Raw genomic sequence first — 57,671 nt, forward strand, 5'->3', positions numbered from 1 at the left:
ATGAGAGACTATCAGAGCTTAAGCCATACGAAATGGGACTGTAAATATCACGTAGTTTATATACCCAAGCGCCGGAAGCATCGGTTATATGGTGCGTTGCGGCATGAGCTGGGCAAGATATTGCATGAGCTTGCGAACCAGAAGGGCTGTCAGATACTGGAGGGGCATCTGATGCGCGACCATGTACATATGTGCATCAGCATACCGCCAAAGTACTCGGTATCGACAATCGTCGGCTATCTAAAGGGGAAAAGCGCGATAGCGATAGCCCGACACTTTGGCCGAGGTAAAAACTTCACGGGCGAAGTTTTCTGGGCGCGAGGCTATTTTGTTTCAACAGTAGGTTTGGATGAGGCCACGGTCAGGGCTTACATACGCAACCAGGAACGAGAAGACGAACGATACGATCAGATGAAACTGAACGTATAGCAGCCGCCTTGGGCGGCTCATGGTTTGTCGGCGCCTTTGAGGCGCTCACCCTAAAGCCTCCGGCTCTGCCGGAGGATACTTACATAAAACCGACGAGGAATGGCAAGGGGCTATGGCGAGGTCAACCGCGCGACGGGCACAAGCCCCTCATTTTGAGGCGAATATTTTTACCGATGATGCGCACAGGTTATCCCCCAAATTTGTGGATAACGTCCTGGTTGTGAGTGGCACGGCGCCGTTGGCGGAATATTTGAACCGTGTCGGTCGTGGTGTTACGCCGGTTCAAGCGCGATGGTGTGGCAGGCTGACATGCTGCCCTGCCGGCGCGTACACAGTCCGTACTCGGCCATCACATGCATAAACCGGTCGGCGTCACCGACCACCCGAAACGTGACGGGGTGCAGATGGCGACCGTCCTCGGCAAAAGCGGCATTCAGCGCCGTTTTTTCGACGTAGAACCCGTTATGCTGTGACGGTGTCGGCACGACGCCGGACTTCCACTCTTTCGCGTCCAGCACATAATTGTCCCAGCCCTGGTCTTTCAGGGTTTCGGAGGCGTAGGTGAGTCGGAACAGGTCGGATTGAGCGGCCAGGTTGCCGCTGCAGGAACGCCAGAGGTAGTCAAGATGCTGGCGCAGTTTGCCGGCCGGGCCGTGCTTACGGCCGCGGTCGAGTAACCACTGGATGTCAATCGCGACGCTCCTGGGGAAGCGTTTTTGCTTCTGGGCTGTGGCCAGCCAGCGGATCAGGAACAGGTTTTCGGCATAGGGCGTGCCGGCGTTACCGTCCTGGCGTGCCAGCCCCAGCGCTGCCAGGGCGCAGAACGCCAGATGGCTGAGCGCTGAGGTGGTGTTTTCCGGGGAAACGGATGCGGTTTTATCAGTCAATGACTGCCCTGCCCCTCGACGCAAAGGATTAGTGGCGGATCTGCGCCAGGTCGTCAGCGGTCAGCCCGGTCATTTTCATCACCGCGTCGCGATCGAGGCCGTTGGCCAGCATGGTACGGGCAACTTCGAGTTTGCCTTCATTGCGACCTTTCTCAATACCGCGTTGTTCACCCAACTGGATACCCTTCTCAATACCTTTTTGTTCAAGCTGTTGTGCGATGGTCATCAGTTCCTCCTCATGTTGCGGAACCCGCAGGGCCAGTTCGCGAACAAATGCCTCTGCATTCGCCGATTCACCGGCCTGGATAATATAGTGTATCAGCGAAATCACCTGTGGCGAAGAGAGATAGCCGGCCAGCAGAATGGCGGACAGCCTGTCGGTCAGTTCGGCCAGGTCGCGCTGGCGAATATGTTTCTGCAGCAGGGTCAGAGCGGCCATGCTGCGGTGACCCATAATCTCTTCGTCGGGAATGACCGTCACATCAACCAGCGGAAAATCGCCGGTGTACAGTTTCCCGGCCAGCGTCGGATCATCAAACTCCTGCAGCCAGTTGGTCGAGTAAGGATACGGGCTGCGTTTGCCGGTATAGAACAGTACCGGAATGACCAGCGGCAGCTTTTTGTGGCCGGCGTCAAGGTGACGCTGCATGGCGGCGACGGCATAGCGAATGAGGCGAAACGCCATGTGCTTATCCGGGCTGGACTGGTGCTCGATAAGTACCATCACGTAACCGTCAGCGCCGGCGGTGGTTTTCAGGCTGTAGAGCACGTCGCTGAAATACTGGCGCAGGTCATCTTCGACAAAGGAGCCAGACTCCAGCTTCAGCGTGCTGAGGTCACAGATGGCCTGCAGTTCGGCCGGCAAATGTATCTCCATGAAGTCGCGGGCAATTTCAGGTTGCGTCAGAAATTGCCGGAAGGTGGCATCATGGGGCGTTGGATTTTTTTTCATGGCGCTATCGTAACATGTTCGGCCGCCGGCTCACTATGGCTGAGCGAAGGCTTCACCCGCTCTCCGGGCAGAATAGCGTCGGGATGTTGCTGCCGCCAGGTTTTTAATATTCGGTAGACGCTGGCCCTGCCAATGCCCAGTTGGTCGGCAACCGCTTCGCGGGTGAGTCCGGCCAGCGTCAATTCAATCACCTGCTGCGTTTTCGCCTGGGCGGTGGGTTTTCTTCCTTTATATGCCCCTTTGGCTTTCGCACGGGCAATACCTTCCCGCTGGCGTTCCTGACGCAGGCGAGTCTCGAATTCGGCGAAGACGCCCAGCATATCCAAAAATGCCTTACCGGAGGCGGAGGATGTATCAATGGCCTGCTCTGTTGCCCTGAGCCTTATATTTTGCCCTTCAAGCTCATGCACCAGGTTCTGCAGGTCGCGAAGACTGCGTGACAGACGGTCGATTCGGGTGACCACCAACGTATCGCCCTCTCGCAAGTAATCGAGGCATTCATCGAGCGCCTGGCGCCCTTCTTTCCTAGTGCCGGTCATTTTTTCTGAGAAAATCTTACGACAGCCGGCCGTGGTCAACACCGCGATCTGGTGTGTTAGATCCTAGTCGGTCGTCGATACACGAGCATAACCTACGAGAGCCATATGTTTTAATCTCATTAGATACTAGATAATGAGATTCTTTGGTGTCAGAACTCAAAAATCAAGTTATATGATACCAATTTTGTTTCGAACTCTCACGCTCTCACAAAGGTATACCCGAACTAGACGACCAACATGGGTGTAAGGGCAAATTTCATTTTCACTTAGCGTGAGTCCAGAAATTTTAATTGCGAGCCAGCGGCGATAAATGCGAGTCCGTTTGCAGTTATTGTGAGTCCGCGCCCGATTTCAGTTGCAGTTAATGTGAGCCAAAATTTGCGCTGATTGCGAGTCCGGCTGTTTTCGATTGCGAGCCGCTACAGATAGGTTAAATAATGCGCTAAACGTACAATAATTTCCGATCTCCAAACTGACCCCACACAGATCGAGTGATTGTAGGAGCTGATGAACTCCCACCTCCAGATCAAAAAGATCTTGACATAGACTTGAAAATGATAATCATTATCAATACGTGAGTTGTGTTATTGACTGCCAACTCACAACATAAAGCAATTTATGGGGTGCTAGCATGTCACATTATAAATATTTAAATATTGACAATATGAAAGATACTGTTATTTCTGGGGTTATAAATTTTGTGGTTTTTTATATTTCATTATCTACTTACAATGTATATGTACATAATGAAAGTATTTTTTCACTATCTCGCATGTTACTTTCTGTATTTGCTATTCTATGTGGTTACTTTATTGGAAATAATCACAACTCCATTCTATATAAAATAAGGAAATTGAAAAATGAAAGAGTTACTAAATGATCAGCTTGGGTTTGTTTCAGGTGGCGACGCCGATAATATCGGCAGAGAAATAGCACAAGGAGTTGGTATTGCTGCAGGGTCATTCCTTGCCGGGACTCAAGGAGGAATAGCCGGCGGAATCGCTGGCGGGCAATTTTATGATTGGGCATCAACACACACACCTAATCCAGCTATGTCTCCGTCAGGCCTAGGTGGCACATTAGGAAGTAGCGGTAGTTTTTCTGTTGCCGATGTGCAAAGTATGGGTTGGTGTAATTTCAATATGACCTATTTCTCCAGCTCGCAGGGATGTTAATCCACATTAGTTCCAGAACCTGAAACTAGCTGTAATTCTTTTTCTGTTATTACTCTCATTCAGTCTCTCCTTTTGAGGTTTTACTGTCTCTGATTAAGACAACAGTAGATGTTGCTAATGTAAAGAACAATATAATTAACAATTCCTTTATGCTTCCATGCTCTTTGAATGACATGACATATTTTAATGTACAACAGACCATGAAAAAATTTACGGCATGCTTGATGAATTTTTTTTCCATATTTATTCCTGCCCTAAATTTATAATTGAAAGACGGTTGTTTAAAACATGCTTTATGTCTGAGTACTGCAACACTCCAAGATTCAGATTCATCCTGTAGCTATGAACTCTAACTTCTTTTGGATTTATCATATCTAAAGCGTCAACAACATCAGAAAGAAAATCAAGTTTTAATTTAGAATTGATATATTTCAAAATTATAGTAGCAACTACTAAAAAATAATTTTTAAAATAATCATTTTAATAACCCTTTAATTATTTTAATTGATATTGATTATCACTCTCATCTAGATTAACCTAATCAATGTTTTATGTCCAATTGAAAAATGCATATCCCCCCTTCACAAAACATTAAGGAAAGCAGACAGTGTTTCGCCAGGAAGCGATAGCTAATAAAAAAATGAAATGGAGTGGCCGGGCGATCCTCCTTCCCGGGATCCCCTTTTGGGTCACTACGGGGTTCTGCCTGTTTTTCCTTGTTACATTTCTCACCTTCGTTATTGCCGGAACCTATACCCGGCGGGTCAACGTGAGCGGTGAGATCAGTACCTATCCACGCGCCGCCAATGTCTATTCAGGCGTTCAGGGGGTGGTGGTTAAACAATTTGTCTCAGAAGGGCAGGCAATCAAGGCTGGCGACCCCATTTATCAAATAGATATCAGTAAAAGCACCCACAGCGGCGTGGTCAGCGACAACCAGCGCCGGGATATCAATAATCAGTTTGAACGCATTACACATATCATCAGCCGGCTCGAGAGCAGCAAGCAAGACACGGTCAGCATGCTGGAGAAACAAAAGGCGCAATATACTGCTGCATTCACGCACTCTACCGGCATACTTCGACGCGCCCAGGAAGGGATCCGTATCATGAAAGAGAATATGGAGAACTACCGGCACTACCAGACGAAAGGACTTATCACCAAGGATCAACTCACCAATCAGGTGGCACTGTATTACCAGCAGCAAAACAACCTGTTGGGCCTCTCCGGCCAGAACGAGCAAAATGCCCTGCAGATAACCGCGCTGGAAAGTCAAATCCACACCCAGGCTGCCAGCTTCGACAACCAGATTTACCAGATGGAACTGCAGCGTTACGAATTACAAAAAGAGCTGCTGAGTATCGATGCCAGCGGAGCGATTATCGTTCGCGCGCTCTCGGATGGTCGCGTGGATTCGCTGAGCGTGACGATCGGACAAATGGTCAACGTTGGCGACAGTCTGCTGCAGCTCATGCCACACACCATCGAACACTACTCTCTGATACTTTGGGTGCCCAATGAAGCCATTCCCTATATTACGGCAGGGGACCGGGTCAACATTCGCTACGAAGCCTTTCCCGCAGAGAAATTTGGTCAGTTCGCCGGCGCGGTATCCGTGATTTCAAAGGCCCCGGCTTCGCCACAGGAAATGCAAACTTATCAGGGGGCCCCGAAAGTCGCGCTGGCCACTGCGGTCCCCTACTACAAAGTGATTGTCATGCCAGAAAAACAGGCCATTGCGTACAACGGCAAACGCCTGAATCTGGAAAATGGCATGAAAGCACAAAGCACCCTGTTTCTGGAAAAAAGGAATATTTATCAATGGATGTTGTCACCGTTCTACGACATGAAGCACAGCGCGATAGGACCTGTCAGTGAGTAGGCTCTCCTTAAAACAGCTGGTCAGTCAGCTGGATTTGCGGTTACGTCAGCGAGTCCCCATGGTGCATCAAACCGAGTCTTCGGAGTGCGGATTAGCCTGTCTGGCGATGATCTGCGGCCACTATGGCAAAAATATTGATCTGATTGCGCTGCGTCAGCAGTTCAATGTGTCGGCGCGTGGTACCAGGTTGTCTGACTTGACCGGGATTGCCGAACAACTGGGGCTGGCCTCTCGCCCTCTGTCACTGGATATCGACGAGCTCAGTGCACTAAAAATGCCCTGTATATTGCACTGGGAATTCAACCATTTTGTCGTCTTGGTTAGCGTCAGACGCAACTACGTGGTGCTGCATGACCCGTCCCGCGGCCGCCGCCGGGTCAGTTTCGCCGAACTGTCGCAAAGTTTTACCGGTGTGGCACTCGAAACCTGGCCCGGCAGTACATTTACGGCAAACACCGAGCTTAACCGGCTCAGCCTCCGCAAGCTGGCAGGCAGTGTGCATGGCCTGCGGGGCGCACTCGGCAAGATATTTTGCCTGTCATTGATGATCGAGACCATCAACCTGGTGATGCCTGTCGGTACACAACTGGTGATGGACCATGCCATTCCGGCCGGTGATCGCGGTCTGCTCACCCTGATTTGTGCGGGGCTGCTGTTCTTCATCCTGCTGCGGGCCACGCTCGGCATGCTACGAGCCTGGTCTTCGCTGGTAATGGGAACGCTCATCAACGTCCAGTGGCAATCTGGGCTGTTCAGTCATTTGTTACAGCTCCCGCTGGGTTATTTTGAACGCCGAAAACTCGGTGATATCCAGTCGCGGTTTGGCTCTCTGGATACGCTTCGCAGCACCTTTACCGACAGTATCATCGGTGCCATCATGGACGGCATCATGGTAATGGGTGTCCTGGTGATGATGGTGTTGTACGGGGGCTGGCTGACCTGGGTGGTGATCGCATTTACTGCCTTGTACGTGCTGCTGCGTCTGCTGACCTACGGTTACTATCGACAATTGTCAGAAGACGCGTTAGTAAGGAACGCCCGGGCAAGTTCGTATTTTATGGAGACCCTGTACGGCATCGCAACTGTGAAGATGCAGGGCATGACGGAACGGCGGGCTGGTCACTGGCTTAACCTAGAAATCGACAGTATCAATACCGGTATCCGGGTGACAAAAATGGACATGCTGTTTGGGGGTATCAATACCTTTGTCGCCGCCTGCGACCAGATAGCGATTCTATGGCTGGGGGCCAGCCTGGTGATCGACAATCAGATGACCATCGGCATGTTCGTTGCATTCGGCGCTTTCCGCGGGCAGTTCTCTGACAGGATTGGTTCATTAACCAACTTTTTGCTGCAATTGCGTATGATGAGCCTGCACAATGAACGTATTGCCGATATTGCTCTGCACCCACGGGAAAATCGCAAGCCAGACCGCCCCTATGAGGCTCGTTTGCAGCCAGCTTCGTTGTCAACACATGCACTGAGTTTTCGCTATGACAGTCAGTCGTCAGCCATCTTCAGCGGGATGGATATCACTGTCTCAGCAGGAGAAAGTGTGGCTATCGTTGGGGCTTCCGGATCAGGAAAAACCACACTGGTGAAGGTCCTGTGTGGCCTTTTTTCTGCCGACAGCGGCCGGGTTGAAGTGAACGGTATCGATATCCAACAATTGGGGCTAAACAACTATCACAAGATGATCGCCTGCGTGATGCAGGACGACAAGTTGTTCTCCGGGTCGATCCGGGAAAATATAAGTGGTTTTGCGGACGATGTAGACGAAGAGTGGATGCAGGAATGTGCCCGTTCCAGCTATCTGCATGAGGTCATCATGGGTATGCCCATGGGGTATGAAACCCTGATAGGCGAACTGGGTGAAGGACTGTCCGGTGGTCAAAAACAACGACTATTTATCGCACGTGCTATTTACAAAAAACCGGCAATTTTATTCCTGGATGAGGCAACCAGTGCGCTGGACAAGGAGAGCGAAACAGTGGTGAATCAGGCGATAAAGGCGCTAAGCATTACGCGGGTGATCATTGCGCACCGTGAAACAACAATAGCATCGGCAGACCGGGTAATCTATTTAGGGCCGCAATCCGAGCCGTTCTGATATTTTTATGGCTAAAATTCCCAAATTACATCGTTTACGGCGGCTTCAGAACAATGGCGTGCGGCCCAGCCTTCGAGTAAATGGTTAGGAGGCTAAACCTCCTAACCATCAAGGTTACAAAAGGCGCGTTTACGCCTTTTAATAAAACTAACGTTTACAGAAACCTGATTTTGCCCCCGGTGTACAAATCCCAGAGTTTATAGGATTTAATGTTGGGTGATTTTTGCCACTACCATTCCAGCTAGGGCCTATCAATACAGGGATTGGTGTTTTTACTGGCATATGTGGTTTAGCTTGGATTGCTATTTCAGTTGTAATAGCAATAGGAATGCTAATTTGCGGAGGGAGCTTAGATGAGGCGATCCCAACCAAAAGCGATGTCGCATCCCACCCACCATACACTGAGGAAATTTCACTAACGCTTAGTTCTTTCACTTTTCATACTCCTTTTTTCGTAAAGTAACCATATGAAGTAAAAAACGAAGACCAAAAATCCATACACAAACACACTAATATAATCAACAACAAAAAAATCGCCATCCACTTGAATTAACGCATCAAAAAAGAAAAGAATAATTATTACAATTAAATAAACACAAGCAGAAAGCAAACCAAGTTTTAATTTAGAGTTAAGGTATTTCAAAGTTATAATGGCAAACACTAAAAAAATAATTTTTAAAATAATCATTTTAATAATCCTTCAATTATTTTTAATTGATATTGATTATCACTCTCATCTAGATTAACCTAATCAATGTTTTATGTCCAATTGAAAAAGGCACTGTTGCATAAATTGGGAGGTGATAAACTTATTGTCACATTTTGCTGACCAAGCAGCACATGCCCCCCTTCAAAGGCCGGCATTTTCAGCGTGACATCATCCTGTGGGCAGTACGCTGGTACTGTAAATACGGTGTCAGCTACCGTGAGCTGCAGGAGATGCTGGCCGAGCGGGGTGTGAATGTCGACCACTCCACGATTTACCGCTGGGTTCAGCGCTATGCCCCTGAAATAGAAAAACGATTGCGCTGGTACTGGCGCAACCCCTCCCGTTTCACTTCCTGGCATCTTGATGAGACTTACGTCAGGGTTAACGGCCGCTGGGCTTACCTTTACCGGGCCGTCGACAGCAGAGGCCGTACCCTCGATTTTTATCTTTCCTCCCGGCGTAACACCAAAGCGGCGTATCGATTCTTGAATAAACTGCTGGGCAAGCTACGGGACTGGGAACAGCCCCGCCGTCTCATTACGGATAAAGCGCCCACCTATGGCCGTGCGCTTGCTCTGCTCAAACGTGAAGGGAAATGCCCACCGGATGTGGAACATCGGCAGGTCAAGTACCTCAACAACGTCATTGAATGTGATCATGGCAAACTGAAAAGGATAATCGGTGCCACGCTGGGATTTAAATCCATGAAAACAGCTTACGCCACCATTAAAGGTATTGAGGTGATGCGTGCACTACGCAAAGGCCAAGCCTCAGCGTTTTATTATGGTGATCCCCTGGGCGAGATGCGTCTGGTCAGCAGAGTTTTTGAAATGTAAGGCTTTTAAATAAGGTAAAAGGCTACCTCATCGCCAATTTTGCAACAGTGCCCGTGACTCCACCCACGTACTTGACGGTCTGCTATACCACGAAAGTGATCTGGAAATTACAGAGCATTACACTGATACCGCTGGTTTTACGGAGCATGTTTTCGCGCTGATGCATCTGCTCGGATTCGCTTTTGCCCCAAGGATCCGGGATCTTCATGACAAGCGGCTTTTTATTCATGGAAAGGCTGAGCGTTATCCGGGACTTCAATCTGTGATATCCACAACGCCACTGAATCTTAAAGACATTGAGACGCACTGGAATGAGGTACTTCGCCTCGCAAGCTCGATAAAACAGGGGACTGTTACCGCATCGCTCATGATGAAAAAATTGGCCAGTTATCCTAAACAAAATGGCCTTGCAAAGGCATTGAGAGAAATCGGACGCATCGAACGGACACTGTTTATGCTGGACTGGTTTCGCGATCCATCACTGCGCCGACGCGTACAGGCAGGGCTGAATAATGGTGAGGCCCGCAATGCGCTTGCACGAGCGGTCTTTATGCACCGGTTGGGTGAGATCAGAGATCGAGGACTGGAGAATCAGAGCTACCGGGCCAGTGGTCTGACGTTGCTGACTGCGGTGATCTCCCTGTGGAATACGGTATATATAGAAAGAGCCATAGATTCCCTGAGACGAAAAGGGATCCCGATTAATGAGCAACTGATTACTCATTTGTCCCCGCTGGGGTGGGAGCACATCAATCTGAGTGGGGATTACGTCTGGCGGACAAACCTTAAGCTGGGACAGGGTAAATACCGTTCATTACGCTCAGTGGGTAGTTGTCTGTACAAAAAACAGGCTTAGCGTAGGATATTTTCCGTTTTCCAAGCGGACCCCTACTACGACACAGCAACGCGAGACAATTATCAACTGAGTAATGCAGGAAATAAATTGTCGACCAGCCCGTTCTCTGTTGTTGCGGCATTGAACAATTTCTTGTGGGGAAACGGTCGCGAGATGTATATCGAGATCGCCGAGTTTGGCGATCGGCTGAACCCGAAAAACATGACCGGATTTGCGGAGAAGGCAGCGATGTTTGGCGCACCTGGCCAACACAGTTTCCAGATGCGTTTTAACTACAACACTGCGCAGAGCAATGACCTGTTCGGCCAGCCGGGACTCATTCTGGGAAATGTGACGTTGAACACGGAAGGGACGTTTACCCGTAACGCCTCTGGCTCCTGGGAGTACACCGGCGTTGTTCGTGGCTTCCCTGACACGTATGACTTCAACAAGAGTACACATCGTGACAGTGTGGCTGAAGGTTTGACCACAGTGGGCCGTTTCCTGCAGGAGTCGTTTAAAGGCACGCCTTATACGATCAACATTAACGGTGAACTTCACGTTCACTTCACAGGGCAATAGTATATCAACGGAGGGGTAACCCTCCGTTTAAGATACAGAGGGATCACCTGACAGCCAGGACGGAAAACGTATCCGCGGGCGCCGTTCAATTACTTATCAGGCAGGCAACCTGTTGTAACCGTGAAATAAAGAAGGTGCATGTATGCGAAAACTCATGAAATGGACGTTAATTGCGGTCGTCATCCTGGCTCTGCTGCTCGTTGCCGTTTATGGCTTTTTTATCGGATACCGGTATTGGACTATGACATACAGTGATCCGGCGGAAAAACAGGCATGCCTTGCCTACTCGAAAGAGAAAGTGGCCACGGTGATCCTGAACGACAGGTTGGCGCCAAAGAGTGAAATAACCGCATTCACTCAGGCGGAGGCGTTGTCTCATCTGCAAGGCATTGAATTACCCTTGTCCGGCATCGAACGCAATGGCGAGGTGTGGATGGCTCCCTTCCAACAAGATGCCCGTCATTATCTCGGGATACTGGATTGCAACGCGCTGACAGTCGAATACAGCGTCGTTCCAACGGCGCGACGTGGGTAAAGAGCCCCAACAGGAATGCGAACCACTTGCTATCATGAACAGTCGTCTCGGTGAGACTGCGCCGGAACAGCCGACATTTCCGATATGGTAGTTTGTAAACGGGAACCCGCCAAAATTTTGATTTTCTATTTAAGACGAACGACAGGTACGTCCGCCAGCCGTGTGGTCCAGGCCGGTGACAGCCGCTGCCGTTTCATTTTCCAGCCGTCTGCCCGGTCGGGAATGCCCTGCCCGGCAAACCACACTGGTGCCCGACCGTCCTGATTGAGGCTGTCGAGCAGCTGCATCAACCGATCGCTGTTTTTGCGCGGCGGCGCATCGTCAAACAGACCGAACTGCGCCACGCGTTCGCTGGTGAAATCGCCCAGCATCACGCCGCAGCGGTGATAACGGTGGCCGGCGATGAACACCCGCTCGAGTGCCTGGCGAGCGGCCTGAATGATGTCACGGCTGTCCTGGGTGGGTGTCGCCAGTCTTGTGGTGGCCTGGTTGCCGTAATAGGTCTCGCCGGCGGCGAACGGACTGGTGGCCACGAACACCGAGATGTGCCGGCAGAATTGCCGTTCGCCACGCAGCTTTTGTGCCGCGCGCTCGGCGTGGGCGCAGACAGCCTGGCTGACGCTGTCCAACTCGGTGGGCTTGTCGCCGAACGAACGGGAGCAGACGATTTGCTCCTTCGGCGCCGCAAATTCCTCCAGGCCCAGGCAGGCGATGCCGTTCAGCTCGCGCACCGTGCGCTCGAGCACCACCGAGAACTGACGGCGCGCCGCGGCCGCCGGCATATCGGCCAGCTGCAGCGCGGTGGTGATCCCCATCGTTACCAGCCGGCGGGCAATACGCCGGCCAACACCCCACACTTCCTCTACCGGCACGTGCGCCATCAGGCGACGCTGGCGCGCTGGCGCACTCAGATCGACCACCCCGCCGGTCTTGTGCCAGGTCTTGGCGGCGTAGTTGGCCAGTTTGGCCAGCGTTTTGGTTGGCGCGATACCGACCCCGACTGTCAGGTGGGAACGGCGGCGCACCTCTTCCCGCAGCCTGCGACCGAGAGACTCCAGCTGCGCGGACGGGATACCGGCCAGATCGCAAAAAGCCTCATCGATGGAATAGATCTCCAGTCGCGGCGTCAGCTGGCCAAGGATGGCCATCACCCTATGCGACATGTCGGCGTTTATGTGGAATACAAAATCAAGAAAAAACGGCTCCTCAGAGCCGTTTCCATACGAGAGTCAGCAGCAGCCGTCATAAACGGTAACATGTGCCTATTTTATGATGCATAGTACGTTGCTGAAATAGGGGCGAATCCATATCCTAACTTATTGCCTTGAAAATATTCTGCACGATAGGTGTGACAGCAGCTGTCAATTTTTCATTGTCAATAGTGAAGATTAAAAGTTCAATATCACTTTCCGCATCAAGTAGCATCTGTCGTAACCATTTTTCCTCTATCGCTACAATACTGTTACCTGCGTTATCTATTTCTGATTGAATTTCAGCCACAGGTAGTTTTCCTTCTAAAAAGGCAACACAGGAAAATCTAAGTTTTTTAATTACATCGGGATAAATCCACTCACTCATTTTTCACTCCTGCGAAGGATTGTGATTATTATGTTACCATTGTTTTCAGTAACCACACCAATGTCACCAGCCCGATAAATTGTCCTTTGAATACCATTAGATATGCTTGTTTCAGCAATACCTGTTTTAATTACATGTTCAACTATATTGGGCGAAACGGTTTTTCCAGGTCCAATTGTTCCTGCTGGGGAACCTAAGCTTGTTGGTTGCATTCGGTCAACGGCATGTTGAGAGTAAAGACGATCACCTATACGTGCGTATTGACGTCCATCAACTGTTTGTTTCGGATAATTTTGCCAAGAGTTCCAAGGAAGTTTCGTCTCACTTTTTGGCATGCGATCCAGAGCAATTAATGTGTTTTTCTCGGCAGCTTTGGAAGTGGCTTTAAGCGTGTTACTAGTTATTTTTACACCCAGTTTACCTGCGCCGGCGGCCCCTGCAAACAGCCCTAGCCCAGCCATCGTCAGTTTACCAAACTCCAGACCGGCACCGTAAGCGCCATCCACGCCCGCGTGTTCATACTTCGTCTTGAACGCTTCAACCCGCCCCAGGTACTCCTGTTTCACGCCTTCACCGATAATCGTGAACCGGTCATCACTTTTTATCAGGGCTATTAACGCATCCGCGGCCTCACGCGGATTACTGGCCACGGCGACCAGACCATTCACCGTATCGTTGATTTCAACCGGGATTCCCGACACGACGCCGGCCGCAAAGGCACCGTCCTGGGTTTTACTGGTTATGCCCCAATTTGCCAGCACCAGCGCTTTATCCAGTGGCGATTTGGCGGCCGCCAAATCTTTTTCCATCAGCTCCTGTTGCTTGTGGCTGAGGTAGTTGTACCGGAACGCATTCTCACCGCCGGTAGCACCGCTGTAAGCACCATCAGACTTGCCGGTGAAGACTGCGCCGGCAGCAGCACCCAGCACCCTTGCCATCTGCGCCTGCTGTTCCGATTTCTTCTGCCATTCCTCCGGCTTGATGATGTTATCGCCCAGTATCACCCCGGCCAGCTCCGCCGCCAGTGCGCCAGCGGCGGCACCTTTGGCATTGCCCTTACCAATTTCCGCACTGATGCCCGCCAACACCGCATGGCTGACGGATTTCCCCGCCACGCCGAGGACTTCGCCGTTATTCCCTATCAGGTTGGCGCCTTCAGCCTGAACCTGACCGCCGATATTCGCCAGCAGCGCGTTGGTCAGATTGTCCCTGAAGCTGCCGCCGTTGATGGTGGTGTTGAGGCTCGAGCTGATGACCGACTGGCCGGCCACCCGTTGCGCCACCTTGCTCCAGTCGCCGTTGCTCAGCTGCGGCAGCTTGACGTTGTTCGGATTGAGCGGTTTGCCCGCCGCATCCTTGCTCCAGCCCATGGCACTGTCGAAGCCGTTGAGCGCACCACCAATAGCCATTGCGGTCGCGGTCGCCTTCACGCTCTCGCTGCTGCCCAGTGCTTTCAGGGTTTTTGACAGGTTACCTTGGTTCTCGACCAGCGCTACCGCCGCCTGGGAGGCCAGTGATGACATCCCAGCCGTCACGGCGCCACTGGTCATGGCGCCGCCACCCACTGCACCAGCCACGTTACTCGCGGCGAGGGTGGTTAATGAACTGCCCGCGGTGACCGCCGCTGCCGCGATGGCAATCACTGCAGCGACGGCCGGGTTCAGGTGCTGGCTCTGGTAGTCCCAGCTGTCGTAGGCGTCCTTGACGGTGTTCCACTGCACGTCATTACGCTTGTTCAGGTCCTTGACCCAGGTAGTGCCCGGTGTATTACCCAAGGCATCAATGGCGCTTTGCAGTGCCTGGCCGTTTTTCACCTTCACGTCGGCGCTGACGCCTTTGGCGGCATCAACCGTCAGGGCCCCACCGGTATGAATGCTCGGCAGCACCCATTTGTTGTCTTCGTAGCCCTTGTTGGCCTGCTTGATGAAGAAGCCCTTCGAGTTGGTGACGGTCTGCTCGAAACTGGTGTTCTTCACCGCCCTGAAGTTGACCTGACCGTGGGTACTGGTCAGCCTGGCATTCTTACCGGCCTCAATCTTGCTGGCTTCGTAGGTGCTGTCGTCACGGCTCATCAAGGTGATATTGCCGGCGGCGGTAAACTCGGTCACCTTGTTGGTCACGTCATGGCGGGTTTGCTTGACCTCGGTTTTCTTGCCCCACCATTTGCGCTTCTTCTCGGTTTTCTCGTAGTGACTGGACTCTTCCATCGCCTGGGCATAGAGATACCCCCCCTTGGCGGCAATATCCATATTGCCGGCACGCAGGGCTTCGGCCTGGTTGTGGGCGTCGACCTGGGCTTTTTGTTTGGCTTCGTCTGCCCCCTTGCTTTGAGCCTCCTGGCGGGCAACAGTAAGGCGAGTTTGTGCGCCATCTCTATCACTGGTAGCTTGCGACAAACGCTGTTGCGCATCGTTGTATGCCGCCTGCTCTACATTGATTTCATTGGGAAGGCCATTCGCTCGCGCCTCTTTTTCCAGAAGTTCATGGGTGATGCCGATGCCTTCTGCCGTGAGGTCAGCACTTTGTTGCCACAAACCCCAATCGTGAATTTCCATCAACTTGCCATGCTTGGCGGAAAACTCCTGAATCTTCCTGAGGTTCTCCGCCTGCCTTTGTTTTAGCGTGTTAATGTCACGTTGCAGCGTAGTTAACTCATCGCTTTTACCGTTCTTCGCTTGTTCAGCGCGACTCTTATCCTGCTGCGCCTGATTGATGCGTTGCTGCGCATTTTGAAGTTGCTGGTCGGCAACGGCGATGCGGCTGCCCCAATCCGTCACCGTCACCGACGGTTTCCAGTTAGCCCCCAATCCCTTAACCACCAGTTTGGTCGCCTGGAAGAGGAGGCTGCCACCGGCTATCACCGTCATCATGCCGCCGGCGTTAAGTTCTGTGCCCTGCTGGGAGTGCGTTTCGGTGAACTCGTTGCCGCCCTCGCGGTAGGTGTGGTTCTGCACCGCCTCAAAGCGCATGTCGCCCCCGGAGGTGAGCGTCATATTGCCACCGGAGGTGAATCTGGCGCCGTAGGTCAGCAGTTGGTTGTTGGCCGCCGCCGTCAGATTTTTTCCGGCACTGAGGGTAGTGACCAAATGGCGGTCATCTTTGTTGTTGTCATTGGCGGCATCGATGGCGGAATAGGCCACGTTCGACAGCCACAGGTTCTGTCCGGCCAGCAGCGTAATGTTTCCGTTGGCGGACAGCGAGCCCCCCTGGGTACCTACGTCCCGGGCGGCGTTAATCAGCAGGTTGCCGCCAGCATGTATCTTGCTGCCGAGCTCTGGGGTGCGCGAGACTACAAACGGATGGCCGTAATTACCGTCCAGCGCCCGGTAGTTGAGGTCAACATTGTGTCCAGCCAACAGCGTCACGTCCTTCCCAGCGTTGATGTTGACGCCGCGCAGCGCCAGATAACCGCCGCTGTTGAGTGAAACCGAGCCGGTGGCCTTCATCGCACCAACCTGAAGCAGGTTGTTGAAGTATTGCAGTCGTTTGTCCGCCGACAGGTTCTCGCCAGGGCGATTGCGCGTCAGGATGGCGTCGTTTCTGATAATGGAAATGCTGCCCGGGGCGGTCATACTGACGTTGCGGCTTTGTGGCGCCAGCAACGTATTGATCAGGGTGATGGTGCTGCCTGCCGTCAGCGTCAGGTCGCGCGAGGCTTGCAGGCTGCCCAGCCAGCGGACACCATCCGGGTGATAGTAGTTAGGTTTCTCGCTGGTGTGCACCTTGATTTCACAGGTACGTGCGGTGAGCGTGACGTCCTGCCCCTTCAGTTCACTTTGCCAGGCATCGATGGCATTGCCGGCACTCAAATCCAGCGCGTTGCCGGCAGCCAGAATTCCCTGCCCCAGTACGATACGGTCTTCGGCGATGACGGTGATGTTACCTGCTGCACTGATAGCATCGGTGTTACGGATATTGGAGGCATGCAGGAGTACATTCTGCGCTTTTATGGTTTCCGGGCGGCCGGTTGTTTTGACGTCATTGAGCTGGTTTTCGTTGGGTGTTGGCGTCTTGATGTCTATCTGGTTTTTGAAATCGGCGACCAGATTGCCGCCTGCGGCAATGCTGGCATCAACGATGCCGTCATTACTCCAGCTGTATGCGCGTTCCCCAGTATTGACATAACTTAATGGCGGGTAAGGCCATCCCAGTTTTTCATATTGCTGATATGCTTCCGAATCGGGTTTAAATTTGTTGAAACGCTCTTTTACGCCGAATGCACGACTGATGGAACTGAGGTTGTCTCCTGTAAGGATCATATCCCCTTTAGCCTTTAGCTGACTGGCATCGTTCCACAATATGCCGGCATTGATATAGCTATTTTTTCCAGACGTAATAATGGCAGGGGCGGAACTGGCGGTAACACGTGTACGAATACGCTCATCGGGGATCCAATGGTCAAAGTGGCGATTTGCATACGTACATTCATCTACTGTTGCGCAAGGCGTCAACCACTTCTCCCATTTCGACATATCTTCTTTATAGAGATCTTGCCGATCTTTGATATCTCCGTTTTTATGTGCGTTGAATACGCTGCCAAATAATCGCATTCCTTCGTTATCAACGGGTTCTGGTTGGTCTGAAAACGTCAATGTCTGGCGTACGTTATCGAGCTTATGGGTGCGAATAACCAGGTCGCCGGAATTGGTCTTGATGGTGGCAGAGCGGTTCTCAACGTAATTGGCCTTGTTACCTTGTGCATCCTTCTGTATCCAGAGGCTGTTGTTGGCGCGAAGTTTGGCATTGTCGCCCGCATTGCGCACATGGTCGCTGAAAATGCGCATATCGCCACTGGTGGTGACCTGTCCGTCATTCACCAGCTTGGTGGCCGCCAGCGTGGCATTGCCGTCAGCCTGCACGATGGTGCCTGGCGTGACGTGCAGTTCACGGTTAGGAAACTCAATCGACCCTTATTGGGTTCCCTAACCATGAACCGTGTCAAGGAAGAACCTCATATGGTGCAGCCTGTCGCAAAGTAATGCGGGAAAATGCAAGTTTTGCCGTGTTTTTAAGCTAAAACCTATTTTTCAGGCGCACTTATCCAGAGAAGGGGTCTGAAGCCATCGTTTTTTCGCCATCCGCTGCAGCCGGTCAGAGAGCAGTTTGGTGGCGTGCTCGCCCGCCACGGCACCGGTAAAACGCAACCGGCCCTTGCACAGGATGCACTGGTACGGATCGGTACCCAGGAAGCCTTTCATCAGCACTGCAAATCCGGGTCGCTTCGGTTTTTCCCGTACCGTCATCGCCAGCGCGTCGTAGACCTTCGGCAGCAGCGAACCGCGCTTGCGGTTGGCCAGAAAGCCGTAGTAGCGCACCATTTTAAAGTGTCGGGCCGGGATATGGCTGACGTAACGCTGCAGCATCTCCTCCTGGCTGATTTTCTGGCGTTTGTGTTTCTGCGTGCGGTGATCGTAATACTGATGGACCACGGCACCGCCGCGGTAGTGTCGCAGCTGAGAAGCGGCCACCGGCGGGCGCTTCAGGTACCGGCCGAGGTAGTTGACGCTGCGCCAGGCACCGCGCGTCTTTTTGGCAAAATGCACTTTCCAGGCGCGGCGATATTGCGCATGCAGATAACGGCGCCACCGATCTTCATTACGGATATGACCGAGGCCCGGCAGGCCTCCAGGGTTGATTTGGGCGTAGTTGTCGCGCAGCAGGTAAACCACGGTGTTGCGCCAGATTTGCTCGACCTCTTTCTTTTTAAAGAACAGCTGCCGCCAGGTACCGTGTTTGATGTCGAGGCCGCCGCGGGTGACGGAGACGTGGATATGCGGGTGCTGATTGAGCTGCCGGCCGTAGGTATGGAGCGCACAGAAGATACCGACTTCGATCCCCTGTTGGCGAGCCCAGCGGAGCATGGCGCGGGTGGCGCAGCGAAACAGATCATTGAGCAGGAGCCAGTTGTTATTGAAGAACGGCCACAGCAGGTGCGGCATGGTGAAGGTGATGTGTTGCCAGTCGCAGTCGGGCAGGATGTGCTGCTGCTCGGCAATCCATTGCTCGGTGGCCTTGAGGCCGCAGCTGCTGCAGGCTTTTGATTTGCAGCTCTGGCAGAAGAAGCGGGCATGGGTGCAGTCCGGTGAGGCGCAGCAGTAGCGGCGTACTCCCATGGCACAGGTACCGCAGGCGAGCATGCGCTCGACGGCGAGTTTGGTCCAGTCGCTGAGGGTGTCACCGTGTTTGTCGAGATAGCGGCTCCAGCCATCGTCATGCTGGAACAGCAGCTTTGCGGGACGCGGAATATACATGGTGCAGAGTCTACAGGGCGGCAGTGGGCAGGAAAAGTGCGTCGGCGCCAGCCGGCTCACGCCACAGGCGTGCTCATTTTATGCGGGTGTCAACGCGACGGTGGGACATGTCCCACCTCGCGGCCGGTCGGGCTGTCAGACGGCACCGGCGTTGAGGTGAGACAGGAGCTAAAAGACGGTTGAGGCAGCAGCGCTGCCGTGCTCGCCCCATAGGGGCGCTACGTTCTGACCGGCGTCGAGATGACGCTGCATAGCGGCAACGGCATATCGGATGAGGCGAAAGGCCATATGCTTATCCGGGCTGGACTGGTGCTCGATAAGCACGTGCACGTAACCGTCAGCGCCGGTGGTGGTTTTCAGGCTGTAGAGCACGTCGCTGAAATACTGGCGCAGATCATCTTCGACAAAGGAGCCGGACTCCAGCTTCAGCGTGCTGAGGTCACAGATGGCCCGCAGTTCGGCCGGCAGATGGATATCCATGAAGTCGCGGGCTATTTCGGGTTGCGTCAGAAATTGCCGGAAAGTTGCATCATGGGGCGTTGGATTTTTTTTCATGAGGCTATCGTAACATGTTCGGTCGCCGGCTCACTATGGTTGAGCGAAGGCTTCACCCGTTCTCCGGGCAGGATAGCGTCGGGATGTTGTCAATACCGATTGAATTCTGACCCACCCTGCCAAAGTAAAACTGACCCACCCCCTTTGAATTACCCGAGAGCTGTTGCTTTCGTTTTCTTCTGAAGTTGGCCGCTTTTCAGCTTATCTTTCAGTCGATAGCTTTGACCGGTGATTTGCGCAATATGCGCATGGTGAAGCAGCCGATCTAACATTGCCGCCGTCAGCGTCTCGTCATCACCAAACGTTCCGGACCACTGCGTAAACGGCAGGTTGCTGGTTAGGATCACGCTGCCTGACTCATACCGTTTAGCAACTACCTGGAAGAACAGGTTCGCCTCCATTTTACCGAACGGCAGATAGCCCACTTCGTCGATGATCAACAGCTTAGGTTTACCTACGACGCGGTTCAGGTAGCCCTTCAGGTCACCCTGACGGTGTGACGCCATCAGTTGCAGCATCATGTCGGCGGCTGTAATGAACCGGATGCTTAAACCCGCCATCGCGGCTTTATAGCCAATGGCCGTCGCCAGGTGCGTCTTGCCAACGCCTGAAGGCCCGAGCAGCACAACATTCTCCTGACGTTCGATAAATGCCAGACCTGCCAACTCCTGGATCTGGCTTCGTGGAACGCCGCTGGCATAGGCGTAATCGAACTGCTCCAGTGTTTTTATCACCGGCAGGCCTGATAACCGCAAAATGGTCTGGCGACGCCGTTCGTTCTGGCCGTCGTGCTGGAGTTGTAAGACGGCTTCCAGGAAGTCGGCATGCGTGCCGCTGTTGTCGATAGTCGTCTGCGCCACACCCGGCCACTCTGCCGGCAGGCGGTCGAGCTTGAGTTGTTCGCAGAGCACGGCAATACGATCATGCTGAAGGTTCATGCTGGCACCTCCAGCAAGGCCTGGTACGTTGCCAGAGGATGTTGCAGGCTCTCGGTCGGCACCGGACGCTGGCTGAGCGCTGGGACAGGCGCAGGCAATGCCAACATCACCTTCGGTAACGGCAGTAGCGCAGCCCGCTCGCGCGGCATGCGCTGCTCAGGCGGTACGCCTGTGGTGCCATGCACTCGCGTGTTCGCAACGGTGATCAGCCATTCGCCGATGCGTGCGTTGGCAGCAGGGACATCCAGTACCAGCCCGGCCTGCCGGAAGGTCGCGGTAAGGGGTACGATAAAGCTGTTCTTGAGGTAATGGTTAAACCGCTCAACCTTACCCTTGGTCTTGGCGCGATAAGGTCGGCAGACCTTGGGGGTAAAAGCATACTTCTCAGCGACATGCATTAACTGTGGGTTCCAACGATGCTTGCCGGGGCCGTAGACGTCGCGCTCAATGATGATGGCCTTGGCGTTATCGAACAGCAGCTGATGCGGCGTCCCGCCGAAGAACTGGAGCGCAGACTCAATGCCGTCACACCAGGCAGCGGAGTCCTGGTTGCTGTAAAACTTGACGAAAGTCGCGCGGCTCCAGCCCAGCGTGGCAACGAAGGCCAGTAGCGGGTTATGGCCGAGCCTGATGATGGTGAAATCAACCTGCATCTGAAAGCCCGGCTCGGTCTCGAAGCGCGTTACCTGGGGTTGTACGCCGGAACCCCAGAAAATTCCGTCACCAAAGCTAAAGCCCATATGATTTGCATGACTTTGAATAAATCACGGGTTATGTGACAACAATCAGCGTCAGAATCGTTGTTTTAATGATTGTCACTCAACCGGTCGTTTACGTTACAACCCACGCCGTTAGGCGTTGCGGAGAAATCTGGGGTTCTGGCGTAGAACCCCAACATGATGGATAAGGCATGCCAGAGGGGCATCAGCTGCGCAGCTTGCGTTACTGTTGATAGCCCTATCTAGCATCTTCTGAAGCTCAAACATTGAGTAGAGGTTAACCTATGTTGAGCTGTACGAAAAATGCGCTTAACGAATGGAAGGGACTTCCCCTGGATATGCACCTGGTTAAATACTGTGCAATCATGGGGTAAACATAGCCCAGAGGGATTCGTTATGACCATCACTACTGTCGGTATCGATCTTGCTAAAAATGTGTTCGCTGTTCACTGTGTTGACCAAAATGGCAGAACTGTTCTGGTTAAACCCAAAGTATCACGTGCTGCACTTCCTGAGCTGATTGCAGGTTTACCTCCTTGTGTTATCGGGATGGAAGCATGCTCCGGTGCTCATTACTGGGCAAGACTGTTCCGGCAGTATGGTCATGAACCCCGTCTGATGGCGGCAAAGTTTGTTTCTCCTTATCGCATGGCTGGTAAATCAGGAAAAAATGATGCAGCTGATGCTCAGGCTATCTGTGAAGCCGTCCGTCGCCCGCATATGCGGTTTGTGCCCGTGAAGGATGAGAGCCAGCAGGCGATGCAATGCCTTCACCGTACCCGGCAAGGCTTTATCGAAGAGAAAACAGCAACATATAACCGATTAAGAGGCTTAATATCTGAATTTGGCATCATCGCTCCACAGAGTACAGATGCCCTGCGCCACATCGTGTCTGAACAGAAGAACTCCTTGCCGCTTCAGGTTCAGCAATGCATTGATGATTTGCTGGAACACATTAATCGCATTGAAGATAACATCGCTGAATACGATCGGATCCTGTCTCGTATGGCCAAAGCTGATCACCGCAGTCAGAGGTTGATGGAGCTGAAAGGGATTGGCCCTACAACGGCATGTGCGCTGGTCGCCAGTATCGGTAATGCGCATGATTTCAAGAATGGGCGCCAACTCGCAGCCTGGCTCGGACTTACGCCATCGCAGTACAGCAGTGGCGGAAAATCAAAGCTTGGCAGGATAACGAAAGCGGGCGATTCGTATCTGCGAACGCTACTGGTTCAGGGTGCCCGTTCGGTTCTGATTGGTGCTGAAAAAAGGACTGACTCATTCAGTCGTTGGGTTTGCTCGCTAATTGAGCGAAGAGGATACTGGCGTGCCGTTGTCGCCATCGCTGCCAAAAACGCAAGGCTGTGCTGGGCATCATTGCATTACGGTGATGATTTCAGGTTGTACTCGGCCAGTTAAAGCACGAAGCAGCAGTATAACCATCTGACCTGCAACTCGTTGATGATAAAGGGTTAGACCCCGTGAGGTATATCTGATTATTGTACAGGATATACTTATCCGTTTACCGAACGAGAGCCTCACGAGCGTCTTTCATCAGGGTCCGAATCGATAGCGATTCATCATGGCCGTTTATAGTACCGCAGTCTCTCCCCTTTATTTTTAACTGTTGTGCAGACAGAAACCGTAACCACCGGCGTTGACATGCCGGGGAAGTCCTTATAGTACAATAATTCTCGATATCCAAACTGACCCCTTATCAGGACGCTAACGCGGAGATACGCCCGGTCTTCGACCGGACCACTCCGACAGCGCAAAAAAATGTTCTGTGGCACTGTTAGTGGCTTTCGCTCTCCAGGGTGAGGGATGGGTGCGGTGAAACCTATCAACCCGGAACCGGCTGCGCCGGGCTACCGGCGCCCCTAGGCTATGGCGTAATCTTTGGTTAATGCTGGCGCCTGTATGCCCTGGCGGGCATTTGCTTTACGCCGTGGGCGCACAACGGCTTGTGCCAGCCTTCAAACCCCATTAATGAGGGTGGAAATTTAATGTTATGATGGGTTTCGTAACACAAACAACCGATTGCGAGCCATTACAATATGCGTATACCTGAAAACACCATTTTATCGCCCCTGCACAACGGTGGGTGTATTAAAACTTTTTACCGACGTTCGGCACGGAGTCCCCGTGAATCAACCTCAGTGCTGGCCGACGGTTATGTCCTGGAATTGCCCGGTGATGAGGGGGAAGTTATTCTGAGTCATGCCGATTTTTTGTCTGTGAAAACGAAATTGGCGGAAACAGAAACCTGGGAGCAGGTGGTCGGCAACATACTTTTTGGGGGCAGTACGTGGACAATTCGCCCTGACGTTTCTTAGACTGCGTATTTGGAGTGGTAAAGTGGGTGTTCTGTGCCGGAATCGCCGAAATTTCCGGCATTACAAATTAGTCGATTTTTGAAGCATAGGAGGTGAACATGGCAGGTTCCCAAAATAGTAATAGCGAGGCAAACAAATTGCTTTATATTCTCATGTTCATTGGAGTTATCCCGTTGATAATTATCTTTGGAGTTTATTTGCACAATCCAGAGTCTCAACTGCTAAATAATATAGCAACCAGAACAGGCAGTCTTCCAGCAGTCCTATCATCCAATAACCAATTAATGACAAAAGTCATGGATGTTTATTGCAAGAGTGCGCCACTACTTGCTTTATTATTATTTTCATTGTCGATAAAAAAACGGCGATTAATTAAAATAACCAATAGAGGGATACTGATAAGATCATGTTTGCTTAGCCCCTTTGTTTACTTGTTTTTTATTTATATGTTTTTATTTAGAAGTTTAGAATTAACAACTGCTGGGAGGCCCGTTCGGCTCATGTCAAGTCATGATATTACCTTGCTATTATTTTATATTTTCTTATATCTTTCCATTTTTTTATTGACTTATGGAATCCTTTACATCCCAGTAATAGCTTACAAACTATTTAAAGAAAGACGGTAAGCCCGTCTTTCTTTATTATTTATTAATGGGCAGGTTTAATAATCTCATTATTAATATATTCCACAGCATTATCGTCAATCAGAGCTGCAACGGTACCTGCAACAATAATACCCATAATCCCCACAGTTACAGCGGGAATCCCAGCCGCTAACAAAGCGGCACCTAGTGTCGCTGAAAAAATCGTCAGTGCCACACTGGCAGCTACCCCACTAAGCACCCAGGATTCCACTTCCAGCATCAACGGAGCCCAGTTTCCGGTCTCATACCCCTCAATGCTTTTCTCCCGTACCTTCTCGACCTTCAGGGCCACACTTGCCACTGCAAAGGCTTTACTTAGATTCTCGAGTTTTTTTGCCGTATCATTCGCTTTGAAACTCTTCCAGGCATTAACAATCGCGTCTTTATCGCCTTTGTTAATTTTCACTCCCGGATTGGACAATATTTTATTCAGGGATTTCATTGCGTCATCGTAGCTGCGGAGCTTCTTACCCTGGAAGTTCTTAATTTCATCCGCAATTTCTTTTGCTACCACCTTATATTTTTCACCAAGATGCTTGCCGACTTTCTCCCCCATATCAGCAATGATTTCACTGGCTTTGATTAATGCCTCTTTCTCATCTTTTGTTTTTTTAGCTTCCGCATCTGCTTTTGCCTTGGCTTCTGCGTCTGCTTTCGCTTTAACTGCGGCCTCCTCATCAGCCTTTCGCTTAGCCTCTGCCGCTTCCCGCGCCTGGCGTTCAGCTCGCAAATTATTCAATCGATTCTCAGCCTCTGTTTTTTCTCGCTGAGCTTGTTCAACTCGTTGCTGCGCCTGATTGGCCTCATTTCTCGCTTGGTTGGCTGCATTACGCTCGCGATCAATATCACCTTGTTTAGCATCAGCCTTTTGTTTTTCTAACTCTGATTGTCGATGCAATTGCATGGCAGTCTGGTATCGAGCACTAGAAGTGTCGCTCATTGCCCCCGTTTTAAGAAATTTATTAAATTCGTCATTTAGACGTTGTTGTTCCTGACGAATGGCATTCTGTTCATTCTGAATATTATTAGCGGCACCATCATGTTGGCCTGTCCTTTGATCCGCATTATTTTTATCTTGCTGCGCTTGGTTAATACGCTGCTGCGCTTCATTTATTTTACGCTGAGCAGCTTCTTCCTGATGTTGAGCATCCCACTCAGCCTGTTTTCGTTTGGCTTCCTCCTCCGCCTTTCGTTTAGCCACGGCTTCCGCATCCGCTTTTGCTTTTGCCTCGGCAGCGGCTTTTTCTTTCGCTTTTTTCCTCTCGTTCAAATAAGCCCACACTTGCTGCGACGCACGCTCTTTATCGCTGTTACGTGCGGACGTGTTACCACTTTCTCGCCCTGACTCAAAGAAGGTACCTTTAATTTTACCATTTCCATCGACAATAACAGAATAGGTGTTATTCCCTACTCGAGAATAATATTGGTGCTTATCTGCGTTATCACCAAATAGCTGGCCACCATCAGCTACATTAGGATAGCCAGGTAGACCATTTAATTGCTTGCCGCCTTTATTTTCTCCGGCCGATTTATCCCCGCCTTTATTGCCATTTCCACTATCACCGCCCCAGTGGATACCGCTATCTTTACCAGGATTCAAACTATGCACCCCGTCGATATGCACATCCCCCATGCCTGGGATGTTAGTATCCATAGAACCACCAGACCCTACATTAGGCCCTTGCCCTGTAGAACCACCTTTTACGCCACCGGTTGGGCCACGGCTATCTTTTCCATCTCCGCCACTCATAATCAGTACTCCTTGTATAGGTTCTATATGTAAATTACGTCAGACACTGTATGCATATACAGTTTGGCTAACTTAAAAGCATTTCTCTCTCGTGTCAATGAATGAGAGTTATTCCCATTTGTGTGGTGCTCCACACAACATGCCATGCAGAGAGTTTCTTTTGAGTATCCCTGGGGTTTTAAACGAGAACCCGCCAAAATTTTGATTTTCTATTTAAGACGAACGACAGGTACGTCCGCCAGCCGTGTGGTCCAGGCCGGCGACAGTCGCTGTCGTTTCAACGTCTAGGAATTTCAAACCTCCAGAGGCCGCTCTGGAACGTCAACTGTGGGGCTAAAATCCTTATAATTCGCCGGCGGGCGGCATAAAGGTGATAGATTTTCAATACGTTAGCTTGCTTTTTGTACGGATTTCCTGAATGCAGGCGGATCTTTCCTGCATCAACCAACGTAACGCATTCGTGCTATCTCTCCGGCATTCGAGACCAGCACCGCCAATCGAGTTGCACCAAGCGCACGGCTGAATTCCATCCGGGCACCGCACAGCAGGCAACTGTAAGGATCTGTCTTCAGCAATCTCTGGCTCAACGAGCGATGAGTGATCGTCACTACTTTTATCTCTTCTTCCTGGCCCAACGCCTTTTTTACCCGTGGAAGTTGTCTGCTCACCACACGGTTAGCCAAAAATCCGAAGTAGCGGATCATGCGGAAGTGTTTCTCAGGTATATGTTTTATCAACCTTAATATCAACTCATGCTGACCTAACGTCAGACTTTCATGCTGCCCGGTACGGTGATCAAGAAAACGCAGCGTGATCCGGCTTTCGCCATCGTAATGGGCCAGACGGGCCCCCGATACCGGCAGCTTTTTCAGATAGCGGCCCAGGTAATTTGCTGTCTGACGAGCGTGCTTTGTCGGTTTCGCAAAATAAACGTGCCAATAGGTCTCGCCTTTTTCATTTTTCCCCTGGCTGAGCACGAAACGTTTCCACTCGTCGTAGTCCCGAATGTGCACCAGCGCCATCGGCAGCGAGAGAGAGTCCCAGGCCTTCAGTAAAAACTGGCGCACATTCCATATCCAGCGTGCCCTGACCTTCGGCAGAGCAAACGCCATCGCCTTCCAGGCTCCGTGCTCATTAAGGCCGCCAGTGGTCCATGACAGGTGAATATGGCAATTCCAGTTGAGTTGGCGACCGTAGGTGTGCAACGCCCCGAAGATGCCGATGATCAGCCCCTTCTTCTGGGCTGCATACAGCAGGTTGTCGGCGGCCAGGGCAAACAGAGCACCAAGGAGCCAGCGGTTGCTCTCAAACAGCGGCCACAAGGTATCGGGCAGGGTGAAAGTCCCGTGCTGGCACGGCGTATCCGGCAGACGTGCCATCATGGTGGCAATCCACAGGTCAGTGGCCTTTTTCCCGCATGTCGGGCATCCGCGGCCGTTGCAGCTCTGGTGAACAAACCGGTGGTGTGTGCAATCAGCGTTACTGCAATGAAATTCGCGGGAACCCATCAGTGGCGTACCGCAAGCCAGCATTTTGGTAATAACCTCGACTTCGACCGACCGTACTGGATGGTTGTCCATGATGTCGGCCCAGGCACCGTTGCGCTGGAAGAGCGCCTTCATGGGCCTCGGCTGAAAGGTGTTGTCACCAGACCGGGCCATCGGCATGCATCGCGGCTTCGGTTTCATAGAGGTCGAATCGGCGGCAGTCATGGCAGAAGGCGACGAAATGGTAGGGAGAATCGGGGAACAGACGGTAAAAGGTTTCCCAGAAGCACTGGGTGCAGGAAGGGTTATTACCGTCAACAAATTCTTTGAAAACAGTTTGATAAGAGTACTGGTTTTGGCGGGCGACGTCTTTTAGCGCCTGCTTAACCATTTTTGTATGAATTTGCTGATGTTCGGGGGAATGGGACACTGCGCTTACCTGCGGTTGAGTCGTTTCAGAACGTCACCATTTTGCCATACATCGATTTGCAGCCGCTAGGCTGCTTCGTTCATATGTGCATCAGCATACCGCCAAAGTACTCGGTATCGACAATCGTCGGCTATCTAAAGGGGAAAAGCGCGATAGCGATAGCCCGACACTTTGGCCGAGGTAAAAACTTCACGGGCGAAGTTTTCTGGGCGCGAGGCTATTTTGTTTCAACAGTAGGTTTGGATGAGGCCACGGTCAGGGCTTACATACGCAACCAGGAACGAGAAGACGAACGTAGCGCCCCTATGGGGCGAGCACGGCAGCGCTGCTGCCTCAACCGTCTTTTAGCTCCTGTCTCACCTCAACGCCGGTGCCGTCTGACAGCCCGACCGGCCGCGAGGTGGGACATGTCCCACCGTCGCGTTGACACCCGCATAAAATGAGCACGCCTGTGGCGTGAGCCGGCTGGCGCCGACGCACTTTTCCTGCCCACTGCCGCCCTGTAGACTCTGCACCATGTATATTCCGCGTCCCGCAAAGCTGCTGTTCCAGCATGACGATGGCTGGAGCCGCTATCTCGACAAACACGGTGACACCCTCAGCGACTGGACCAAACTCGCCGTCGAGCGCATGCTCGCCTGCGGTACCTGTGCCATGGGAGTACGCCGCTACTGCTGCGCCTCACCGGACTGCACCCATGCCCGCTTCTTCTGCCAGAGCTGCAAATCAAAAGCCTGCAGCAGCTGCGGCCTCAAGGCCACCGAGCAATGGATTGCCGAGCAGCAGCACATCCTGCCCGACTGCGACTGGCAACACATCACCTTCACCATGCCGCACCTGCTGTGGCCGTTCTTCAATAACAACTGGCTCCTGCTCAATGATCTGTTTCGCTGCGCCACCCGCGCCATGCTCCGCTGGGCTCGCCAACAGGGGATCGAAGTCGGTATCTTCTGTGCGCTCCATACCTACGGCCGGCAGCTCAATCAGCACCCGCATATCCACGTCTCCGTCACCCGCGGCGGCCTCGACATCAAACACGGTACCTGGCGGCAGCTGTTCTTTAAAAAGAAAGAGGTCGAGCAAATCTGGCGCAACACCGTGGTTTACCTGCTGCGCGACAACTACGCCCAAATCAACCCTGGAGGCCTGCCGGGCCTCGGTCATATCCGTAATGAAGATCGGTGGCGCCGTTATCTGCATGCGCAATATCGCCGCGCCTGGAAAGTGCATTTTGCCAAAAAGACGCGCGGTGCCTGGCGCAGCGTCAACTACCTCGGCCGGTACCTGAAGCGCCCGCCGGTGGCCGCTTCTCAGCTGCGACACTACCGCGGCGGTGCCGTGGTCCATCAGTATTACGATCACCGCACGCAGAAACACAAACGCCAGAAAATCAGCCAGGAGGAGATGCTGCAGCGTTACGTCAGCCATATCCCGGCCCGACACTTTAAAATGGTGCGCTACTACGGCTTTCTGGCCAACCGCAAGCGCGGTTCGCTGCTGCCGAAGGTCTACGACGCGCTGGCGATGACGGTACGGGAAAAACCGAAGCGACCCGGATTTGCAGTGCTGATGAAAGGCTTCCTGGGTACCGATCCGTACCAGTGCATCCTGTGCAAGGGCCGGTTGCGTTTTACCGGTGCCGTGGCGGGCGAGCACGCCACCAAACTGCTCTCTGACCGGCTGCAGCGGATGGCGAAAAAACGATGGCTTCAGACCCCTTCTCTGGATAAGTGCGCCTGAAAAATAGGTTTTAGCTTAAAAACACGGCAAAACTTGCATTTTCCCGCATTACTTTGCGACAGGCTGCACCATATGAGGTTCTTCCTTGACACGGTTCATGGTTAGGGAACCCAATAAGGGTCGATTGAGTTTCCTAACCATGAACAGATATGCGTGAATTGACGATTCATGAAGTTGAGGATGTCAGCGGCGCGGGCATCATTCAGGATGTTCTGACATGGGGCGGCGCAGCCATTGGTGGAACAGTAGGTACCGCTGTAGGCTCGACCGCCGCAGGGCTGGCTGGTGCTGCCGTAGGTACTATTGTACCCGTTGTCGGAAATATTATCGGCGGTGGTGCCGGAGCGGGTATCGGCGGAACGATCGGAGGCATCGTCGGAGCGGGTATTGGAAGCGTGACTGCCCATACTGCCGGTGCAGTCATTGAAGGTGCCATCGGTGGATTCTTTGGCAGTATTTCTCATTCGCAAGCTGCCTGAACTCGTAAAACAAGCCCTGCACTTAGGTGCAGGGCTTGTTTTATATTGTACCGGCTGGATTTAGGGTAATGACCCTGTCTGCTGAAGCAACTGTTGATTCCCTGTGTGCAATAATGATCCGCGTAATATGAAGCCCTTTGATCGCCTGATTGACGGCGCTTTCACTTTCCTTATCCAATGCACTGGTGGCTTCATCCAGAAATAACAGCGCCGGTTTCTTGTAAATAGCCCTGGCAATAAACAACCGCTGTTTTTGGCCGCCAGACAACCCTTCTCCCAATTCACCGATTAAGGTTTCGTATCCCATCGGCATCTTCATAATGACGTCATGCAGATAGCTGGCTCGGGCGCACGTCTGCATCCATTCATCATCAACATTGTCTGAGAACCCGCAGATATTTTCACGAATGGAGCCGGAGAACAGCTTGTCATCCTGCATCACGCAGGCAATCATCTTATGGTAATTATTAATTCCCAGTTGTTGAATATCAACGCCGTTGACTTCCACGCGTCCACTGTCAGGAGGAAACAAACCGCACAGTACTTTCATCAATGTCGTTTTCCCCACTCCCGATGGCCCCACTATAGCAACGCTCTCTCCAGGCTGAATAACGAGATCCAGCTTGCTGAAAACAGGGGGGGATTGGCTGTCATAGCGGTAGCTGAGAGCCTGTGTGGTCAGCGCAGCCGGTTGCATTTTCGCTTCGTAGGGAAGGTCAGGCTTACGGTTCTCCCGTGGATGCAGAGCTATATCAGCAATACGCTCGTTATGCAGGCTCATCATGCGAAGCTGAAGTAAAAACTCGGTCAATGAACCGATCCTGTCTGAAAACTGTCCACGGAACACACCGAAAGCCACAAACATACCAATGGTCATCTGATTATCGATAACCAGACTGGTGCCCAACCACAGAATAACTATCTGGTCACAGGCTGCCACGAAGGTGTTGATCCCGCCAAACAGCATATCCATTTTGGTAACCCGTATGCCGGTGTTAATGGCATCTATTTCCAGATTAAGCCAGTTTGCGCTGCGCCTTTCCGCCATGCCTTGCATTTTGACCGTAGCGATCCCGTACAAGGTTTCCATGAAGTACGAACCTGCCCGTGCCTTCCTCACCAGTGACTCTTCAGACAGTTGCCGATAGTAACCATATGTCAGCAGACGAAGCAGTACATACAGGGCTGTGAATGCGATCACCACCCAGGTCAGCCAGCCGCCGTATAACACCATCATCACCAGTACGCCAATGACCATGATACTGTCCATAATGGCGCCGACGATACTGGTCGTAAACGTGTTTCGCAACGTGTCCAGAGAACCGAAACGTGACTGGATATCCCCCAATTTTCGCCGCTCAAAATAGTTAAGCGGTAGCCGCATCAGGTGGTTAAACAGCCCGGACTGCCATTGAACGTTGATGAGCGTACTCATTACCAATGATGACCACGCACGCACCATACTGACCGCGGCTCGTAGCAAGATAAACAGCATTAATCCTGCACAAATGAGAGTAAGCAAGCCATGATCGCCTGCGGGGATCGCGTGATCCATCACCAGTTGCGTACCGACCGGCATCACCAGGTTAATCGTTTCTATCACCAGTGAAAGACTAAATATTTTGCCGAGCGTCCATTTAAGGCCGTGCACACTGCCTGTCAGCGTGCCAAGACTGAACGTGTTGCGAACAGTATTTGCGTTAAACGCACTGCCCGGCCAGACTTCAAGTGCCACACCGGTAAAGCTGGCCGACAATTCTGACAGGCTGACAGTACGCCGCCCACGAGCAGGATCATGCAATACGACACGATTTTGTCCAACGCTTACCAACACGACAAAATGATTGAACTCCCAGTGGAGGACGCACGGCATCTTCAGCGCACCGAGTTCATTGATGTCTAGGGATAAAGGGCGAGTGGATAGCCCAAGTTGGTCGGCCATACCAATCAACCCGGCCAGAGTGGTGCCGCGCGCTGACAAATTGAATTGTTGTCGCAATGCAATCAGATCGACATTCTTGCCATAGTGCCCGCAGATCATCGCCAGGCAAGCCAGACCGCATTCCGATGCTTCGGTTTGATGTACCAAAGGCATTCGTTTGAAAAGATGTATGTCCAGCTGATTAACCAGGCGTTTAAAAGAAAAATTAGTCATTGACCGGTCCCGTAGCGCTTTGTTTCATGTCGTAGAAAGGTGACAGCATCCATTGATAAACTTTTCTCTTTTCCAGAAACAGGGTGCTTTGCGCCTTCATACCGTTTTCCAGACTGAGGCGTTTACCATGGTAGGAAATAGCCTGCTTTTCTGGTCGTACAATCACTTTGTAATACGGTATGGCGGCGGTCAGCGCCGCTTTCGGTGCGCCCTGGTAAGTCTGCATTTCCTGCGGTGAAGCCGGAACTTTGGAGATGACGGATACCGTTCCGGCGAACTGACCGAATTTCTCCGCCGGGAAAGCGTCATAACGCACATTGACCCTATCGCCAGTGGAAATATAGGGGATGGCATCGTTAGGCACCCACAGCACCAGTGCATAGTGGTCTACCTTGTCAGGAAGCATTTGCAACAGGCTGTCGCCGACGTTCACCATCTGACCAACGGTGACGCTCAATGAATCAACGCGTCCTTCGGATAATGCGCGTACAATGATCACCCCGCTTGCATCAATATTCAGCAGTTCCTTTTGCAGCTCGTAACGTTGCAGTTCCATCTGGTAAATCTGATTATCAAATTCTGCAGCCTGAGTGTGGATCTGACTTTCCAATGCAGTGATCTGCAGCGCATTCTGCTCGTTCTGTCCGCTCAGACCCAGCAGGTTATTTTGTTGCTGGTAATACAGCGCAACCTGATTGGTGAGCTGATCCTTGTTGATCAGTCCTTTTGCCTGATAATGTCGGTAATTCTGCATGTTCTCCTTCATGATGCGTATCCCTTCCTGAGCCCTGCGAAGGATATTGGTGGAGCGTTCAAACGCTGCTGTATATTGCGCTTTCTGTTTTTCCAACATTGCGAGGGTGGCCCGTTTATTGTCCTCCAGACGACTGATGATTTGTGCAATACGGGCCTGTTGACTATTTATATCCCGGCGCTGATTGTCACTGACCACACCGCTGCGGGTACTCTTGCTGACGTCAATTTGATAGATAGGGGTGCCGGCAGTGATGAGCTGGCCTTCAGTGACTAATTGTTTTACCACCACCCCCTGGACGGTAGAGTAAACGTTGGCAGCACGCGGGTAGGAGGTGATCTCGCCGGTTACGGTTGCTCGACGGGTGTAGGTACCGGCGATAATGAAAGTAAGAAATGCAACGATAAAAAACAGGCAGAGTCCTGTCGTGAGCCAAAAGGGAATGCCGGGCAACAATAATGCCCGTCCCCGCCATTTCATTTTCTGATGGTTAATCGCTTCCTGGCGAAACACTGTCTGCCTTCCTTATCATATTGATTGAAATAAGATTATAATCTTAAGAGGTTTTTCATGCAAAATATAATAGTTGACTGATTTGCTTTGAGGTGAGTAATAATACGTGGTTTATGTTTTGCAGTGTAATGTGGTTAACGCCATTTAAATACTAAAACTCTGAAATTCATATCTCTACTTATTGATGATTGGAAAAAATATCATGTAAATTCAACTTCTTATTATTTTAGTATTTTTTTTGCGATAACCATATAACATAATGATATATAGATAATTTTACGAGAAAGCTATAATGTTATTGACATGTAATATTTTGTCACTCAAATACTTGCAATCTAAATAGGAGCGCTGTCATGAGGGAATTATCAATTTATGAAGTTGAAGAAGTGTCCGGCTCTGCAGGATTGATAGATTTTGGTGGGTTCTCTCCTACAATCAATTTAGGGTTTAGCCCTCAGTTCGGATTTAATGCTACAGATTCATTAGGTTTCGGTGCTGGCGCTACCGGTATTGCCAACGCAGTTGAAAAGGGATACGAGTATACTGGGAATGCCATTGGTAGCACTATTGGTAAAGTTTTAGACAAGATCGGCAAGCTGTTCTAATCTAAACTGTGCAGATAAATCATTACCATGCTAAATTTTAGTTAGCATGGTAATGTAATAAATTCTTAATTTTAAGTGAGGGTGTAATATGAACCTATTAAGCAAGGAAGAAACCATCAAAATAGCAGGCGGAGTAACATTATACTTGCCTATCATTCCCATCCCAATTCCAAGCATACCACTGCCTGGTTCGCCCATTCCTGGTTTAAACAGTATTGAGTTTGGCACTTTTAAACCTGTGGTCAGTTTTTCTTTTAATCCTAAATTTGACTTTAATTCGAACAACGAGATTGGGAAGAATATTGGTAAGTTTTAGATTCTTACTGATCAAGTATTATTGATCTTTTAGGTGTTGTGGTGTTGAGCGAAGCAATGCTTAATGTGATGAGGCTCAGGCACGGATATCTCCGGTGGCATGGCTAGGCATTTTTATGAACAGGTGTTACTCTTTCCTGAGCAGCAATGAACTTATTGATCTGGATACGCAGGTTGCCTATTTGATAACGGAAAAATCTGGGGTCTAAGCGTAAAGGCCATGAAATTCCCCTTTTATGTGGATTTATGGATATGACCGCAAGAAAAATTTTAGCACAGCTTGTACCGTGATAAATATCCTTACCGCGGAGAGCTAACTCACGTCATTTAACTTCAATTCGTTACGTAAAAAATTGATTGAGTCCTCGGAGTTCTATTTTTTTCAGTGCATTAAGCTTGATGGTTAGGAAACTCAATCGACCCTTATTGGGTTCCCTAACCATGAACCGTGTCAAGGAAGAACCTCATATGGTGCAGCCTGTCGCAAAGTAATGCGGGAAAATGCAAGTTTTGCCGTGTTTTTAAGCTAAAACCTATTTTTCAGGCGCACTTATCCAGAGAAGGGGTCTGAAGCCATCGTTTTTTCGCCATCCGCTGCAGCCGGTCAGAGAGCAGTTTGGTGGCGTGCTCGCCCGCCACGGCACCGGTAAAACGCAACCGGCCCTTGCACAGGATGCACTGGTACGGATCGGTACCCAGGAAGCCTTTCATCAGCACTGCAAATCCGGGTCGCTTCGGTTTTTCCCGTACCGTCATCGCCAGCGCGTCGTAGACCTTCGGCAGCAGCGAACCGCGCTTGCGGTTGGCCAGAAAGCCGTAGTAGCGCACCATTTTAAAGTGTCGGGCCGGGATATGGCTGACGTAACGCTGCAGCATCTCCTCCTGGCTGATTTTCTGGCGTTTGTGTTTCTGCGTGCGGTGATCGTAATACTGATGGACCACGGCACCGCCGCGGTAGTGTCGCAGCTGAGAAGCGGCCACCGGCGGGCGCTTCAGGTACCGGCCGAGGTAGTTGACGCTGCGCCAGGCACCGCGCGTCTTTTTGGCAAAATGCACTTTCCAGGCGCGGCGATATTGCGCATGCAGATAACGGCGCCACCGATCTTCATTACGGATATGACCGAGGCCCGGCAGGCCTCCAGGGTTGATTTGGGCGTAGTTGTCGCGCAGCAGGTAAACCACGGTGTTGCGCCAGATTTGCTCGACCTCTTTCTTTTTAAAGAACAGCTGCCGCCAGGTACCGTGTTTGATGTCGAGGCCGCCGCGGGTGACGGAGACGTGGATATGCGGGTGCTGATTGAGCTGCCGGCCGTAGGTATGGAGCGCACAGAAGATACCGACTTCGATCCCCTGTTGGCGAGCCCAGCGGAGCATGGCGCGGGTGGCGCAGCGAAACAGATCATTGAGCAGGAGCCAGTTGTTATTGAAGAACGGCCACAGCAGGTGCGGCATGGTGAAGGTGAGGCGCAGCAGTAGCGGCGTACTCCCATGGCACAGGTACCGCAGGCGAGCATGCGCTCGACGGCGAGTTTGGTCCAGTCGCTGAGGGTGTCACCGTGTTTGTCGAGATAGCGGCTCCAGCCATCGTCATGCTGGAACAGCAGCTTTGCGGGACGCGGAATATACATGGTGCAGAGTCTACAGGGCGGCAGTGGGCAGGAAAAGTGCGTCGGCGCCAGCCGGCTCACGCCACAGGCGTGCTCATTTTATGCGGGTGTCAACGCGACGGTGGGACATGTCCCACCTCGCGGCCGGTCGGGCTGTCAGACGGCACCGGCGTTGAGGTGAGACAGGAGCTAAAAGACGGTTGAGGTAGCAGCGCTGCCGTGCTCGCCCCATAGGGGCGCTACGTTCAGGCTTGAGTATTGCGCCTACATGATCTCCAGTTGCCGAAATGAACGCGTATTTGTTTGCTTCGGCCCAGAAATTCAGTTGTTGGTAGTAAACATCTTCCAATCCGGCCCAAAATAATTTAGGAATGTTGATCTGAGTAAGTCGCTCCGAATCATAAAAACCATCGTACGAACTGATTGCATCGAAATATGCACGTACTGCTGGTTCTGTATCAGATGTAATCCAGTCAGTTAATTCAGGAGCAGTAATTTTTGCGTACGCAAAAAAGGTATCAAAATCCAGTTTTCCGTTTGGACCTTCAGGAAGGCCATTTTCAACATCCCATCCACCAATAACCAGTGAAGACAGGATGTTCGGATGGTATTTTACTAATCCCGCAGCCAGCCAGGCTCCCGAAGAATAACCTATTATATGCGCTTGGTTGCATCCTAATGCATTGATTAATAATCTTATGTTTGATGCCTGCTTTTCCTGCTCATAAAGTGAGCAGTTTGGAGATCGGAAAAAATTGTACGGTAAGCGCATTTTTTAACCAATTGAAGGGCGTAAGTGATTGATTTGACGTCAGTGGCTATCGATTTTAAGTTGTTGTTTTTTCGGCATCGCATTTAGATTATCCGATTAGAAAAAATCTACGCCAAACAGCGTATAGCGCGGGAGTACACCCTATTGCTACAGGTAAGCCTGTTCAAAAAACAGGCTTACCGAATGGAAGGGACTTCCCCTGGATATGCACCTGGTTAAATACTGTGCAATCATGGGGTAAACATAGCCCAGAGGGATTCGTTATGACCATCACTACTGTCGGTATCGATCTTGCTAAAAATGTGTTCGCTGTTCACTGTGTTGACCAAAATGGCAGAACTGTTCTGGTTAAACCCAAAGTATCACGTGCTGCACTTCCTGAGCCGATTGCAGGTTTACCTCCTTGTGTTATCGGGATGGAAGCATGCTCCGGTGCTCATTACTGGGCAAGACTGTTCCGGCAGTATGGTCATGAACCCCGTCTGATGGCGGCAAAGTTTGTTTCTCCTTATCGCATGGCTGGTAAATCAGGAAAAAATGATGCAGCTGATGCTCAGGCTATCTGTGAAGCCGTCCGTCGCCCGCATATGCGGTTTGTGCCCGTGAAGGATGAGAGCCAGCAGGCGATGCAATGCCTTCACCGTACCCGGCAAGGCTTTATCGAAGAGAAAACAGCAACATATAACCGATTAAGAGGCTTAATATCTGAATTTGGCATCATCGCTCCACAGAGTACAGATGCCCTGCGCCACATCGTGTCTGAACAGAAGAACTCCTTGCCGCTTCAGGTTCAGCAATGCATTGATGATTTGCTGGAACACATTAATCGCATTGAAGATAACATCGCTGAATACGATCGGATCCTGTCTCGTATGGCCAAAGCTGATCACCGCAGTCAGAGGTTGATGGAGCTGAAAGGGATTGGCCCTACAACGGCATGTGCGCTGGTCGCCAGTATCGGTAATGCGCATGATTTCAAGAATGGGCGCCAACTCGCAGCCTGGCTCGGACTTACGCCATCGCAGTACAGCAGTGGCGGAAAATCAAAGCTTGGCAGGATAACGAAAGCGGGCGATTCGTATCTGCGAACGCTACTGGTTCAGGGTGCCCGTTCGGTTCTGATTGGTGCTGAAAAAAGGACTGACTCATTCAGTCGTTGGGTTTGCTCGCTAATTGAGCGAAGAGGATACTGGCGTGCCGTTGTCGCCATCGCTGCCAAAAACGCAAGGCTGTGCTGGGCATCATTGCATTACGGTGATGATTTCAGGTTGTACTCGGCCAGTTAAAGCACGAAGCAGCAGTATAACCATCTGACCTGCAACTCGTTGATGATAAAGGGTTAGACCCCGTGAGGTATATCTGATTATTGTACAGGATATACTTATCCGTTTACCGAACGAGAGCCTCACGAGCGTCTTTCATCAGGGTCCGAATCGATAGCGATTCATCATGGCCGTTTATAGTACCGCAGTCTCTCCCCTTTATTTTTAACTGTTGTGCAGACAGAAACCGTAACCACCGGCGTTGACATGCCGGGGAAGTCCTTATAGTACAATAATTCTCTATATCCAAACTGACCCCTTAACGCGACAGAGCCTTTCCGGCCGGTCCGTGCTTACGCCCGCGTTCGAGTAGCCAGCTGATGTCGACGGCGACGCTTTTGGGGAATCATTTTTGCTTTTGGGCAGTGGCCAGCCAGCGAATAAGGAATAAATTTTCTGCATATGGCGTGCCGGCGATGCCATCCCCAGCGCCGCCAGGGCGCAGAACGCGAGATGGCTGAGCGCTGAAGTGGTGTTCTCTGTGGTAACGGATTCGGTTTTGTCTAGCAATGGCTACCCTGCCCGTCGATACGAAGGATTAGTGGCGGATCTGTGCCAGGTCATCAGCGGTCAGACCGGTCATTTTCATTACCGAATCGCGATCGAGCCCGCTTGCCAGCATGGCGCGGGCGATTTTCAGCGCAGCTTCGCGCTCGCCTTCCTGGCGCCCTTTTTCTTCGCCAAGCTGCAGGCCCTCAATACGTCCTTTCTGACGCCCTTCTTCTCTCAACTTTTCTGCAATTGTCATCAGTGTGTCCTCGTGTTCCGGCACCCGTGATGCCAGGGTTGATAGTAATTCGCCCGGGTTGCGGGTTTCACCAACCTGTAGCATGTAATTCATCAGGGATGTCAGCTGCTCCTGAGTAGTGTAACCGGCCAGCAGCAGCGTGACCAGCTGTTCCAGCAGGTCGGCCAGATCGCGCTGGCGAACGTGTTTTTGCAACAGCTCAAGTATGGCGACGCGGCGATGCTGCATGATTTGGTCGTCCGGAATGACGGTGACGTCGACCAGTGGGAAATCACCACCATACAGTTGGTCAGCCAGTGCCGGATCGCTGAAGCTCTGCAGCCAGCTCATCGGGTATGGGTACGGTGTTACCTGTCCATGATAGAACAGGATCGGGATCACCAGCGGCAGCTGCGTGTGACCGGCGGCCAGATGGCGCTGCATGGCCGCCACACTGTATCTCAGCAGGCGAAAGGCCATGTTTTTATCGGGGGAGCTTTGGTGCTCGATCAGTGCGTAAATGTAGCCGTCGCCATCACCCGCTTTGAGCGAATAGAGCACGTCGGAATAGTAGGCGCGCAGATCGTCCTCGACAAACGAGCCAGACTCCAGACGCAGGGTGCTCAGATCGCACGCCTTACGCAACGCCGGCGGTAGGTGAACATCCAGAAAGTCGCGGGCGGTTTCCGGGTGCGTCAAAAATTGTTTGAACAGCGCATCGTGCGCAGTGGGTGTCGTTTTCATTGTGGTATCGTAACATGATCCCTCATTTCGCCCTACCCTCGGCGAAACGGTTGGCTTTCTCACATTATAAATAATTCCAGCGATGAGTGGCTGACCATATTATGGATTAATTTTTTTTGGCATTGAGAAACGCGTCAGCCATTGATGACGATATTTTTGTGGCTAAACTACTGATCTGTTCTTCTAATGAACGTTCTCGTTTCTTTCTATGAAGAACCCTTGGTTGGGGGGCCGGTTTTTCATTGTGAGTGGGCTTAATACGGGTTAAGCTATCGGCCTGTTTTTTCTTTACGAAACTGACATTAAATACTTTTTCTGTGTCTCCCTTTTGATTTGGGAAAATAAGTGTTATTTCATCCTCAGAATCTTTGACAAGACAGGCTTTTAGGTGAGTGTCTTTAATGTCATTTTCTAACTCTGACAGCAGGTCGTTGATTTTATCATGTTCAAGAAGAATATAACTGACGCGAAATCGCTTATTAAGATTTCCGTTAACGATAACCGTCATTTTTTCTTTTTCATCAACCACTAATTCAATGTCTCTTATTGCTAACGTACCCACAATATGAGGTGTTATGACAGGCGTTATAGGCGTTTCTGTGGCGGAAGGGGAAGGCTCTATGGTTAAGCCTGGAGTGGTTATTTTTTCTTGATTGTTAACGCCATCATCACCCTTTTCTGACACAAGCTCGTAGCGACATGTAAACGTCCTTTTACCATTGTGTGTCTGTACCTTACCTTTATCCCTGCAAGAGAAAATAATGAGATTGGTGACATCATTGATGTCAATTCTCATTTTTGAAAAATCTGTTTCTTCGAAAGTAAATCTAATTTTATCGCATTGTGTTGAACCTTGGATCCTTAATCCTCCGCTGGAGGTTATTATTCCTTTTTCTATTAAAACAGGTTCCCACCCAGGCATTACTGCAGGGGGTGTTTTGTTTTTTAAAACAGACTCTGAATTATAACATGGATGAATGGGCCAGGGCGGGCCTAAAAAATCAAATAGCACTCGTGAGCCGTATGAATTTTCATAGTAGAACACATCCTTGCCACATTTTTGGCAAGAAGCATTTGGGATAGTGAATGAGATAACTGAGTCGAATTTACTCGTTGTTACTTTATGTTTGGGTGTTTTTATATATTCATGAGACAAATATTCAGCGGCGTGCTCTTCATCAACCGTGATGGGAACAACTCGCCCTCTCATTTTTCTGAATATCGTTATGCTCATTGTCCTGACCTCCCGTTATAAAAATTACTGCGGTTATACCGAGCTGACCAACGTCATCGCTAAGACATTATAGCGCCAGCCAGGCACCGATCCAGCCGCTGTTGCTGTGTTTAGCAGGGGGCATTGTTTTTCCCGTGCCGACTGACGGTAGCGCGGCGGGAAGACGAACAGGGATATGTCATGTTTGCGCAGCACTAACGTGCGGGCATGAACCGATGGACCGCCCTGGAAACGCCCTTTCCGCTTTGTGTTATTTCCGGCAACGCCCCTGCCCTGCCCCGCAGGCACAAGATGTAGCGGTTTATCAGCTGGGTTGAGCCACTACATGTTGTGTTTTAGCCCCATTCCCCCTGCCCCGCGGTGCGGGGCGGTGTCGATTATTTGCTTCCGTTTTCTGGTATATTTCCAGAAGTCGGAAAGAAAATGGATAGGCTGACCGATCACCGGCACGAATTATTTTCCGTGCGCCCTGCCCGCACGGCGGCGATAATTTACTCCAGGGCCGATCGGCGGCGGTGGCAATGCGAATTTTTGGACAGGAAACAGAGAAATTGCGCTACGTGAAATCTGGAAAACTTTCAGGGGTGTTAGTCGACAGTTTTTACGTAGCGCGATCTTCAGAAAAACAGGAGTGATTTATGTTTATGGTCATGCTTGCTGGCGAGGTGATGTTTTTTGCAGGTGCGATTATTGAGATTAACAGGAGCTGATAATGACCTATGGTTCGGCACTTGCCATTGTGGGCACGCCAGTCGGGGAAACGATCCCGATGCTTGCCCCACAAGATTACCAACGCGCACTGTCGTTGCGTTACATGGCCATGACCTACGATGATTTGCCTCGGTATTTACTGGCACCTGAAGTGGCCGGCCTCCTTCACTATTTACCCGACTGGACACAGCATTCCCTTATCAATTTACTCTGGAATACAGGAGCCCGGATCAATGAAGCGTTGGCGCTAAGGCGACGTGATTTTCGTCTCAATGTTGCGATGCCTCATGTGGTATTACGTACTGCCAAGCAACGGCGCACCGGGCGAGGCCGACCTGTGAAAGGTAAATCGGCCAACCGCACTGTTCCGCTTACCGATCCACAATTTGTGGATGAACTCCGTCGATTGTTTGCCAGTACGAAAGAAGAGTTTGAAATTGATGGTGAAACTGGAGAACGTTCGCCATGCCCCATCTGGAAAATCAGCGATCGGGGGGTTCGCAATTGGCTGATAAAAGCGGCCCATCGAGCAGACCGGGAAGGTATAAAATTCAGTGTGCCGGTGACTCCGCACGTCTTCCGGCACAGTTATGCCATGCACATGCTGTATCAGGGAACACCACTGAAAGCGGTCCAAGGGTTGTTGGGGCATGAGAAAGCGGAAAGCACCGAGGTGTATACGCGAGTTTTTGCGCTGGATATTGTTGCCAGTCGTCAGGTGCAGTTTTCCTTACCGACACAAGATGCACTCAGTTTGTTACGTCAGGCCAGCGATCTATGACAGGATCCCTGTCTTTTTTTTAAAAACAGATTGATTTAACCGTCTTTATGCAGGATTATGGTTTTTATTCATATATACTACACAAAGTAGGTGTTTAATGATTTCTGACGCTCACCAAACACAAAAAGTCGCTTTGCGTGCCGAAAAAATGCTGACGGCATTGACTGAGCAGATACACACACAGAAAGAAGAACTGCTGGAAAATCAGTATTTCCAAGTGTATGCCAAAGCTGCAGTGGCCAAATTACCAAAACTGACCCGCGCCAACGTGGATTACGCGGTGAGCGAGATGGAAAGTGGTGGTTATGAGTTCGAGAAACGAGCTGCCGGTTCGTCTACGAAGTATGCCATGACCGTTCAGAATATCGTCGATATCTATCATCACCGAGGGGTGCCAAAGTATCGTGATCGTCATCCTGAGGCGATGACGATTTTTGTCGGTAATCTGAAAGGGGGTGTCTCAAAAACGGTTTCTACCGTCTCACTGGCACATGCATTGCGTGCTCACCCTCACCTCCTTTTTGAAGATTTACGTGTATTGGTCATCGATTTGGATCCTCAGTCCTCTGCCACAATGTTTTTAAATCACACCCGAGCGGTAGGTCTGCTAGAGACAACTTCTGCCCAGGCTATGCTCCAAAATATCAGTCGTGAAGAATTGCTTAATGAGTTCATCGTGCCTTCTGTTGTCCCTGGTGTCGATGTTCTTCCGGCATCTATTGATGATGCGTTCATTGCCTCTGGTTGGGAGGTATTGTGTGCCGAGCATCTGCCCGGGCAAAATCATCACGCCGTTTTACGCGAGAACATCATTGATAAGTTGAAGTTTGATTACGACTTTATCTTTGTCGACAGCGGTCCTCACCTGGACGCATTTCTCAAGAACGCTATTGCTGCGGCTGATCTTTTGATGACGCCTATCCCCCCTGCGCAGGTTGATTTCCACTCTACCCTGAAGTATTTAACTCGCTTACCCGAGCTGATCAGCATCATTGAAACCTCAGGTTGCCCGTGTCGGTTACAGGGCAACATTGGTTTTATGTCTAAGTTATCAAACAAACCGGATCACAAGCTATGTCACAGCCTCGCGAAAGAAATTTTCGGGGGGGACATGCTTGATGCCGCACTGCCACGTCTTGATGGCTTTGAACGGTGCGGTGAGTCCTTTGATACGGTGATATCAGCTAATCCATCTACGTATGTCGGCAGCACTGAGGCTCTGAAGAATGCGCGCTCTGCAGCGGAAGATTTTGCAAAAGCAGTGTTTGACCGTATCGAATTTATCCGAATGAATTGAGGTGGCCCATGAGCACAAAACGTCAGACAATCGGGCGCACCTTTACCGCACCCGTGATTAACAATACGCTGGAGGCGGAGTCCTTCAAACAGGTTTTTACTCTGTCATCAGGCAGAAAAGCTGTATTTACCAAGGTAACTGTGCCAGCGGCGGATGTAGAAACCAAAACGTTTGTTCTCCAGGAGGTCAACGGACGTGATCAGTCTGCGTTGACGCCAGAATCACTCAAAGACATTATGCGTACCATCGCCTTGCAGCAGTTCTTCCCTGCGATAGGCGTCCGCCAGGGTGATCGTATAGAAATCCTGGATGGCTCACGTCGCCGTGCATCCGCTATGCTCAAGCGGGTTGGTCTTGATGTATTGGTTACAGATGAAGTCCTCTCGGTCACGGAAGCCAGGAAGCTGGCCCAAGATATTCAGACGGCCAGGGAACATAATATTCGTGAGGTGGGAATGCGTCTGCTGACCCTTAAACAAAGTGGGCTGACACAAAAAGAAATTGCTGAAGCCGAAGGATTATCTCAAGCCAAAGTTACGCGCGCTCTCCAGGCTGCCAGTGTTTCTGCAGAGTTACTGTCCCTTTTCCCTGTTCAGTCAGAGCTGTCATTTCCTGATTATAAAGTGCTGATAGCGGCTGAAGCGTTGCTGGCCAGCAATAAACGTTTAGCGTCAGAGCTTGTCGACAACATCCGTAGTCAAATCAGCGATATTTGCGCACAGGATTCGCTTGCATCCGATGAGGTTAAAAATAAAATCATCGTTGCAATACGTGAAGAAGCGACATTGTTAGGTGAACAAACCCAGAAAGATGCTGTTGTGACTATCCCGCTGTGGCAGTTCTCTGACAAAAACCGTTATGCCCGCAAGAAGATCCGGGGCCGCATGTTCAGCTACGAATTTAACCGCGTTTCGACTGAACTGCAAAACGCTATCGATAAAGCGATTAATGACGCCTTGGCAAAAAATTTAGAACCGTAAACCAAATTGTTCTCCATACTATTTTTGGTTCTAACTAGCTAATTATAGGGTGTTTTTTATGGGGATTTCACGATGAAATCTCCATTCGTTTCGCTTTCCTCACACCCATGTTTTCTCCTTCGATCTTCCACGAAAAGCAGTTTTTTGCTGCCCCTGCTTACCGAAATCCCTCATATATTCTCCATGCAGAAATCTATTATAACCTATTGTATTTAATATATATAAATTGAAAATTTCACGATGAAATCTCCATGTTTTCAGAAGGTGGCGGAAAGGACCTTGGTTAGGTAGGGAAGCCTACACCCGTTGCCAGCTGTTTGCCTCCGGTCGCGGCGGCGCGTCGAACGCCGCCCACCCGTCATACCGCCACGCGGCCCTTGCCGGCGATACCGGCGCCGCAAAGGGCGCAGGCTGGGCCTGCCCACTCCTCTCTAAATCTTTTTCTTCTGCGGCGTCTGCGTGGTGACGGCCTGTGCCGTCCCCAAACGCTAGTCCGGCGCGGTTGTGTCGCAAAGGAAGATGAACCGCCGCCGGCACACGTTCGCACCCGTTACGGGCGTTCAGCCCGCAACGGCCTTACGCTGCGTCTTTGGCGTCGCCTTTGCGCCCCGCCCTCAAGGCCAGACTTTCGAATGGGTACGGCACCGGCCGGTGTCGCTAACCCTGAAACTGTGGAGGTAGTCCCATGCAACATGCTCACTCTGTCGCGCTGCACGTGTGTGAATCCGATCGTCTGTCATTCCTGCCGTACTTGTTTGCCGATGATTTCCTGCGGGCCGAAATGCAGGTATATGCCATGGCTGATCGCTATCTGCCCGAGTACAACGGCGGTTTCTGGCATTTCATCCGGTTGCCTGATGGCGGCGGTTACATGGCACCCGACATCGATCAGGTGCAACTGATCAATGCCGACAACTGGTTTGATAAAACCCTCAGCGGCGACGCGGCCGGTATCGTGTTGACGTCATTGGTTATCAACCGCCGCTGCTGGTTACACCATGACAAGGGCAACGCCGGGATGGTGAACCTGTATATGCAGCGGGAAGAGGAACTGTGGGCCTACATCGAGACGCACCCCGAGTGTGCCGATATTCGCCGCGCTCTGGACTGACTGAAACTCAAATGCGGGCGGCGATGCCGCCCCTTATTAACGGTTTGAGGACTTATCATGAACGAGATGACAATTGCTGCCTTTATCAAACGTTTACAAGGTTATGCCCCGGAAACCCTATGCTGCGGCACCTTTTGGTTGCCAGATGATTTTTTGTCGATAAATAGCACGTTGACGCCAGAGGAAACCGAAGCAGCGATGCAGTTGGCCACCGAGCGGTACGATGCGGGCATTGGGTATAACTGGGACTACCTCACTGCGATTGTTGAGGATATTGTCAGCGAACGTTGATGGACTATGGCCAACGGGCTGGAAATCGGCCCGTTTGGTGGCAAAGATAAAAGTTAGCCGGCAGCGGCGTTTTCATCCGCGCGTAAACCCCTTGTCACCTGCGGTGACAGGCCGATAAAAGGGCAGGCGGCTGCGCCGCCCCGCTATCGGCCCAGCAATACCCTGGCTGATAAAGGGAAAGTGAGTATGGGTGAACCCTCATCGCAGGGTTGTAAGTCGAGTCGGATCAGTTCCCGCCGAGCGAACCAGTAACCAAACCTGGAGCCGACCATCAGGTTCGCCGCGTGAGAGCAGCTCTATTCCGAACGGCTGGATGATGGCGAAGACACCAGGCGCAATATTGTGGCACTCGTTAATTTTGGGCCTGTTGCCTATCGCTTCGCGCAGAAGGTCCAGCAAGTGCTGACGATCCCAACTCATCGGGATCTGTGGGCGGTAGGGAAGCGTCCGGAGATGGGCTAGCGCTGCGTCTATGTCCGTTTCACTGACAACCAGTTCTTGCTGGCGAGAGCCTAACATATCTAAGTATCTCCTTCGGTTGTGAATACGGGGATAGAGCAGTTAACTATCGTAATTGAACTGGCCTGGAATGGGAATTACCGAGGTAAATCAACCCGTTTTTATGGATTATCTTAAACGCCCTCTTATCTGAAAATACCAATGTGTCGAGGTTTGGCGGTATAGCAGATAGATCACGATAAAACGATACTCCGGGGCGGTGGCCGGCCGCAAGCGCCCGACCATCAGTCTACTCGGCTAGCCATCCGCTTTCGCGGCTGACAAGTCTCGCCGAATCCCTACGGGTTTCGGGCCCTTCGGCTCAGGGCTGCAAGCCAACGTCCAGAGCAGGCGCTTTCAGCAGGCTATCGCCTGCAACGCTTTCACTGTTCGTCGCCCTGGCGACGATCGCTAAGGACGCCCCAACGTTCGCTGTCGCGCCCGCTGTGTCGAGTTGTTCCCTATTCAACCTGCCAGGGTGCTTTAGCCGCAGTAAGTCTTCCCGCCGCAACTGATAACAGCACAACGCCTCGCTTAAACGGCAAGGGGTGTAATGAACTCCACCAAAAACTTTTTCCTCCCTACGGTCATAAAAACTTTTTGTCTCCGCCCCTTGCCGCCGCTCATCGCTGTGCTGAATCAGTTTCCTTGCGACGGCGAATACTCACAGCGGCATCAGTTATCACCCCACGGAGGATTTCAACATGGCTCAACAAAACGTCAAAGGCGCGACAACGAAGCCTACAGCAGCATCAGCACTGAACAACGGTGGTCTGTCTGACGCGCAGGTGTATGACCTTGTTCGTCATGTGCAGTTGGCCTGTGGGGGCCGCACTACCGGCACGATGGCACCGCCGTCTGTTCCGGCACTTGCTGAGTATTTCGTTCTGGCAGAAGGGGATTTTGATTCGCTGGCCGTCTGGGTCGTTGATGGCTGGCCTGTTGCCGCCAGTGACGAAGCCAACTGGACGCACTGGCAGATCGTCGAAGAGAAGTAAAAAAGCAGGGTTTCCCCTGCTCCATACCGCCGGATTTGACGCCCGTCTTACCGGCTTGACCGTAATAACTTTTGGAGAGAAATCACATGTCTAACATCAATACTAAAGCACCAACCAAAGCAAAATCAACCCCGAAAAAATCCACGACTAAAGCAGCGGCGTCAAATGACTCAACTCAGTTTGTTGAGGAGACGTTGGCAAATGCCCCGGTTGAAGTTGTCATGCTCAAGCAATTGGCGAAAACCAGCCTGAACGCCCGTAAAACTCCGGCAACGGCCGCAGACATTGAGGGACGGGCGACCAGCATTGAAGGGGTAGGCGTACTGCAAAATCTCGTTGTATTCCGCATGGTTGATGGCCAGTTTGGTGTCGCCGCTGGCGAAACCCGCCGTTTGGCGCTCAACCTGCTCATGGAACAAGGCCGGTCAGCGGTGGGAGTGCCGGTTACGCCAGAATTTCCGGTTGTGGTCAAAGTGGTCGATGAAGACAAAGCCCGTGCGATTTCTTATGCCGAGAACGGACAGCGCTCAAACCTGACGCCTGCCGACCAACTGGCGAACTTCCGTGATATGGCGGAAGACGGGACGCCGGTTGAGCAGATCGCGGCAATTCTCGGCTACCGCACCGCGCATGTTAAGAAATGCCTCAAGTTGACCACCGTCGCACCGCAGCTACAAGAACTGCTGAAAACCGACAAAATCACACTCGACCAACTGGCTGCATTAGCCGCGACCGATGACCATGAGCGCCAGATTCAGGTGTGGAATAACGCCAAGCACTACGAACCCCGCCAGACAGTGAAAGCACTGCGCGAGAGTGTGCTGACTGACGAAGTGGCGGCGGCTGATAGCAAACTGGTGGCGTTTGTCGGACTGGAAGAATACAAGGCCGCGGGCGGTGAAACTCGCGAAGACCTGTTTGCCGAGAGTGTCATTCTAACCAATCCCATTCAGCTAGAAACGCTGGCGATCGCCAAATTGCAGGCGGCGGCAGACGCAGCAGCGAAAAGCGAAGGCTGGGCATGGGCGCTGGGGCGCTATAACGAAGTGAGTTCTTGGGGAGAGGATGAAAAAACATTTTCTATCATCCGGTTATATCCAAAACTCTCCGACGTACAGCGTGAAGAAATTAAACAACTGGAAGCAGAGCAAGAGCGTCTGGAAGACCAGCTCGAGGGCGCTGATGCTGATGATGAATGGGAACATTTGCCGCATATAGAGCAAATCGAAGCGCGTATTGACGAGATCAATGAAGACGCTGAAAGAAATCTTTGGGCTGATGAAGTCCGGGCTAAGGCCGGTGTGATTGCCTATTTGAAAGACGGCAAAATCCGTCTTCAACGCGGCGTCATGAAGATGGACGACATCAAGCAGGAAAAAAAGGCTGAGCGCGAGAAAGCCAACGAAAGCACTCCTCCGTTAGAACGCGGGTTGTCACAGGCGCTGGTCAGCAGCCTATCGGCTGAACGTACCTTGGCGGTCTCAGCGTCATTGGCGCAGAACGCTTCTGTCGCTCTCGCGCTGCACACCTTTACGCTGGCCAATCGTATATTCGGTAAAGGTTATTCCAGCGTGATGCACACAACGGTGGAGAGCCAGCGCAGCACCTGCCTGAAACAAGCCGAAGATGCAGGCATTGAGAACGGCCTCGCTAACCAAAAATTAACTTCGCTGCATGAACACTGGTTGAGCCGATTCCCGCAGGAATGGGCTGCAGGCTTCGAATGGTTACTGGCGTGGTCACAGGCCGACGTGCTCGCTCTGCTGGCTTACTGCGTCTCTCAGGGGATCGATGGGGTTAGCGCCCACCTTACTGAACAGCGCGTGAGTCAACGTCTGGCCCCGGTCGAGAAGGCGTTGAACTTCCAAATCGGGGATTGGTGGCAACCTACTTCTGCTAATTTCTTCTCGCGGATCAGTAAAGAGCAAATCGTGGACGCGCTCAACAATGCGGACAAAACCGGTAAAGCCCGTGATGCGGAGAAATTGACGCGTAAAGAGGCCGCTGAGTTTGCCGGGGCGGTGTTGAAGGACAGTGACTGGTTGCCGGGGTGCATGGCATCTTTTGACGCGCCGCAGGAAAGCGATGAAAGCACCGGTAATGCTGATGCTGCCGATATTGATGACACCGCCAATGATAACGTTGCCGCCTAACTGACAGGGAGCTGCCGCCGCAAGGCGGCAGAACAACAGGATGAATAATCAAAAATTGAGCCTTGCGCAGCTAACCGTGATGAGTGCGAGCGATTTGGAAGAATACCGGAACCGGGGCAGGGAATGGCGTCGCCAGTTGAATAATGTTGTGCTCGGTGAGTTGGCGCTGCCGGAGGGCTGGGTGGCTAACGCCGAAGAGGCGTGCGAGTTCTGCGGTCAGGTGCCGGTTGTGTGCCGGATCAGCCCGAAGGGTGACGATGTTACCGCGATATTTCTGTGCAGCGCAGGCGCTGAGGTCGCGGGATGGTCGGCAGTGCTTCCGTACCAGGGAGATAGTTTGTCTACAAACCAGGGTAACCGTATTGCCTGGTTGCATACTGCCGATAACTTTGACCCGGAGACGGTGAATCAGGTACTGAAGACCGTCGGCGAATATTATCGGAGCGGGTTTAACCAGCCGGTGCAGTTGGCGGCGGCTCTGCGTATGGGAGGGCTTTGCGTATGATCCCGAGTAATCGTGCGTTGGTACCTGTCAACGAATACCAGCAAGCCGCCGTTCATGCTGTGGTGCTGGTCGAACGCAAGAAAGAGCAGGGGAAGCGGATCGCAGCATTTCCGTATGCCAAAGCCTTCTTCAAAGTGCTGAACAACGGGCGGGGGCAGATTCGAGCCAACGACATCCGCCAAATATCGTCCAACTATTTCCCGGAAGAGCTGGGTGGCGCATCGATTGCGCAATATATTGAGGCGCTGGACAGGCTTATTGAGAGCGGTGGTCAGTATAGTCCGCTGCCGTTGTCCGGAGACGTAGCGGCAACCCTATTCCCCGCCTATGGCGAACTTTGCCGCGAAAGGCGTGAACGCAAGTGGGATATGCAATCCGAGCGGAAACATCGCCGGCGATCGCGGGAAGAACAGCAGAAGCGCCGGCGGTATCAGAACCGATTGGCGCAGGCCGAAGTTGAGTTGGCATTTTCTACCCCGTCCACGGTTGGGGCGTGGTATGCGTACTGGAGTAAACAGGACATTTACGAAGACGATCTGACCGAGGGTTTTTTCGCATGGTTCGAACGGTGGCCGTGCATGGCTGGCAGTAAACTCATGCACTTCAAGAATGATGCTCTTTGGAGTGTCATGGAAAGGCTGAAGGGGTTTGAAGGAGATTTGTCTGAAGCTGAGCGGGTATTCAATTCGCTGTTAGTACCGAACAAATTACCGTTTGATGAGGTGTAGGGATGACACATAACGAGTTGAATGCCGTAGCCGTAAGATGGCTTAAACGCCCAGAAAGTGCCAATGGTCCGGGTTGTCAGGTTGCTTTGACAGAGGTCGGCGTACTTTATGGAGGTGAACGAGCCGATGCCTTTGGATATAGCTGGGGCTTTGATGGCGGGTCGGTCGTTGTTGAGTCGAAAGTTAGCCGTTCTGACTTTCTCGCCGATCGGGCAAAACCACATCGTAATGGTACAATTTCGGGCATGGGTACTTATCGGTATTATATTTGCCCTGAGGGTTTAATTGATATCAATGATTTACCACACGGTTGGGGACTTTTATGGGTGAACAAACGTGGACATGTCAAATTGAAAGCAGGGCACATCTGCTGCTACAGGGTTATGGGATATCGCGGTCGAGATATTACCCCATTTTGGCAGCATACCGCTGATCTACGGTTCGAGTTGGATATGCTGGCTCATGCACTGGTGCGGTTCGGTGATCCAGAATAAACCAAAACATTGGTTCGTGAGGCTCATCGGGTTCAGAATCGATTGACGAAAGAAATCAATGAGCAGAAAGAGAAGCTGAAACAATACAGCCATGATCGTTATCTGCTACACCTTTACCAAGAACGGTATGGGGTTATATTGAATTAACAATAGGGGAAATTAACTCCATGCGAATTCAGGGCATATTTATTTGGATCGAGGGCGCGGTTGGTTTTGTACTTTACCTGCTTTTGGAGACGACCATTCGGGATGTCTATCCAGTCCTTGCGCGTAGCAGTGATACATGGCAATCGTGGGCGTTTCCCGTGATTGTTTGCGTGCTGGCCATCGATGTCGGTGAGACAGTGCGACACCGCCGACATTTCAACGGGCCGAAAAAGAAGCATAAAAAACAACAAGGCGCCTGACGGCGCCTTTCTCTTGTCTGCTTCCAGCGCGGCCCTCTTCCTCATTTCTTTTCATCGTTTTGTGGCACGATGCGGCCCAGGGTTTTGCTGTACTCCCGGTGTATCTTCAGTCTTTCGAAAAAATAGTCCTGCAGGTGAGTAGGTTGGGTGGCGGCTACTTGTTCGGCGATCACTGGCTGGTTATAGCGTTCTTTGAATGCGACGCCAGCTGCGTCTTTATCGACGTAGAGCTTGTCCATTTCTTCTTTCGTTTTGTTCGCCAGGTTAAACGACATGATCGGTTCCTCCAGATCATTCCCGTCATTATACCCGGTTGCTCGGTCACTGCCGCTGCAGGGGCATCAATTGCCGGCAGTGCACCAGGTTCCGTAGAAAAAACGACAATATCTGGAACTGGGGTCGGTGGCCGGCCGCAAGCGCCCGACCATCAGTCTACTCGGCTAGCCATCCGCTTTCGCGGCTGACAAGTCTCGCCGAACCCCTACGGGTTTCGGGCCTTTCGGCTCAGGGCTGCAAGCCAACGTCCAGGGCAGGCGCTTGCAGCAGGCTGTTTGCCTGCGCCGCTTTCACTGTTCGACGCCTGGGCGACGATCGCTAATGACGCCCCGGCGTGTCGCCGTGTCGGGTGTGTTCCTGCTCATCTCACCGGTGGCTATCCCTCATCGGCCCTTACGCCGGCCGCTTTTGTAGCACCGTCGCCCGTGTGCCCTCAAGGGTGAAATACACGCCGCAAGCGGCGCCCTTGCTGTCCCCCGTTCGCGTCGCTACTGCAGCTTTTTGCCGCGCCAGGTTCCGACGAGAGATAAACCAACCACCGAAGAGGGATGCCAGCATGAACACACAAAACGTCAACGTCAAAACCGCCACGCAGGAACACTCTGAAAGATATGGGGAAGTGAACCTGTGCCCGGTCGATGATATTGAACCGTGGGAAAAGCCCGGAGTGAAGTACCCGGAGGCAATCAGAGCCTTGGATATGGAGCTTGTCTATTTGAAAGACATGAACGAGTCGTATGCCGAAAATATTTTGGCGGATGATGCACTTGAAGAGGCACTTTACGAGATCTTCAGGAGAATGACTGAATGGGCCGCAGGGGGTTCGGTGGTGTACTCTAATGATGAAAAGCCGAAACTCGATTATGAAATCATTCAATATTGGGTCAAAGCACAGCAATGTACCCGCGAGTGGTTTGGTGCCATTGGTGAAAGAGCGGTTGAACATGCGCGGTATCGATTGGACCTTACTCTGAGAGTCGAGAACTCATACAGATAAAGTACTTTTGTGCTTTGCAAAAGGTTTAAGTATGCCCATTATGGGGATATAATGTCCCCAAGTAAAGGATAGTAACTTGAGGTGATATGGACGCATTATTTGTCGAGTTACCGCCGTTTGAGCGGCACCGCGCTGAGTACCTCACCGATGATGAATTTCGTGAATTTCAGCAAATGCTGCTGAAAAACCCGGAGTGTGGCGATGTTATCAAACATACCGGGGGATTACGTAAAGTACGTTTTGCCGACTCGAGGCGGAACAAGGGCAAGCGGGGCGGGATACGGGTGATTTATTACTGGTATCTGGAAAAATCACATTTCCTGTTGTTTACCCTGTACGACAAAGACCAGAAAGATGATCTAACCAAAGCTCAACAGGATCTGTTGCGCGGAATGCTTGAACAGGCGAAGAAAAGAGGTAAATCATGACTAAACGTGACATTTTTGCCGAATTGCAGGAAGGGATGGATGCCTGGGGCGAGTTCAATGAAGGAAAGAAAACGCTGCGTACTCACCGCGCAAGCATTAAACCGGTATCTATGACGCCAGCAGAGGTGAAAGCAGTACGAGAAAAGCTGAAGCTGTCACAGGCCGTTTTTGCGCAGTATCTGCATACCGGTGTCACCACATTGCAAAACTGGGAGCAGGGGCTGGCGAAACCCAATAAACAGGCCGTCTTGCTCATCAAAATGGTCGATAAGAACCCGCTAACGTTGAACGAGCTGGCGACGTTGTAGCGTCAGCGTCCGTTAAAGCTGATTTAAGCCACCAAAAAGGAGTTTGATATGTCCAGTCGTCAGATTTTACTTAGCCTTATCTGGTGCGTGGCATGCGTATACGGCGGGTATTTCCTTAATAAATACTATTTTGGTGAGGCAAATCCTTATGTCTGGGGGGCAACCGCGCTCATCATCGTTACGGCTTTATTCTTGCGGGTTACTTCCTCAAAAGGAGACTAATGATGTCGAAACTTGTAGCGCAACCTGTCAGCGATAAAGAACCTGATCTATTGATCGATGACGAAAACCACCCCCTAAAAGTACAGGATCTGGCAGGTAAAGTGCTGGCAAGTATCAGTCCCGATGATACCGGCTGGACCCATGCCCAATTGCTGGCGATTGATATCGACAGCATGGCGCCCGAAGGATGGGATGCGTACCTGGGTGACGAATGGATAGGCAGTTCTGAAATATAAGCGGGGAACGCCTCGCTACAGGCAGCGATAACATGGCGCTGCTTCTTTTGCACCTGCAGAAGAAAAGGCAACAGAACATCATCGAGAGACGGCGCCTGTGGCGCCGTTTGTCGTAGTGTGGCCCCGTATAAGCTGATTAGGGCTATCTGATTGAGGTTATCCTGTTCGGCCTTGCTTCTTCCTCGTATTAATAGAAAACCTCTTTGATTTGCAAAGCCAGGATATGTCCTTTGTTATCGATTGCCGGTGTGCCAGGGACATCAGGGAAAACTACATGGCCTCGTGCTTCCTTCGGTAGCCGGCCGCAAGCGTCCAGCTATCGAGCCCTACTCGACTAGCCATCCGCGTGCGGATGACAAGTCTCACCGAACCCGCGAGCGGTTTCGGGCCTGTCGGCTAGGGTCTGAAAGCCAACGGCAACGGCGAGGGCAGGCGCTTGCAGCAGGCTGTTGCCTGCGCCGCTGTCACTGCTCCCGCTGATGGCGGGAACGCTAAGGACGCCACGTTGTTCCGCCGCGTCGGGTGTGTTCCTACTCGCGGTTCGTCCGGTGCTTATCTCTCGGCCAGTCCCCTCGCAGGGCTTAAACGTAGCACTGCCTGGTCATCCCTCAAGGGGTGAAATGCACTCCGCCAAAAACTTTCCTCCCTCTGGTCAGAAACTTTCCGTCTCCGCCCCTTGAGCTCTGCCTGCGGCCGCACTCCGTTCGCCCTTGCCGCGAGAGAACTCACCGAGAGATGACATAACCACCAAGGAGAAAACCAGCATGAACACACAGAACGTCAAGACCGCCGCTCCTGAATCTTCCGAAAGATGGGAGGCGAAAGCGAGTCTGTTTGAAACTCAGGCGCTGGGCCGTTACAGCGTCAAATTTTCAGCGCCCTGCATCGGGGGCGGCGTCACTCTCAATTGCAGTCATGTGACCAATGCAGTCAATGCTTTTGACGCCGTAGTGCGCTTTACACGCGAAACCCATGCGGTCGATTGCATCGTGTATGACGTGGAGCAAACCGAAGAAGTGCGAGCCGTATGTGTGAGCACAACAGATTATCGCTTTGTTCAGCGGGGCTATATCTGGCTTTGCCTCGATACCGGCGTGATTGTCGATGTTTCGCAGGATGGCAGTATGCGACGCGGCGATGATGGGCAACCGATCCCCGCTTTTGGCAAATTAACCCGAATTTAATCGGTGAATTACCACCTTAACCCGAAGGAGAAATCAATGTATCAGACTCAGGAAATGACCACAGAAAACCGCATGAATTGGGACTACAGCGCAGGCGCAGAAGCGGCTTATTGGCAACAGCGTGAGAAACAGGCACGTACTGACGTTGAAGAGATCACGCTGCAAAAATTCATGGACGCGATTGCTGTGATGTATCCGCGTGACTGGTGCGGGGATGTTAATTGCGAATCTTTCAAGCTGGCAGAGATGTACTGCGGGGAAGTGACCGAGATTTTCGCGAAAGTGGGTGAGCGTTATTTCAAATTCCGAGATGTGGTGTCGTTACCGCATAACGCCATTTTGGCGCGGATCGATAAGGAGGTTCTGAGTCGGGAAGTGCAAGCCCGGAAATGAAAAAAGCAGCGTTTCCGCTGCTCTCTCGTGCCGGTTTACCCCTGAGAAAGTTAGACCGGCGCTCAATCAAGTGACACGGAGATAACCATGAAATCAATTGAAGCATCAATCATGACAGTAACAGAGGCGTATGTAAAGCAACTGACTGAAGAGGCTGAAGGCGTCAAACGTCAGCAGCGGATCGCACGCGGCAGTATTCCGGCCGGTGACGTCGACCGCGATTTACGGGCCTTGGGTCGTCATATTGCAGGTTGCGCCCGTAAGGGTAAATCAGTGCATGTTCCAGCTATGTGCGTCAGTGAATGGGGGCATGTTCTGCGTGCTCTTGAGTTAACACGGGCGATGGCCTGATAACGCGAGCCGCCCCAGAAAAGGGGCGGCTATTCACCGAATCGGAGCATGCCGCCATGTTAACTTTAAAACCACTGCTGCAGGTAAATGATGGAATTCAATACTGATTTTAAATCCCCGTCGGTCGGGTTGGGTTCTAAAAGGCCAGAAAAAAAATCTGATGGCCAAGTGTTCTTTACTGCGCCTATTTCCTCTCCGAAATCTGTCATCGCTGCGCCGCTCGAAAAAGTGGCCTTTCAACAGCATTCCGAACACAAGAAGAGGATTCCGCAGACAATCATCAAACCGGCGCTGGCCAAGGTCGATCCGCGAAAACAATTTTTGACCATTTTTCGTGAAACTGCCCGAAATCATCATCGTTATGAGGTGTTCAGCGATTTTGTGAAGCTATCTGCCTGTGCCCTTGAAAATGCATGCCTCAAGTCGCCGGTCATCGAGGAGGAGTATCTGGCTACCGTCAGGTGCTATGAAAAGGCCGACGCAGTGCGTATGAGCAACCTGCTGGCTTGTCTTGTGTTGGGCCTGGAACAGGGCATGTGTGACTTCCTGGGAAGCCTGTTTATGGAGCTTGAGCTAGGCAGCAATAGCATGGGGCAGTTTTTTACGCCCTTTCATATTTCTGAGTTAATGACAGGTCTCGTTGCCGGGGATCGCATAGCTGAGTTGGAAAACTCACCCTATATCACGCTCAGTGAGCCAACTTGCGGCGCCGGTGGGATGGTCATCGCCTTTGCCAAGCATATGCTTGAAAGTGGTTACAACCCGCAAACTCAACTAAGAGCCGACTGTGTAGACATCGATCAGGTCGCGGCCCGGATGTGTTACATCCAGTTGTCATTACTGGGTATCCCGGCGAGGGTAGTGATTGGCAACTCCTTAACACTGAAATACCAGCGGGAAATGTATACCCCCTTTTGGTATCGGGTGACGTCTATGCGCTGGCCGATGTATCAACAATAACTAAGGCAGGCAGGGGATACCTTGCCTGATAAGCCATACCGGATAACGATGAAATCTACACATTGCCGGTGTTGGGGAAATTCACAACGCAATGCGGGCCAAAGGGCAAACACTAAGAGGGAACGACGCCTGCGGCGTCGTTCTTCTTACCTGGCCTCTTCTCAGGCAGTTTTCTCGTCTCTATCATCATTTTTTCTTGTGCCGGCGATGACTTTTCCGGGGACTTATTCATGTGC

53 protein-coding genes and 6 pseudogenes are annotated in these 57,671 nt (G+C 51.5%); 35 read left to right on the top strand and 24 right to left on the bottom strand.

Annotated elements, in window-relative coordinates:
• Positions 1-429 carry an IS200/IS605 family transposase gene (gene tnpA, locus H0S68_RS24580; RefSeq protein ID WP_410529557.1) on the top strand — a complete coding sequence of 143 codons (429 nt, stop codon included), beginning with the start codon at positions 1-3 and terminating at the stop codon, positions 427-429.
• Between the two features lie 272 nt (positions 430-701).
• Here tnpA (H0S68_RS24580) and H0S68_RS24585 read toward each other — a convergent pair whose 3' ends face one another.
• Genes H0S68_RS24585 through H0S68_RS24595 form a run of 3 tightly spaced genes read right to left on the bottom strand, consistent with a single transcriptional unit; the run spans position 702 to position 2,855 of the window.
• Positions 702-1,316 carry a DUF2913 family protein gene (locus H0S68_RS24585; protein ID WP_410529558.1) on the bottom strand — a complete coding sequence of 205 codons (615 nt, stop codon included), beginning with the start codon at positions 1,314-1,316 and terminating at the stop codon, positions 702-704.
• A gap of 28 nt (positions 1,317-1,344) precedes the next feature.
• Positions 1,345-2,268, bottom strand: a complete 924-nt coding sequence (locus H0S68_RS24590; protein WP_410529559.1) for an Rpn family recombination-promoting nuclease/putative transposase — start codon at positions 2,266-2,268, stop codon at positions 1,345-1,347.
• On the bottom strand, positions 2,265-2,855 hold the full coding sequence (locus H0S68_RS24595; protein WP_410529631.1) for a recombinase family protein: 591 nt from the start codon (positions 2,853-2,855) through the stop codon (positions 2,265-2,267). Before H0S68_RS24595 ends, H0S68_RS24590 begins: the two co-directional genes overlap by 4 nt.
• An 812-nt stretch (positions 2,856-3,667) precedes the next feature.
• On the opposite strand from H0S68_RS24595, the gene H0S68_RS24600 reads away from it, so the two are divergent.
• The 3 genes from H0S68_RS24600 (at position 3,668) to H0S68_RS24610 (ending at position 7,974) form a co-directional block, all read left to right on the top strand.
• Positions 3,668-3,982, top strand: coding sequence for a colicin V family bacteriocin (locus tag H0S68_RS24600; protein ID WP_410529560.1), 315 nt, complete (start codon positions 3,668-3,670; stop codon positions 3,980-3,982).
• A 607-nt stretch (positions 3,983-4,589) separates the two neighbouring features.
• The gene (locus H0S68_RS24605) at positions 4,590-5,864 is read left to right on the top strand and encodes an HlyD family secretion protein (protein WP_410529561.1); all 1,275 of its coding nucleotides are present in this window, start codon (positions 4,590-4,592) and stop codon (positions 5,862-5,864) included.
• Positions 5,857-7,974 (top strand): peptidase domain-containing ABC transporter, encoded by a 2,118-nt coding sequence (locus tag H0S68_RS24610; protein WP_410529562.1) that lies wholly within the window; start codon positions 5,857-5,859, stop codon positions 7,972-7,974. Before H0S68_RS24605 ends, H0S68_RS24610 begins: the two co-directional genes overlap by 8 nt.
• Before the next feature lie 147 nt (positions 7,975-8,121).
• On the opposite strand, the gene H0S68_RS24615 is transcribed toward H0S68_RS24610, so the two are convergent.
• Both H0S68_RS24615 and H0S68_RS24620 read right to left on the bottom strand, forming a co-directional pair.
• Positions 8,122-8,409 (bottom strand): hypothetical protein, encoded by a 288-nt coding sequence (locus H0S68_RS24615; protein WP_410529563.1) that lies wholly within the window; start codon positions 8,407-8,409, stop codon positions 8,122-8,124.
• On the bottom strand, positions 8,390-8,662 hold the full coding sequence (locus tag H0S68_RS24620; RefSeq protein WP_410529564.1) for a hypothetical protein: 273 nt from the start codon (positions 8,660-8,662) through the stop codon (positions 8,390-8,392). The genes H0S68_RS24615 and H0S68_RS24620 overlap by 20 nt, the downstream gene beginning before the upstream one ends.
• Before the next feature lie 152 nt (positions 8,663-8,814).
• Here H0S68_RS24620 and H0S68_RS24625 point away from each other — a divergent pair, with 152 nt between their 5' ends.
• From H0S68_RS24625 to H0S68_RS24640, 4 genes and pseudogenes are all read left to right on the top strand, one after another.
• Entirely contained in the window at positions 8,815-9,519 is a 705-nt protein-coding gene (locus H0S68_RS24625; protein ID WP_410529632.1) for an IS6 family transposase, read from the top strand.
• A gap of 52 nt (positions 9,520-9,571) precedes the next feature.
• Positions 9,572-10,375, top strand: a pseudogene (locus H0S68_RS24630) (Tn3 family transposase); the annotation flags it as partial.
• 6 nt (positions 10,376-10,381) lie between these two features.
• The gene (locus tag H0S68_RS24635; protein WP_410529633.1) at positions 10,382-10,936 is read left to right on the top strand and encodes a lipid II-degrading bacteriocin; all 555 of its coding nucleotides are present in this window, start codon (positions 10,382-10,384) and stop codon (positions 10,934-10,936) included.
• A gap of 241 nt (positions 10,937-11,177) precedes the next feature.
• On the top strand, positions 11,178-11,471 hold the full coding sequence (locus tag H0S68_RS24640; protein WP_410529565.1) for a hypothetical protein: 294 nt from the start codon (positions 11,178-11,180) through the stop codon (positions 11,469-11,471).
• Positions 11,472-11,596: 125 nt separating this feature from the next.
• On the opposite strand, the pseudogene umuC reads toward H0S68_RS24640, so the two are convergent.
• From umuC to istA, 7 genes and pseudogenes are all read right to left on the bottom strand, one after another.
• A pseudogene (gene umuC, locus H0S68_RS24645) lies at positions 11,597-12,652 on the bottom strand (translesion error-prone DNA polymerase V subunit UmuC); the annotation flags it as partial.
• A gap of 130 nt (positions 12,653-12,782) precedes the next feature.
• The gene (locus H0S68_RS24650; RefSeq protein ID WP_410529566.1) at positions 12,783-13,049 is read right to left on the bottom strand and encodes a hypothetical protein; all 267 of its coding nucleotides are present in this window, start codon (positions 13,047-13,049) and stop codon (positions 12,783-12,785) included.
• Positions 13,046-17,833, bottom strand: a complete 4,788-nt coding sequence (locus tag H0S68_RS24655; protein WP_410529567.1) for a DUF637 domain-containing protein — start codon at positions 17,831-17,833, stop codon at positions 13,046-13,048. The genes H0S68_RS24650 and H0S68_RS24655 overlap by 4 nt, the downstream gene beginning before the upstream one ends.
• A gap of 243 nt (positions 17,834-18,076) precedes the next feature.
• On the bottom strand, positions 18,077-19,300 hold the full coding sequence (locus H0S68_RS24660; protein ID WP_410529568.1) for an IS91 family transposase: 1,224 nt from the start codon (positions 19,298-19,300) through the stop codon (positions 18,077-18,079).
• Positions 19,301-19,510: 210 nt separating this feature from the next.
• A pseudogene (locus tag H0S68_RS24665) lies at positions 19,511-19,855 on the bottom strand (Rpn family recombination-promoting nuclease/putative transposase); the annotation flags it as partial.
• Between the two features lie 149 nt (positions 19,856-20,004).
• The gene (istB, locus tag H0S68_RS24670; protein ID WP_410529569.1) at positions 20,005-20,793 is read right to left on the bottom strand and encodes an IS21-like element helper ATPase IstB; all 789 of its coding nucleotides are present in this window, start codon (positions 20,791-20,793) and stop codon (positions 20,005-20,007) included.
• Positions 20,790-21,479 (bottom strand): annotated as a pseudogene (istA, locus tag H0S68_RS24675) (IS21 family transposase); the annotation flags it as partial. The pseudogene istA and the gene istB, both read right to left, overlap by 4 nt.
• Positions 21,480-21,908: 429 nt before the next feature.
• Between istA and H0S68_RS24680 the strand changes: the two are divergent.
• Both H0S68_RS24680 and cui read left to right on the top strand, forming a co-directional pair.
• A complete protein-coding gene (locus tag H0S68_RS24680) occupies positions 21,909-22,931 on the top strand; it encodes an IS110 family transposase (protein ID WP_410528799.1) in 1,023 nt (340 codons plus the stop codon).
• 1,069 nt (positions 22,932-24,000) lie between these two features.
• A complete protein-coding gene (gene cui, locus H0S68_RS24685) occupies positions 24,001-24,474 on the top strand; it encodes a colicin immunity protein Cui (RefSeq protein ID WP_410529634.1) in 474 nt (157 codons plus the stop codon).
• A gap of 22 nt (positions 24,475-24,496) precedes the next feature.
• On the opposite strand, the gene H0S68_RS24690 is transcribed toward cui, so the two are convergent.
• From H0S68_RS24690 to H0S68_RS24705, 4 genes are all read right to left on the bottom strand, one after another.
• Complete coding sequence (locus H0S68_RS24690) at positions 24,497-26,242, bottom strand: colicin-like pore-forming protein (RefSeq protein WP_410529570.1); 1,746 nt, start codon at positions 26,240-26,242, stop codon at positions 24,497-24,499.
• Between the two features lie 209 nt (positions 26,243-26,451).
• Positions 26,452-26,523 (bottom strand): DUF4113 domain-containing protein, encoded by a 72-nt coding sequence (locus H0S68_RS24695; RefSeq protein WP_410529635.1) that lies wholly within the window; start codon positions 26,521-26,523, stop codon positions 26,452-26,454.
• 159 nt (positions 26,524-26,682) lie between these two features.
• Positions 26,683-27,903 (bottom strand): IS91 family transposase, encoded by a 1,221-nt coding sequence (locus H0S68_RS24700; protein WP_410529467.1) that lies wholly within the window; start codon positions 27,901-27,903, stop codon positions 26,683-26,685.
• Positions 27,887-28,120: a hypothetical protein gene (locus tag H0S68_RS24705; protein WP_410529466.1), complete on the bottom strand. Its 234-nt coding sequence runs from the start codon at positions 28,118-28,120 to the stop codon at positions 27,887-27,889. The genes H0S68_RS24700 and H0S68_RS24705 overlap by 17 nt, the downstream gene beginning before the upstream one ends.
• Before the next feature lie 116 nt (positions 28,121-28,236).
• Between H0S68_RS24705 and tnpA (H0S68_RS24710) the strand changes: the two are divergent.
• Positions 28,237-28,455, top strand: a pseudogene (tnpA, locus tag H0S68_RS24710) (IS200/IS605 family transposase); the annotation flags it as partial.
• Between the two features lie 220 nt (positions 28,456-28,675).
• Positions 28,676-29,899, top strand: a complete 1,224-nt coding sequence (locus H0S68_RS24715) for an IS91 family transposase (protein WP_410529568.1) — start codon at positions 28,676-28,678, stop codon at positions 29,897-29,899.
• Positions 29,900-30,000: 101 nt separating this feature from the next.
• On the opposite strand, the gene H0S68_RS24720 is transcribed toward H0S68_RS24715, so the two are convergent.
• From H0S68_RS24720 to H0S68_RS24730, 3 genes are read right to left on the bottom strand one after another with little or no spacing between them, the layout of a single operon-like run.
• Positions 30,001-30,363, bottom strand: a complete 363-nt coding sequence (locus H0S68_RS24720; RefSeq protein WP_410529571.1) for a hypothetical protein — start codon at positions 30,361-30,363, stop codon at positions 30,001-30,003.
• Positions 30,364-30,418: 55 nt separating this feature from the next.
• Positions 30,419-32,533, bottom strand: a complete 2,115-nt coding sequence (locus H0S68_RS24725; protein ID WP_410529572.1) for a peptidase domain-containing ABC transporter — start codon at positions 32,531-32,533, stop codon at positions 30,419-30,421.
• The gene (locus H0S68_RS24730; protein WP_410529573.1) at positions 32,526-33,800 is read right to left on the bottom strand and encodes an HlyD family secretion protein; all 1,275 of its coding nucleotides are present in this window, start codon (positions 33,798-33,800) and stop codon (positions 32,526-32,528) included. The genes H0S68_RS24725 and H0S68_RS24730 overlap by 8 nt, the downstream gene beginning before the upstream one ends.
• A 353-nt stretch (positions 33,801-34,153) precedes the next feature.
• On the opposite strand from H0S68_RS24730, the gene H0S68_RS24735 reads away from it, so the two are divergent.
• Both H0S68_RS24735 and H0S68_RS24740 read left to right on the top strand, forming a co-directional pair.
• The gene (locus H0S68_RS24735) at positions 34,154-34,405 is read left to right on the top strand and encodes a hypothetical protein (RefSeq protein WP_410529574.1); all 252 of its coding nucleotides are present in this window, start codon (positions 34,154-34,156) and stop codon (positions 34,403-34,405) included.
• An 88-nt stretch (positions 34,406-34,493) separates the two neighbouring features.
• On the top strand, positions 34,494-34,721 hold the full coding sequence (locus H0S68_RS24740; RefSeq protein ID WP_410529575.1) for a hypothetical protein: 228 nt from the start codon (positions 34,494-34,496) through the stop codon (positions 34,719-34,721).
• A 539-nt stretch (positions 34,722-35,260) separates the two neighbouring features.
• Here H0S68_RS24740 and H0S68_RS24745 read toward each other — a convergent pair.
• Both H0S68_RS24745 and H0S68_RS24750 read right to left on the bottom strand, forming a co-directional pair.
• Positions 35,261-36,348, bottom strand: a pseudogene (locus H0S68_RS24745) (transposase).
• A 73-nt stretch (positions 36,349-36,421) separates the two neighbouring features.
• A complete protein-coding gene (locus H0S68_RS24750) occupies positions 36,422-37,099 on the bottom strand; it encodes an alpha/beta fold hydrolase (RefSeq protein WP_410529576.1) in 678 nt (225 codons plus the stop codon).
• Positions 37,100-37,362: 263 nt separating this feature from the next.
• Here H0S68_RS24750 and H0S68_RS24755 point away from each other — a divergent pair, with 263 nt between their 5' ends.
• Positions 37,363-38,385 carry an IS110 family transposase gene (locus H0S68_RS24755; protein ID WP_410529577.1) on the top strand — a complete coding sequence of 341 codons (1,023 nt, stop codon included), beginning with the start codon at positions 37,363-37,365 and terminating at the stop codon, positions 38,383-38,385.
• Positions 38,386-38,959: 574 nt separating this feature from the next.
• Here the strand turns inward: H0S68_RS24755 and H0S68_RS24760 are convergent.
• Both H0S68_RS24760 and H0S68_RS24765 read right to left on the bottom strand, forming a co-directional pair.
• On the bottom strand, positions 38,960-39,892 hold the full coding sequence (locus tag H0S68_RS24760; protein ID WP_410529578.1) for an Rpn family recombination-promoting nuclease/putative transposase: 933 nt from the start codon (positions 39,890-39,892) through the stop codon (positions 38,960-38,962).
• 106 nt (positions 39,893-39,998) lie between these two features.
• Complete coding sequence (locus H0S68_RS24765; RefSeq protein ID WP_410529579.1) at positions 39,999-41,126, bottom strand: hypothetical protein; 1,128 nt, start codon at positions 41,124-41,126, stop codon at positions 39,999-40,001.
• A gap of 712 nt (positions 41,127-41,838) precedes the next feature.
• Here H0S68_RS24765 and H0S68_RS24770 point away from each other — a divergent pair.
• The 11 genes from H0S68_RS24770 (at position 41,839) to H0S68_RS24820 (ending at position 52,080) form a co-directional block, all read left to right on the top strand.
• On the top strand, positions 41,839-42,618 hold the full coding sequence (locus H0S68_RS24770) for a tyrosine-type recombinase/integrase (protein ID WP_410529580.1): 780 nt from the start codon (positions 41,839-41,841) through the stop codon (positions 42,616-42,618).
• 97 nt (positions 42,619-42,715) lie between these two features.
• Complete coding sequence (locus H0S68_RS24775) at positions 42,716-43,915, top strand: AAA family ATPase (RefSeq protein WP_410529581.1); 1,200 nt, start codon at positions 42,716-42,718, stop codon at positions 43,913-43,915.
• Positions 43,916-43,923: 8 nt separating this feature from the next.
• Entirely contained in the window at positions 43,924-44,895 is a 972-nt protein-coding gene (locus tag H0S68_RS24780) for a ParB family protein (protein WP_410529582.1), read from the top strand.
• A gap of 685 nt (positions 44,896-45,580) precedes the next feature.
• Entirely contained in the window at positions 45,581-46,006 is a 426-nt protein-coding gene (locus tag H0S68_RS24785; protein ID WP_410529583.1) for an antirestriction protein, read from the top strand.
• 57 nt (positions 46,007-46,063) lie between these two features.
• Positions 46,064-46,297, top strand: a complete 234-nt coding sequence (locus H0S68_RS24790) for a hypothetical protein (protein WP_410529584.1) — start codon at positions 46,064-46,066, stop codon at positions 46,295-46,297.
• 1,202 nt (positions 46,298-47,499) lie between these two features.
• Entirely contained in the window at positions 47,500-47,793 is a 294-nt protein-coding gene (locus H0S68_RS24795) for a ribulokinase (RefSeq protein ID WP_409325674.1), read from the top strand.
• An 86-nt stretch (positions 47,794-47,879) separates the two neighbouring features.
• On the top strand, positions 47,880-49,946 hold the full coding sequence (locus H0S68_RS24800; RefSeq protein WP_410529585.1) for a ParB/RepB/Spo0J family partition protein: 2,067 nt from the start codon (positions 47,880-47,882) through the stop codon (positions 49,944-49,946).
• 40 nt (positions 49,947-49,986) lie between these two features.
• On the top strand, positions 49,987-50,451 hold the full coding sequence (gene psiB / locus H0S68_RS24805) for a conjugation system SOS inhibitor PsiB (protein ID WP_182825569.1): 465 nt from the start codon (positions 49,987-49,989) through the stop codon (positions 50,449-50,451).
• On the top strand, positions 50,448-51,179 hold the full coding sequence (locus H0S68_RS24810; protein ID WP_410529586.1) for a plasmid SOS inhibition protein A: 732 nt from the start codon (positions 50,448-50,450) through the stop codon (positions 51,177-51,179). The genes psiB and H0S68_RS24810 overlap by 4 nt, the downstream gene beginning before the upstream one ends.
• Positions 51,180-51,181: 2 nt before the next feature.
• Positions 51,182-51,673 (top strand): adenylosuccinate synthase, encoded by a 492-nt coding sequence (locus H0S68_RS24815; protein ID WP_410529587.1) that lies wholly within the window; start codon positions 51,182-51,184, stop codon positions 51,671-51,673.
• A 167-nt stretch (positions 51,674-51,840) separates the two neighbouring features.
• On the top strand, positions 51,841-52,080 hold the full coding sequence (locus tag H0S68_RS24820; RefSeq protein WP_410529588.1) for a hypothetical protein: 240 nt from the start codon (positions 51,841-51,843) through the stop codon (positions 52,078-52,080).
• Positions 52,081-52,121: 41 nt separating this feature from the next.
• Here H0S68_RS24820 and H0S68_RS24825 read toward each other — a convergent pair whose 3' ends face one another.
• The gene (locus H0S68_RS24825) at positions 52,122-52,355 is read right to left on the bottom strand and encodes a DNA polymerase III subunit theta (protein ID WP_410529589.1); all 234 of its coding nucleotides are present in this window, start codon (positions 52,353-52,355) and stop codon (positions 52,122-52,124) included.
• 557 nt (positions 52,356-52,912) lie between these two features.
• Here H0S68_RS24825 and H0S68_RS24830 point away from each other — a divergent pair.
• The 9 genes from H0S68_RS24830 (at position 52,913) to H0S68_RS24870 (ending at position 57,435) form a co-directional block, all read left to right on the top strand.
• Entirely contained in the window at positions 52,913-53,353 is a 441-nt protein-coding gene (locus H0S68_RS24830) for a dehydrogenase (protein ID WP_349526274.1), read from the top strand.
• An 86-nt stretch (positions 53,354-53,439) separates the two neighbouring features.
• The gene (locus tag H0S68_RS24835; protein WP_182825575.1) at positions 53,440-53,781 is read left to right on the top strand and encodes a toxin; all 342 of its coding nucleotides are present in this window, start codon (positions 53,440-53,442) and stop codon (positions 53,779-53,781) included.
• Positions 53,778-54,089, top strand: coding sequence for a helix-turn-helix domain-containing protein (locus tag H0S68_RS24840; protein ID WP_410529590.1), 312 nt, complete (start codon positions 53,778-53,780; stop codon positions 54,087-54,089). The genes H0S68_RS24835 and H0S68_RS24840 overlap by 4 nt, the downstream gene beginning before the upstream one ends.
• A 48-nt stretch (positions 54,090-54,137) precedes the next feature.
• On the top strand, positions 54,138-54,311 hold the full coding sequence (locus tag H0S68_RS24845) for a hypothetical protein (RefSeq protein ID WP_182825577.1): 174 nt from the start codon (positions 54,138-54,140) through the stop codon (positions 54,309-54,311).
• Positions 54,311-54,547: a hypothetical protein gene (locus tag H0S68_RS24850; RefSeq protein ID WP_410529591.1), complete on the top strand. Its 237-nt coding sequence runs from the start codon at positions 54,311-54,313 to the stop codon at positions 54,545-54,547. Before H0S68_RS24845 ends, H0S68_RS24850 begins: the two co-directional genes overlap by 1 nt.
• A gap of 764 nt (positions 54,548-55,311) precedes the next feature.
• Entirely contained in the window at positions 55,312-55,731 is a 420-nt protein-coding gene (locus H0S68_RS24855; RefSeq protein ID WP_410529592.1) for a protein TraE, read from the top strand.
• Between the two features lie 36 nt (positions 55,732-55,767).
• Positions 55,768-56,124 carry a hypothetical protein gene (locus H0S68_RS24860; RefSeq protein ID WP_410529593.1) on the top strand — a complete coding sequence of 119 codons (357 nt, stop codon included), beginning with the start codon at positions 55,768-55,770 and terminating at the stop codon, positions 56,122-56,124.
• Positions 56,125-56,211: 87 nt separating this feature from the next.
• Positions 56,212-56,475, top strand: coding sequence for a hypothetical protein (locus H0S68_RS24865; RefSeq protein ID WP_410529594.1), 264 nt, complete (start codon positions 56,212-56,214; stop codon positions 56,473-56,475).
• An 87-nt stretch (positions 56,476-56,562) separates the two neighbouring features.
• Positions 56,563-57,435: an N-6 DNA methylase gene (locus H0S68_RS24870; RefSeq protein WP_410529595.1), complete on the top strand. Its 873-nt coding sequence runs from the start codon at positions 56,563-56,565 to the stop codon at positions 57,433-57,435.
• Positions 57,436-57,671 lie beyond the last annotated feature (236 nt).

Source organism: Serratia sp. AXJ-M, assembly GCF_046531865.1.
GTDB classification, from domain to species: Bacteria; Pseudomonadota; Gammaproteobacteria; order Enterobacterales; family Enterobacteriaceae; genus Serratia; species Serratia liquefaciens.

Coding starts and splice junctions, on each gene's coding strand:
- tnpA (WP_410529557.1), top strand. CDS start 1: ATGAGAGACTATCAGAGCTTAAGCCATACGAAATGGGACTGTAAATAT.
- H0S68_RS24590 (WP_410529559.1), bottom strand. CDS start 2,268: ATGAAAAAAAATCCAACGCCCCATGATGCCACCTTCCGGCAATTTCTG.
- H0S68_RS24600 (WP_410529560.1), top strand. CDS start 3,668: ATGAAAGAGTTACTAAATGATCAGCTTGGGTTTGTTTCAGGTGGCGAC.
- H0S68_RS24620 (WP_410529564.1), bottom strand. CDS start 8,662: ATGATTATTTTAAAAATTATTTTTTTAGTGTTTGCCATTATAACTTTG.
- H0S68_RS24625 (WP_410529632.1), top strand. CDS start 8,815: ATGCCCCCCTTCAAAGGCCGGCATTTTCAGCGTGACATCATCCTGTGG.
- H0S68_RS24640 (WP_410529565.1), top strand. CDS start 11,178: ATGACATACAGTGATCCGGCGGAAAAACAGGCATGCCTTGCCTACTCG.
- H0S68_RS24650 (WP_410529566.1), bottom strand. CDS start 13,049: ATGAGTGAGTGGATTTATCCCGATGTAATTAAAAAACTTAGATTTTCC.
- H0S68_RS24655 (WP_410529567.1), bottom strand. CDS start 17,833: ATGCGCATTTTCAGCGACCATGTGCGCAATGCGGGCGACAATGCCAAA.
- H0S68_RS24660 (WP_410529568.1), bottom strand. CDS start 19,300: ATGTATATTCCGCGTCCCGCAAAGCTGCTGTTCCAGCATGACGATGGC.
- istB (WP_410529569.1), bottom strand. CDS start 20,793: ATGAACCTTCAGCATGATCGTATTGCCGTGCTCTGCGAACAACTCAAG.
- H0S68_RS24680 (WP_410528799.1), top strand. CDS start 21,909: ATGACCATCACTACTGTCGGTATCGATCTTGCTAAAAATGTGTTCGCT.
- cui (WP_410529634.1), top strand. CDS start 24,001: ATGTTCATTGGAGTTATCCCGTTGATAATTATCTTTGGAGTTTATTTG.
- H0S68_RS24690 (WP_410529570.1), bottom strand. CDS start 26,242: ATGAGTGGCGGAGATGGAAAAGATAGCCGTGGCCCAACCGGTGGCGTA.
- H0S68_RS24700 (WP_410529467.1), bottom strand. CDS start 27,903: ATGGCCCGGTCTGGTGACAACACCTTTCAGCCGAGGCCCATGAAGGCG.
- H0S68_RS24705 (WP_410529466.1), bottom strand. CDS start 28,120: ATGGTTAAGCAGGCGCTAAAAGACGTCGCCCGCCAAAACCAGTACTCT.
- H0S68_RS24715 (WP_410529568.1), top strand. CDS start 28,676: ATGTATATTCCGCGTCCCGCAAAGCTGCTGTTCCAGCATGACGATGGC.
- H0S68_RS24720 (WP_410529571.1), bottom strand. CDS start 30,363: ATGAGAAATACTGCCAAAGAATCCACCGATGGCACCTTCAATGACTGC.
- H0S68_RS24725 (WP_410529572.1), bottom strand. CDS start 32,533: ATGACTAATTTTTCTTTTAAACGCCTGGTTAATCAGCTGGACATACAT.
- H0S68_RS24735 (WP_410529574.1), top strand. CDS start 34,154: ATGAGGGAATTATCAATTTATGAAGTTGAAGAAGTGTCCGGCTCTGCA.
- H0S68_RS24740 (WP_410529575.1), top strand. CDS start 34,494: ATGAACCTATTAAGCAAGGAAGAAACCATCAAAATAGCAGGCGGAGTA.
- H0S68_RS24750 (WP_410529576.1), bottom strand. CDS start 37,099: ATGCGCTTACCGTACAATTTTTTCCGATCTCCAAACTGCTCACTTTAT.
- H0S68_RS24755 (WP_410529577.1), top strand. CDS start 37,363: ATGACCATCACTACTGTCGGTATCGATCTTGCTAAAAATGTGTTCGCT.
- H0S68_RS24760 (WP_410529578.1), bottom strand. CDS start 39,892: ATGAAAACGACACCCACTGCGCACGATGCGCTGTTCAAACAATTTTTG.
- H0S68_RS24765 (WP_410529579.1), bottom strand. CDS start 41,126: ATGAGCATAACGATATTCAGAAAAATGAGAGGGCGAGTTGTTCCCATC.
- H0S68_RS24770 (WP_410529580.1), top strand. CDS start 41,839: ATGACCTATGGTTCGGCACTTGCCATTGTGGGCACGCCAGTCGGGGAA.
- H0S68_RS24775 (WP_410529581.1), top strand. CDS start 42,716: ATGATTTCTGACGCTCACCAAACACAAAAAGTCGCTTTGCGTGCCGAA.
- H0S68_RS24780 (WP_410529582.1), top strand. CDS start 43,924: ATGAGCACAAAACGTCAGACAATCGGGCGCACCTTTACCGCACCCGTG.
- H0S68_RS24785 (WP_410529583.1), top strand. CDS start 45,581: ATGCAACATGCTCACTCTGTCGCGCTGCACGTGTGTGAATCCGATCGT.
- H0S68_RS24790 (WP_410529584.1), top strand. CDS start 46,064: ATGAACGAGATGACAATTGCTGCCTTTATCAAACGTTTACAAGGTTAT.
- H0S68_RS24795 (WP_409325674.1), top strand. CDS start 47,500: ATGGCTCAACAAAACGTCAAAGGCGCGACAACGAAGCCTACAGCAGCA.
- H0S68_RS24800 (WP_410529585.1), top strand. CDS start 47,880: ATGTCTAACATCAATACTAAAGCACCAACCAAAGCAAAATCAACCCCG.
- psiB (WP_182825569.1), top strand. CDS start 49,987: ATGAATAATCAAAAATTGAGCCTTGCGCAGCTAACCGTGATGAGTGCG.
- H0S68_RS24810 (WP_410529586.1), top strand. CDS start 50,448: ATGATCCCGAGTAATCGTGCGTTGGTACCTGTCAACGAATACCAGCAA.
- H0S68_RS24815 (WP_410529587.1), top strand. CDS start 51,182: ATGACACATAACGAGTTGAATGCCGTAGCCGTAAGATGGCTTAAACGC.
- H0S68_RS24820 (WP_410529588.1), top strand. CDS start 51,841: ATGCGAATTCAGGGCATATTTATTTGGATCGAGGGCGCGGTTGGTTTT.
- H0S68_RS24825 (WP_410529589.1), bottom strand. CDS start 52,355: ATGTCGTTTAACCTGGCGAACAAAACGAAAGAAGAAATGGACAAGCTC.
- H0S68_RS24830 (WP_349526274.1), top strand. CDS start 52,913: ATGAACACACAAAACGTCAACGTCAAAACCGCCACGCAGGAACACTCT.
- H0S68_RS24835 (WP_182825575.1), top strand. CDS start 53,440: ATGGACGCATTATTTGTCGAGTTACCGCCGTTTGAGCGGCACCGCGCT.
- H0S68_RS24840 (WP_410529590.1), top strand. CDS start 53,778: ATGACTAAACGTGACATTTTTGCCGAATTGCAGGAAGGGATGGATGCC.
- H0S68_RS24845 (WP_182825577.1), top strand. CDS start 54,138: ATGTCCAGTCGTCAGATTTTACTTAGCCTTATCTGGTGCGTGGCATGC.
- H0S68_RS24850 (WP_410529591.1), top strand. CDS start 54,311: ATGATGTCGAAACTTGTAGCGCAACCTGTCAGCGATAAAGAACCTGAT.
- H0S68_RS24855 (WP_410529592.1), top strand. CDS start 55,312: ATGAACACACAGAACGTCAAGACCGCCGCTCCTGAATCTTCCGAAAGA.
- H0S68_RS24860 (WP_410529593.1), top strand. CDS start 55,768: ATGTATCAGACTCAGGAAATGACCACAGAAAACCGCATGAATTGGGAC.
- H0S68_RS24865 (WP_410529594.1), top strand. CDS start 56,212: ATGAAATCAATTGAAGCATCAATCATGACAGTAACAGAGGCGTATGTA.
- H0S68_RS24870 (WP_410529595.1), top strand. CDS start 56,563: ATGATGGAATTCAATACTGATTTTAAATCCCCGTCGGTCGGGTTGGGT.